Below are 57,441 nucleotides of genomic sequence, written 5' to 3' on the forward strand. Positions count from 1 at the left end.
CGTGCCGTCGGCCATGCGCTTCTTGCGGTTGTAGGTCCAGGAGAAGGGCGGTTCGATGCCGTTCGAGGCGTTGTCGGCGAAGGCCAAAGAGATCGTGCCGGTCGGCGCGATCGACAGAAGGTGCGAGTTGCGCAGGCCGTGCTTGCGGATCTCGGCCTTGACGTCGGCGGGCAGGCGCGAAGCAAAGTTGCCGCCCGAGAGGTAGAGCTCGGCGTTGAAGAGCGGGAAGGCGCCGCGTTCCTTGGCCAGTTCGACCGAGGCGAGGTAGGCGGCGTTGCGCATGTGTTCGGAGATGCGCGCGCCCATGGCCGCCGCTTCCTGCGTGTCGTAGCGCATGCGCAGCATGCACAGGGCATCGCCGAGGCCGGTGAAGCCGAGGCCGACGCGGCGCTTGTTGGCAGCTTCTTCGCGCTGGCGGTCGAGCGGCCAGGCGGTGACGTCGAGTACGTTGTCGAGCATGCGCGTCGACACCTTGACCACTTCGGCGAAGGCGTCGAAGTCGAACTCGGCCTGGTTGGAGAAGGCGTGGCGGACGAACAGGGTGAGGTTGATCGACCCCAGGCAGCAGCAGCCGTAGGGCGGCAGCGGCTGTTCGGCGCAGGGGTTGGTGGCCTCGATCTGCTCGCAGTAGTTGAGGTTGTTGTCGCGGTTCATGCGGTCGAGGAAAAGAATCCCCGGCTCGGCATGGTCGTAGGTCGACTTCATGACCTGGTCCCAGAGGTCACGGGCGCGCACCTTGCGATAGACCCACAGGCCATCATCGCGCTGGAAGGCGCCGTCGCGCTTCATGTCGGCGTTGGGCTCGGCGCGGTGCACGAGCTCGACGTCGGTGTCGGCTTCCACGGCTTTCATGAACGCGTCGGAAACGCCGATCGAGATGTTGAAGTTGGTCAGGTCGCCCTGATCCTTGGCGTGGATGAAGTCCTCGATGTCCGGGTGGTCGCAGCGCAACACGCCCATCTGGGCGCCGCGCCGGGCGCCGGCCGATTCGACGGTCTCGCACGAACGATCGAAGACGCGCATGTAGGACACCGGGCCCGAAGCACGCGACTGCGTACCTTTGACCTGAGCGCCTTGCGGCCGGATGGAGGAAAAGTCATAGCCGACGCCGCCGCCACGGCGCATGGTTTCCGCGGCTTCGGCGAGCGCCGTGTAGATGCCCGGACGGCCGTCGACGACTTCGACGATCGAGTCACCGACCGGCTGGACGAAGCAGTTGATCAGCGTCGCGGAGAGGGTGGTGCCGGCGGCCGAATTGATGCGGCCGGCCGGGACGAAACCGTTTTCCTGCGCCCAGAGGAAGCGCTCTTCCCATTTGCTGCGCTGCTTCTCTTCTTCGACGGCGGCGAGCGCACGGGCGACCCGGCGGCGCACGTCGTGGACGTTGGTTTCGGTGCCCTTGGCGTACTTCTCGAGGAGAACCTCGCCGGAGATTTCCTGCTCGGTGAGGGGAGCGTGTTCAGGTGCTGCGGCGATCGCCGTCAGGGAGAGTTGTTGTGCGTTCTGGCTCATGGTCATCCCTTCGAATGATTATGTTGGCGAGCGCGCTGGCGCGCGTCCTCCGTCTGTTTTGGGTGAGGCGTGTTCTACGGTGTTGCCGATGGTTGCGGTGCAGCAGGCGCTCGGGGCTGGGACGGGTTCGAATGCAGGTCGGTCGATGCGCCCGGCGGGGCCGTGTATGTAGGCCAACGTTTTCTAAGCTACTACATTTAGTGTTGCCCGGCAAGAACTTGACTAGATATAGTTGTTGTGTCACGCGTAGGGGAATTGCCAAGGCGCTGAAAATGCGGGGGTTTGGCTTGCGGATTCCAGGTCGAAATGGAATGGACGAGGCCGTTGTCTGGCTGGAAAAACGGACGCAACTTTATTACAATGCGAAACGTACTTTCGTCATGTGCAATTGTGTGGCGGGTTGGGCAGAAAAACGCGCCGCGGAAACAGCCGGGAGCAAGGGCAGTCATCCGGCTATGGAGACGATCGTGCATCGCCATGGAAAAAGAGGGGAAATCGCATCACGGCCGACATTCGACCTCGGCCGGTTTGGTAAAATCCAGGTTCCGGAAAACGGCAACGGCTGACGCGCGTGCCGGAATCTAAGTTCCACGCTTCACGCGACCGCGTTCGCACCTTGGCTTCCATAGCTCCAGGCTCCACACTCAACACGCTCCAGCGCACTTACCCTGCCACGAACGCCCAGCGAGGCATCGGCAGGATTTTTAAGGGAAAGAGAAAAACATGTTCGTTTTTGTTTTGAACTGCGGCAGTTCCTCGTTCAAATACCAGTTGCTCGACATGAGCGACGAGCGTCGCGTGGCCATCGGCCTCGTCGAGCGCATCGGCATGAAGGATTCGGTCCTTGCCTATGAAACCGCCAACGGCGACAAGGTCAAGGAAGTTGCCGACATCGCCGATCACGAGGTCGCGATCAAGAAGGTGCTCGAGAAGCTGGTCGACGCCAACATCGGCGTCATCAAGTCGCTGCAGGACATCACCGCCATCGGCCACCGCGTGGTGCATGGCGCCGAGAAGTTCTCGGGTTCGGTGCTGATCACCGACGCCGTGCTCGACGCCCTGCGCGAAAACATCCCGCTGGCCCCGCTGCACAACCCGGCCAACATCACCGGCATCCAGGCCATGCAGCGCGCACTGCCCGGCGTGCCCAACGTCGGCGTCTTCGACACCGCCTTCCACGCCACGATGCCGGCCGAGTCCTACATCTACGCCGTGCCCTACGAGTGGTACGAGAAGCACCACGTTCGTCGCTACGGCTTCCACGGCACCTCGCACCGCTTCGTTTCGGAGCGCGCTGCCGAAATCCTCGGCATCGCCAAGGACCAGTTCAACTGCATCACCTGCCACATGGGCAACGGTTCGTCGTTCACCGCCGTCAAGGGCGGCAAGTCGTACGACACCAGCATGGGCATGACCCCGCTGGAAGGCATTGTGATGGGCACCCGTTGCGGCGACGTCGACGCGGGCATCCCGAACTTCCTGGCGAAGAACGTCAATATGTCGTTCGACGACATCGACGCCGCGCTGAACAAGCAGTCGGGTCTGCTCGGCATTTCCGGCGTCAGCTCGGACATGCGTGACGTCGAGCAAGCTGCCGCGGCAGGTAACGCCCGCGCCCAGCTGGCCCTGGACGTGCTGGCTCACCGCGTGCTGCAGTACATCGGCGCCTACGCGATCGAACTCGGCCGTGTCGATGCGATCGTGTTCACCGGTGGCATTGGCGAGAACGGCAAGGGCTTCCGCGCCCAGATCGTCGAGCGTCTGACTGCCCTCGGCATCAAGCTCAACGCCCAGGCCAACGACGTGCGCGGCAAGGAAGCGATCATCTCGAGCGACGATTCGCCGATCAAGGTCATGGTCGTGCCGACCAACGAAGAACTGGTGATCGCGCGCGACACCAAGGAAATCGTCGGCAAGTAATCCCGACTTCGGGAATAGAAAGCCCTGCGAGCCGAACGGCCGCAGGGCTTTTTCTTTGGTTTGGGCGTTGTGTGCTTGAACGCGTTTAGGCGCTTACACGTCTGCAGCTTTGCGGTAGCTGGCAAGTGCCGCCGTGGTCGAGGTGCCGGCGAGGACCGGTTTGGCCGGGTCGCCGAGGCCGAATTCGGCTTGCAGTGCCGGCTTGTTCTCGGCAATGAAATCGAGCGCGCGTTGCAGATTATTCAAGCGGTTGTCGATGAAATTGCCGGCCGAAGCCAGCAGGGTGGTGGCCTGGGTGAAGTGTGCGGCGAACTGCTGTAGCGTCGCCTGCACGCCAGACGCGTTTTTGCCCAGGGCATCGGCCAGGGGCTTGCCGTCGAAATTCGCGTGCTGGCTGCCGGCATCGATGCTCAGGCCGAGGTCGCCCAGTCCCTGGAAGCCATGGGCCGCGCCAGTGAAAATGTCCCCAATGATGTTGCGCAACTCGCTGCGTGTGACTTGCGCCGCCTGGTTGCCGTGCAGGGCGCCGCCCGGGAGGAAGTCTTCGGCAAAGCGGTCGATCCAGGCGTTGTAGGTGTTGCGGAAGTCGTCCATGCGGCTGGCCAGGGATGCGCTGTCGGTGGCGACCGCGGGCTGGCCCAGGTCGGCAGCCGCTTGGCTCAGGCTGTTGAGCATGCTGCGCATTTCGGTCAACTCGTTGCGTTGCGCAGTGTAGGTGGCTTCAGCCTGGTTGATGACGCTCATCATCCGATAGGCCAATTCCGGGTCGTGCAACGAGTTGACCCGGCCCGTGGCGCTTACACCCGGGATGGCGCTGCTTTCACCGACGCTTTGGCCGTTGAGCGCGGCGAGCGTGGTGAGGATGGTGTTGTTGCCTGCATCGCTGACGCTGCTGACTAGCGTGGAAAGGGATTGTGCCTTGAGCGTCGCCACTTGCAGGCGCAAGGTGGCACCGAAGTCCTGGGCACCTGTTTCGCCGGCCGCGGCGCCGGTTTTGGTGGGCGAGACGCTGCCGTTGAGGGCGGACGTGCCAAGACGTTCGGAAATGCGGTCGGTAGACATGAGGCCTCCTGCGGAGAACTGAGATCGCATCGCAGATTCTGCGATGGGGCAGGAGAACGCAGCAAGATTGAGGCCAGACGAACTCTTGGCCGCACGGACCGCAAAAGAGGCCGGGAACGGAGGACGCAGGTTGGCCCGGATGCGCCGCTTTTGCCGGATGGCGGCAAAAGCGGCGGGGGGACGGTCCTCTTTTGCCGCTTAGAAGAGTTTGAGCCCGTGCAGGAGGACGACGGCGATCGAAACCGGTGTGATGTAGCGCACGGTGAAGAACAACACGCGGATCAAGGGCTTGTTATCGATCGTGCCGTCGTTGCTGAGTTGCTTTTCGAGCTGCGGCAGGCCGTAGACCCAGCCGACGAAGAGGCAGATCAGGATGCCGCCGACCGGCATCAGCAGGTTGGAGCTGATGAAGTCGAAGAGGTCGAAGGCGTTCATGCCGAAGAGTTTGAGGTCGGCGGCGACGCTGTTCGAGAGGGCGGCCGGGACGCCGAACAAGCCGACGATGGCAATGGTGCACAGTGCCGCGGTCTTGCGCTGCAGGCCGAAGCGCTCGGTGAGGATGGCCGCCGGGACTTCGAGGATCGAGAGCATGGCGCCGACGCTGGCGATGGCGGTGAGGATGAAGAAGAGCGTCATGAAGATCGCGCCGCCGGGCATCGAGGTGAACACCGCGGGAATGGTCATGAAGACCAGTGAAGGGCCGGCGGAGGGCTCGAAGCCGAAAGAAAACACCGCCGGGAAAATGGCAATGCCGGCGAGCAGCGAGACGGTCAGGTCGGCGAGCATGACGCGGGTGGTCGTCGCCGGGATGTTCTGGTCGTCGCGGAAATAGCTGCCGTAGGTGAGCATGGTGCCCATGCCGATCGAGAGCTTGAAGAACGACAGGCCCAGCGCGGTGAGCAGGACGGCAGGGGTGATCTTCGAGAGGTCCGGCGCGAAGAGGAAGGCGAGGCCTTCGGCCGCGGCCGGGAGGGTCAGGCTGCGCACGCAGAGGACCAGCAGCAGGATGAAGAGCAGCGGCATCAGCTTGCGGGTGACGGCTTCGATCCCCTTGGAGACACCGAGCATGATGATGCTGCCGGTGACGCCAAGGACGACCCACTGCCAGAGCAGGGAGGAGAAAGGGTCGGAAATCAACGCACCGAAGGCGCTGCCGGCCACTTTCGGATCGGTGGTGGCGATTTCGCCGACCATCGACTTGAAGACGTAGGCGTAAACCCAGCCGGCGACCTCGGAGTAGAAGGCGAGGATCAGGACTGCGGCGGCGCAGCCCATCCAGCCGATGATCGTCCAGTAGCCCTGGCGCGGCGGCGAAAGGCGTTCAAAGGCGGTGATGGTGTTGGCGCGCGCGGCGCGACCGAGCATGGTTTCGGCGATCATCACCGGCAGGCCGACGAGCAGCGTGGCGAGCAGGTAAACGACCAGAAAACCGGCGCCGCCGTTGGCGCCGGTCAGGGAGGGGAATTTCCAGATGTTGCCCAGGCCAACCGCCGAGCCCAGCGTCGCCGCCAGGACACCGAAGGTGCTGGTGAATGCATCGCGTGATGTGCGTGCCATATGCCCTCGCTAGATGATTTTGGTTTGAGTTGTGAACGGAGAGTCGGAAATGAGGTGCGCACACGACGTCGAACCGGCCCGAAGCGGTGCTGGCGGGACGGTCCGGGGGCGCATGGCGTGTTCGGCTTAGTGTGCGGCGCTGTCGTCGAGGTGAGCGACGTCGTCGTATTCGCGCTGGTTGGCTTCGTGCCGGCGCTTGACGAGCAGCATGGCGCCGCTGACGAAGAGACCGAAAAGGGTGATGACCAGGTAGATCGAGAGGTCGAGCTTGATCATCAGGAAGTAGAGTCCGGTCATCACCAGAATGGACAGGTTCTCGTTGAAGTTCTGCACCGCAATCGAGTGTCCGGCGCCCATCAGGATGTGTCCGCGGTGCTGGAGCAGGGCGTTCATCGGTACGACGAAGTAGCCCGAAAGCGCGCCGACGAGGACCAACAGCGGGATCGCGAGCCACATCTGGGAAACGAAATTCATCACCAGGACGATGATGCCCATGGCGATCCCCAAGGGGATGACCTTGACCGCCTTGCGCAGGGTGATCCGGCGCGCTGCGGCGACGGCGCCGGCGGCGACGCCGAGGGCGACCACGCCTTGCAGCATGCTTGACTTGGAAAGGTCGAGCTTGAGCGCGACTTCGGCCCATTTGATAACGATGAACTGGAGCGTGGCGCCGGCGCCCCAGAACAGCGTGGTGACGGCGAGCGAGATCTGGCCCAGGCGGTCGCGCCAGAGCAGCTTCACGCAGTGCGAGAACTCGCGGATCAGGTAGGCCGGGTTGCTGTGCAGGGCCTTGTGGTCGACGCCGGTGTCGGGAATGTAAAGGTTGATGACCGAGGCCAAGATGTAGAAGGCGGCGATCACGGCCAGTGCCATTTCACCGACGGTGTCGATCCCGGTGTCGATCAGCGGCAGGTCGAAGGACAGCAGTGAGTGGGCGATGGCCGGCTGGATCAGGGCGCCGCCGGTGACCACACCGAGGATGATGGCGCCGACCGTCAGGCCTTCGATCCAGCCGTTGGCGACGACCAGCAGGCGATGCGGGAGGTACTCGGTCAGGATGCCGTATTTGGCGGGGGAGTAGGCTGCGGCACCGAGGCCGACGATGGCGTAGGCCAGCAGCGGATGCACGGAGAAGAACATCAGCGAGCAGCCGATGATCTTGATCGTATTGCTGATGAACATCACCCGCCACTTGGGCATCGAGTCGGCAAAGGCGCCGACGAAGGCGGCGAGGACGACGTAGGAAACGGTGAAGAAGGTCTTGAGCAGCGGCTCGTAGGCGCTCGGCGCGTTCATTTCGCGCAGGGCGGCGATGGCAACGATGAGCAGGGCGTTGTCGGCGAGCGCAGAGAAAAATTGCGCTGCCATGATGATGTAAAAGCCGAAGGGCATTGCGAACGACCGCTTGTCGGTTCTTAAAGAGGCGTGTTTATACCATGAAAGAAGTATGGTTGTGATTGCCCTTTGCCGTTTCAAGGTTCGCCGACAGGGGGTGGGCGTGCCCTCGGTAAGGGGAATTGAAGCCCACGGCAGGGGCTGAATCAGGCACAATGCCGGGTGTCGCGGCGTTCCCCGGTAGGCGCGCTTTCCGGAGGCGTCGGTTTTGCACGATCCGTGCGCAACGCTGCTTTCCTGTTTGTCATGCCTCGTCCGATTCAAGCCCGTATCGATCTGTCCGCCCTGCGGCACAACTGCGCGCGGGTGCGCAGCCAAACCCCGTCCGCCCGGGTGTGGGCGGTTCTCAAGGCCGACGCCTACGGCCACGGCCTGTTGCGCGTCGCCCGCAGCCTGGCGGCGAACGTGGAGGGTTTCGCCGTGCTTGAACTGTCGGCGGCCATCACCCTGCGCAATGCCGGCCTGAAACACCCGATCATGCTGCTCGAAGGCTGTTTCGAGCCCGCCGACCTCCAGCTTTGCGCCGAATACGGCCTGACCCCGGCAGTACATCATCTAGAACAACTGCGCATGTTCGCCTCGGTTCAGCTGCCTGCGCCGTTGCCGGTCTATCTGAAAATCAACACCGGGATGAACCGCCTCGGGTTCACCGCCCCCGAATTGCCGGCGCTGCAGGCGATGCTCGAGGCCAGTGAAGGCGTCGGCAAGGTCGGGGTGATGACCCATTTCGCCAACGCCGACGACGATCTGGGCGTGCAGTGGCAACTTGAGCGCTTTACAGAAATGCGCCAGGGCTGGCTGGGCCGCCTGCCCGGTGAAGTGTCGATGGCCAACTCGGCGGCGATCCTGCGCCATCCGCACACCGCAGCCGACTGGGTGCGGCCGGGGATCATGCTCTACGGCAGCAGCCCTTTCGCCGAGCACAGCGCCGAGGAATGCGGTTTGCGTCCGGTGATGACGCTGACCAGCCAGATTATCGCCGTGCAATCCCTCGGGGTCGGCGAGCGTGTCGGTTATGGCGGCATCTACACCGCGCAACGGCCGACGCGCGTGGGCATCGTCGCCTGCGGCTACGCCGACGGTTACCCGCGCAGCGCGGTTTGCGGTACGCCGATCGTGGTCTGCGGACGGCGTACGACGACCGTCGGCCGAGTGTCGATGGACATGCTCGCCTGCGACCTGACCGACATTCCCGAAGCCGGGGTCGGCAGTCCGGTCGTCCTCTGGGGCGAGGGCCTGCCGGCCAGCGACGTGGCCGCGGCGGCGGGAACGCTCGCCTACGAACTCTTTTGCGCCCTGGCTCAGCGGGTGCCGGTCGTCGAGGTCTAGCCGCATGGCCAAGGCGGCGAAAAACCTTTACGCCTGCGGCGAATGCGGCGCCACGGCGCCCAAGTGGCAAGGGCAGTGCCCGGGCTGCGGGGCATGGAACACCCTCGTCGAGACGCGTCCCGAACCGGCCGCGACGGGTAACCGCTTTGCCGCGCTGGCCGGGGCTTCGCGCTTGCAATCGCTGGCCGAGGTCGAGGCGCGCGAAGAGGATCGGCTGCCGACCGGCATCGCCGAATTCGACCGTGCGCTCGGCGGCGGGTTGGTGGCCGGCGGTGTGATCCTGATTGGCGGCGACCCCGGGATCGGAAAGAGCACCTTGCTCCTGCAGGCACTGACCGCCCTGGCCGAAACGCAGCCGGTGCTCTACGTGAGCGGCGAGGAGTCGGCGCAGCAGGTGGCGCTGCGCGCCAAACGGCTGGCGCTCGATACGCGGCGCCTGCAACTCCTGGCCGAAATCAATCTGGAGCAGATCGTCGCCACGCTGCAGGCCGAGCGGCCCAAGGTGGCGGTGATCGACTCGATTCAGACGCTGTGGTCCGAAGCCTTGAGTTCGGCGCCCGGCTCGGTCGCTCAGGTGCGCGAGTGCGCGGCGCAACTGACCCGCCTCGCCAAACAGTCGGGGATCACGGTGATTCTGGTCGGGCACGTGACCAAGGAAGGGGCGCTGGCCGGGCCGCGCGTCCTTGAGCACATCGTCGATACTGTTCTCTACTTCGAGGGCGACACGCATTCGAGCTTCCGCCTGATCCGCGCGGTCAAGAACCGCTACGGCGCGGTCAACGAGATCGGCGTCTTCGCCATGACCGACAAAGGGCTCAAGGGCGTCAGCAACCCGTCGGCGATGTTCCTCTCGCAGCACGGGCAGAACGTTCCCGGTTCCTGCGTGCTGGTGACCCAGGAGGGCACGCGGCCGCTGCTGGTCGAGGTGCAGGCGCTGGTCGACCAGGCGCACGGCAACCCGCGCCGGCTGACCGTTGGTCTTGACGCGCAACGCCTGGCGATGCTGCTCGCCGTCGTGCACCGGCACGCCGGCATCGCCTGTTTCGACCAGGACGTGTTCGTCAATGCCGTCGGCGGGGTCAAGATCGGCGAGCCGGCAGCCGACCTGTCGGTGCTGCTGGCCATCGTCTCCTCGCTGAAGAATAAAGCCTTGCCGGAAAAACTGGTGGTTTTCGGCGAAGTCGGCCTGGCCGGCGAGATCCGCCCCGCGCCGCGCGGCCAGGAGCGCCTGAAGGAGGCCGCAAAACTGGGCTTTACGCGCGCCCTGATCCCACACGCCAACGCCCCGCGACAGCCGATTGCGGGCATGCAGGTCATCGCTGTGCAACGGGTCGACGAAGCCGTGCAGCGCTTGCGCGAGCTCGACTGATCGATTGCGCCTGCGCACGTCCAAACGCTTTTTCCGGAGGAGGCTGGTGAATGCTCAGGGTGCTCGGAAAATCAACGTCGATCAACGTGCGCAAGGTGCTGTGGGTCTGCGACGAGCTGGGCCTGCCGTACGCGCTTGAGCCCTGGGGCAGCGGCTGGCGCGATCCCGTAACGCCGGAATTTATCGCCCTCAATCCCAATGCCCAGGTGCCGGTGCTCTGCGATGGGGATTTCGTGCTCTGGGAATCGAACACGATCTGCCGCTACCTCGCCACCCGGGCCGGGCGCCACGACCTGTTGCCGGAGGAACCTCGCGCCCGGGCGCTGGTCGAGCAATGGATGGATTGGCAGGCCACCGACCTCAACTCGGCCTGGCGTTACGCGTTCATGGCGCGGGTGCGGCAGCACCCCGATTTCACCGATGCTGGCGCCGACGCGCGCAGCGTGGCCCAATGGAACCGGCTGATGGCCTTGCTCGACCGGCACTTGGCGAAGACCGCCGCCTTCGTCGTCGGTGAGCGGTTCACCCTCGCCGACGTGGTGCTTGCCTTGTCGATCAACCGCTGGCGGATGACGCCGATCGTGGACCGTCCAACGCTGGCCGCGGTGGATCGCTATTACGCCGCCCTGGCTGAACGCCCGGGCTTTCGCCAACACTGCGACAACGGAAGCCCTTGAGCGTGAACGAACTGCTTTTTTCCTGGCGCATGCTGCGCCGCGATGCGGGCGCAGGTGAGTTGCGTCTCCTGGCAGCCGCGCTGGTGGTCGCCGTCGCGGCGCTGACGGCGGTCGGCTTCTTCACCGACCGGGTGCGTCAGTCGCTCGACCGGCAGGCCAATCAACTGCTCGGTGCTGACCTGCTGCTGAGCGCCGACCGCGCCTGGCCGGACACCTTGACCGACGCGGCCGAACGGCACGGACTGCGTGTGGCCACGACCCGGACGTTCCCGAGCATGGTGAGCGCCGGTGATGGGGCGACGCGGCGCGTTCAACTCGCCGAGATTAAGGCGGTGAGCGAAGGCTATCCTTTGCGCGGTGCCTTGCGCATCCGCGCGCCGCAGGCCGGCGGCGTCCAGGAGGGCGGTCTTCCAGCCGACGAAGCCGCGGTCGGCATTCCTGCGCCCGGTCGCGTGTGGCTGGAAGACCGTGCCGCGGCAGCGCTGGGCGTGCGGGTTGGCGATACGCTGGCCGTCGGACGCACCCCCCTCATCGTCGACGCCATCCTGACCCAGGAGCCCGACCGGGGCGTCAATTTCTTCAGCGTCGCGCCGCGGGTCATGATTCGCCTCGATGACCTCCAGGCGAGCGGCTTGATCGGCCCGGGCAGCCGGGTCGTCCATCGACTGCTGGTGGCCGGCGAGCCGGCCCAGGTCAAGCGTTTCCGCACCGAGGTCGAGGCGCAGCTCACGCCGGGGCAAAGGATCGAGGACGTCGATAACGCGCGCCCGGAAATCCGCAGCGCGCTCGAACGGGCGCAGCGTTTTCTCGGCATCGCCGCGGTGCTGACCGTTGTCCTTGCCGCCGTCGCGGTGGCCTTGGCGGCGCGCCGCTACATGCAGCGCCACCTCGATGCCTGCGCGGTGATGCGTTGCCTGGGCGCCACCCAGGCGCTGCTGATGCGCACGCATTTACTGCAATTCCTGATCCTGGGGCTGGCGGCCTCAGGGCTCGGCTGCCTTGTCGGCTACCTGGCTCACCATGTTCTGCATGCCTGGCTGGCCCAATTGCTGGCCAGCCCCCTTCCGGCGCCGGGCATCATCCCCGCGCTGCAGGGGCTGGCGGCCGGCATGCTCCTGCTCTTCGGTTTTGCGGTGCCGCCGCTGGTGCAGTTGCAGCGGGTGTCGACGCTGCGCGTGCTGCGCCGCGAATTTGGCAGCGGGCGCATGCCTGCCTGGCGTTTCCTCCTGGCTTACGCCCTCGGTTTCTTCGTCCTGATGGGGATGATGTTCTGGGTGGCTGGCGACGCGCGCCTCGGCACCTATCTGGTGGGTGGTTTCAGCGCGGCCTTGCTGGTTTTTCTGCTCCTTGCCCGGCTGATCGTTCGCCTGGTGGCGGCGCTGCGCGGCGGTTCGGGCGCGGTCGGCTGGCGCTTCGGCTTGGCCAGCCTGGAGCGGCACGCCTTGGCCAGCGTCGTCCAGATCGTCGCCCTGGCGCTGGCCTTCATGGCGCTCCTGTTGCTGACCGCGACCCGCAACGACCTGCTCGACGCCTGGCGCCGGGCGGTGCCGGCCGATGCGCCCAATCGCTTCGTGATCAACATCCAGCCCGAGCAGCTCTCCGGTGTCCGCCAGCGTTTTTCCGAGGCGGGCCTGAGCGCCGAGTTTTCGCCCATGGTGCGTGGCCGCCTGACGCAGGTGAACGCGCGCGAGGTCGGCGCCGGCGACTACACGGACGAGCGGGCCAAGCGCCTGATCGACCGTGAATTCAACCTTTCGTACCGCGCCGCGCTGCCGGACGGCAACCGGGTGACGCAAGGGCGCTGGTTCGCGCCCGGAGAGACCGCGGCGCCGTTGGCCTCGGTCGAGGAAGGACTGGCCAAGACCTTGGGCCTGAAAGTGGGCGACCGGCTGCGCTTTTCGATCGCCGGGGAAGCCGTCGAGGTGCGCATCGTCGGGCTGCGCAAGCTCAACTGGGATTCGATGCGGGTCAATTTCTTCGTCCTCACGCCGCCCGGCGTGCTCGAGCCGTATCCGGCGAGCTGGATCACCAGCATTCACCTGCCTGCAGGCCATGAGGCCTTTGTCAATGAACTGATCGCCGCTTATCCCAACCTGACCGTGGTTGATATCGCGGCCATCGTCGCCCAGTTGCAGGTAATCCTCGAACAGGTGGCGCGCGCCGTGCAGTTCGTTTTCCTGTTCACTCTGCTGGCCGGGGTGATCGTTCTCTACAGCGCCCTGGCTTCGGCGGCCGAGGAGCGGCGCTACGAGCTGGCCGTTCTGCGCGCCCTGGGCGCGACCCAGGCGCAGTTGCGGCGGGCCTTGTGCGTCGAGTTGGCGGCCATCGGCGCCAGCGCAGGGCTGATCGCCGGCGTCGGCGCGCTCGTCGTCGGGCAGGTCGTGGCCCGGCGGGTGTTCCAGTTCGAGGTGGCGGTCGATTACGCCTTGCCCCTCGTTTCGGTGATCGGTGCCGCCGTGCTGGTCGTCGGGGCCGGCTGGCTCGCCGCGCGGCGCTTGCTGCGCACGCCGCCGCTGGAGAGTCTGCGGCGCGGCGGCTAGGCCGAAATGGGCCGAAGCGGGTGGCAGCGGGGGCGGAAAGCCTGAGGCTGCACGCCTTATCCCGCTTGGCCTGCAGGCACGCTGGAGGGCGCGCCGGTGCTGGTCTTCAGGCCGCGTCGGGCAGTTCTTCGCGCCGCAGCATGAAGACGTAGCGGTCGCCGGCCTCGGTGTCGAGCCAGGTGAAGGGCGTGTCCGGATAAGCGGCTTCGAGCGCGTCGCGGTTGTGCCCGATCTCGACGACCAGCAGACCGCCCGGATTGAGGTGCGCGGCGGCCTGAGCGAGGATGATCCGGGTGAAGTCGAGGCCGTCTTCGCCGCTGGCCAGCGCGAGTTCGGGCTCCTGCCGGTATTCGTGGGGCAGGGTGTCCATCGACTCGGCGTTCACGTACGGCGGATTGGAGATGATCACGTCGTAGCGGCGGCCGGCGAGGCCGGTGAAAGCGTCGGATTCGATCAGCTCGAGGCGCGATTCGAGCGCGTAGTCGGCGACGTTGCGCCGGGCCACGGCGAGCGCATCGGGGGAGATATCGACGGCGTCGACGAGGGCTTCCGGGAAGGCGTGCGCGGCCAGGATGGCGAGGCAGCCCGAGCCGGTGCACAGGTCGAGGACGCGGCCGACTGCCCAGGGGTCGTTGATCCAGGGCGTGAGTTGTTCGCGCAGCAGTTCGGCGATGTGTGAACGCGGCACGATCACGCGCTCGTCAACGTAGAAGCGAAAGTCGCCCAGCCAGGCTTCGTGGGTGAGGTAGGCCGCGGGCAAGCGGGCCTTGATCCGGCGTTCGATCACCGCCAACACGGCGGCGCGCTCGTCGCTGGTCAGGCGGGCGTCGATGAAGGGCGTCAGGTTGTCGATCGGCAGGTGCAGGGTATGGAGGACGAGGTAAACCGCCTCGTCCCAGGCGTTGTCGCTGCCGTGGCCAAAGAAGAGGCCAGCTTCGTCGAAACGGCTGACCGCGAAGCGGAGCAGGTCGCGGATGGTTTCGAGTTCGGCTTGGGCTTGTTTGTAGATCATCGTGGATTCGCTGGACGTGCAGGAAGAAGGTTCTCGAGGATGCGTCGGTAGATGGCCGACAGTCGCGGCAGGTCGTCGACGGCGACGTGTTCGTCGATCTTGTGGATCGAGGCATTGACCGGGCCGAGTTCGATCACCTGTGGGCAGATTTCGGCGATGAAACGGCCGTCCGAGGTACCGCCGGTGGTCGAAAGCTCGCAGTCCTGGCCGGTCACTTCGCGCACGGCTTTGCGGGTTGCGTCGACAAGCGCGCCGTCACCGGTGAGGAAAGGCTTGGCGCCGAGCGTCCAGGCGATCTCGTAGTCGAGGCCGTGCCGGTCGAGCACGGCGCACAGACGCGCCTTGAGACTTTCGGGCGTGCTCACCGTGGCGAAGCGGAAGTTGAAGAGAATCTCCACGCTGCCGGGGATGACGTTGGTCGCGCCGGTGCCGGCGTGGAGGTTGGAAATCTGCCAAGTGGTGGGCGGGAAGAAGGCGTTGCCCTGGTCCCACTCGGTCGCCGCGAGTTCGGCGATGGCCGGGGCGGCCAGGTGGATCGGGTTTTTGGCGAGGTGCGGGTAGGCGATGTGGCCTTGCACGCCCTTGACCGTCAGCTTGCCCGAGAGCGAGCCGCGCCGGCCGTTCTTGATCGTGTCGCCCAGGCGGGCGACGGCAGTCGGTTCGCCGACCAGGCAAAAATCGGGGCATTCCCCGCGCGCCTGCAGCGCCTGGGTGACCGCGACAGTGCCGTCCACGGCGTCGCCTTCCTCGTCCGAGGTGAGCAGGAAGGCGATCGAGCCGCCGTGGTCGGGGTGTTCGGCGACGTAGGCTTCGGTGGCGGTGACGAAGGCAGCCAGCGAGGCTTTCATGTCCGCCGCGCCGCGGCCGTAGAGCAGGCCGTCACGGACTTCGGGAACAAAGGGGTCGCTTTGCCACCTCTCGCGCGGGCCGGTCGGCACGACGTCGGTGTGGCCGGCAAAGCAGAAGAGCGGCGCCGCGGTACCGCGACGCGCCCAGAGGTTGCTGACGCCGCCGCGATCGATGCGTTCGCAGCTAAAGCCGATTTGGCTCAGGCGTTCGGCGATGAGTTCGAGGCAGCCGGCATCCTGCGGGGTGACCGAGGGACGAGCGATCAGCGCGCAGGTCAGGGCCTGCGTCGCATCGCCGGCCGCGGTCGGCGTCAAATCATTTGGCATGTAGTTCTTCGGGGGCTTCGTTGAGGCTCAGCGAGAACTCCTTGAAGGAGGTGCCGCCGAGGTTGGTTTCCGAAAAATCGAGCGGGGTTTCGACGCGCAAGGTCGATTCCTTGGCCGTCGAGGGGATTTCGGAGTTGTTGATCAACCAGGAGAGGTTGGTCGGCGAATCGGCGTTGGCCAGCGCTTCGTCGAGGGTGATGGCCTGTTCGCGGAAGAGGCGGAAGAGGTCCTGCTCGAAGGTCTGCGATCCGGGCGCCAGGCTTTGCTCCATTGCCTCCTTGATCGCCAGGACTTCGCCGCGTTCGATCAGTTCCTGGACGTGGCGCGTGTTGAGCAGGACTTCGGCGGTCGGGATCCGCTGGCCGTCGGGCTTCTTGACCAGACGCTGCGAGACGACGGCTTTCAGGCTGGCAGCCAGGTCGAGGAAGAGCGAGGTCCGGCTCTCAAGCGGGAAGAAGTTGATGATCCGGTTGAGCGCGTGGTAGCTGTTGTTGGCGTGCAGGGTGCCGAGGCACAGGTGGCCGGTCTGGGCGTAGGCGATGGCGGCCTGCATCGTTTCCTTGTCGCGGATTTCGCCGATCAGGATGCAGTCCGGCGCCTGGCGCATGGCGTTCTTGAGCGCCGATTCCCAGCCCAGGGTGTCCATCCCCAGCTCGCGCTGGTTGACGATGGACTTCTTGTGCCGGAAGAGGAATTCGATCGGGTCTTCGATCGTCAGGATGTGACCGCTGCGGTTGGCGTTGCGGTGGTCGAGCATCGAGGCGATGGTCGTCGATTTGCCCGAACCGGTGGCGCCGACGATCAGGATCAGACCGCGCTTTTCCATGATCAGGTCGGCCAGCACGGTGGGCAAGCCGAGGGTGTCGAGCGGCGGGATGTTGCCCTGAATGTAACGGACGACGATCGAGATCGAAGCGCGCTGGCGGAAGAGGTTGACCCGAAAATTGCCGACCCGCGGGACGCCGAAGGAGAGGTTCATCTCCATCGTCGCCTCGAAGACCTTGGTCTGCTCGGGGGTCATCAGCTCGCCGGCGATCTTGTCGATCATCGCCGGGTCCATGATCTGCTGGTTGACCGGCAGGGTATTGCCCTGGATCTTGATGTGGATCGGCGCGCCGGCGGAGATGAAGATGTCCGAGGCTTGTTTTTCGGCCATCAGCTGAAAAAGCTTGTCGAGAATCATGGTGTCTCCGCCGGAGGGCTTGCGGCTCAGTCGCCGCGCAAGAGGTCGTTGATGCTGGTCTTCGAGCGCGTCTGAGCGTCGACCTTCTTGACGATGACCGCGCAGTACAGGCTGTGCGAGCCGTCCTTGGACGGCAGGTTGCCGGAGACGACGACCGAGCCGGGCGGGATGCGGCCGTAGCTGACCTCAGCGGTCTCGCGGTCGAGGATCTTGGTCGACTGGCCGATATAGACGCCCATCGAGATCACCGAGCCTTCGCCGACGATGACCCCTTCGACGACTTCGGAGCGCGCACCGATGAAGCAGTTGTCTTCGATGATCGTGGGGTTGGCCTGCAGCGGCTCAAGCACGCCGCCGATGCCGACGCCGCCCGAGAGGTGCACGTTCTTGCCGATCTGGGCGCAGGAGCCGACCGTGGCCCAGGTGTCGACCATCGTGCCTTCATCGACGTAGGCGCCGATGTTCACGTACGAGGGCATCAGCACCACATTGCGGCCGATGAAGGAACCGCGACGCGCAGTGGCTGGCGGAACGACACGGAAGCCGCCGCGGGTGAAGTCTTCGCGCGAATACTTGGCGAACTTGCTCGGCACCTTGTCAAAAAAGCGCAGCGCGCCGCCGTCCATGACGACGTTGTCCTCGAGGCGGAAGGAGAGCAGCACGGCCTTCTTGATCCACTGGTGCGTGACCCAGTCGCCGTCGATCTTTTCGGCGACGCGCAGGCGCCCGGCGTCGAGCTCGGCGAGGACGGCGGCGACCGCTTCGCCGATCCGGGCGGGGGCGGTTCCGGGTTGCAGGGAAGCGCGGTTTTCCCAGGCGTCTTCGATGATGGACTGGAATTGCTGCATGGTTCTTTCCTAGAGTTGGGACACAAATTGTTGGATACGGCCGGCGGCTTCGAGGCATTCTTCGAGCGGCGCGACCAGGGCGATGCGCACGCAGCCGGCGCCGGGATTGATGCCATGGCTGGCGCGGGCGATGAAGCTGCCCGGCAGGACGACGACATTATAATCGGCGTACAGGGCACGGGCGAACTCGGTGTCGGAGACCGGAGTGCGCACCCAGTGATAGAAGCTGGCATCCGGCATCCGTGCCCCGAGCGGCCCGGCGAGCAGCGGCGTGACGGCTTCGAATTTCTCGCGGTACTGGCGGCGGTTGTCGATCACGTGCGCCTCGTCGTTCCAGGCCGCGACGCTGGCCATCTGCACCGCCGGGCTCATGGCACCGCCGTGGTAGGTGCGGTAGAGGAGAAAGTCCTTGAGGATGGCGGCGTCGCCCGCGACGAAGCCCGAACGCATGCCGGGCACGTTGGAGCGCTTGGAGAGGCTGGAGAACATCACCAGGCGCTCGAAGCTGCGGCCCAACTGGCGCGCGGCCTGCAGGCCGCCGAGCGGGGGCTTGGCCTCGTCGAAGAAGATTTCGGAATAGCACTCGTCCGAGGCGATGACAAAACCGTATTTATCGGAGAGCGCAAAGAGCCGCTTCCAGTCTTCGAGGTTCAGCACCTTGCCCGTCGGGTTGCCCGGCGAGCAGACGAACATCAGTTGCACGCGCCGCCATTCGGCGTCGCTCAGGCTGTCAAAATCGAAGGCGTAGTCGTTTTCCGGCAGGGTATTGAGGAAGCGCAGGTCGGCCCCGGCGAGGTAGGTCGCGCCTTCGTAGATCTGGTAGAAGGGGTTCGGGCTGACGACCAGCGGCGCTTCGCCCTGCAGGGCCTTGGCCGTGGGGTCGATGAGCGCCTGGGTGAAGGCGAACAGCGCCTCGCGCGAACCGTTGACCGGGATGATCTCGCGCTCAGGATCGACGCCGTCCAGAGCGTAACGCCGCTGCAGCCATGCCGCGATGGTCTGGCGCAGGGCTGGCAGACCCAGCGTAGTAGGGTAGTTGGCCAGCCCGGACAGCCCCGCGGTCAGCGCCTCCTTGATGAAGGGTGGCGTCTCGTGTTGCGGTTCGCCGATCGACAGGCGAATTTCACGCAGGTTCGGGTTCGGCGTGACGCCGGCAAAGAGCTGGCGGAGTTTTTCGAACGGGTAGGGGTGCAGTTTGGCGAGGTTGGGATTCACGGTATCGGTAGCGAGCGGTCAGAAGGCGGATCAACACGGGAAGCGCCCGATTATACGAGGCATCCTGTCACGGCGGAAAGACGGGCGGCGGCGGCCGGGGTTTACGGAGCAGCACGTTCATGTCGCTGCGTACAGCGAGGGCATTCGGTTATCATGCCCGCTTCACGGATGAACGGGGTTGCGCATGCACACCGGCAAAACCAACATCACGACCATCGGCGGCGGAACGGGAACCTTCAACGTCCTTTCCGGGCTGAGCCGGAAAAGCGATCTGAACCTTGCGGCGATCGTCACGGCGGCAGATTCCGGCGGTTCGACCGGCGAACTGCGCGACGAGTTCGGCATTCTTCCGCCCGGCGACGTGCGTCGGGCGATCGTGGCGCTGGCCGAGGACACCGAGGTGGTGCGCCGCCTCTTCGAGTACCGCTTCAAGGAAGGCAAGCGCATCGCCGGCCACACCGTCGGCAACCTCCTATTGACGGCGCTTTCCGACATCATGGGCGACTTTGAGCGCGGCATCGAGGAACTCTGCACGATGTTCGACGTGCGCGGCAAGGTGATCCCGGTGACGCTCGACAATGTGCATCTCGGGGTGACGCTGGAGAACGGCGAGCGCATCGTCGGCGAGAGCGAAATCGATGTGCCCCGGCACGACGCCAACGTGCCGATCCGCGACGCCTTCTTGATCGGTGGCGGGCGCCTCAACCCGCGGGCGCGCGAGGCGATCCTCAACTCCGATTTTGTGATCATCGGCCCCGGCGACCTCTACACCAGCATCATTCCGAATCTTTTGTGCGAAGGGATGCGCGAGGCTTTGCGCGAGACGCAGGCGCGCATTGTCTACGTGGGCAGCATCATGACCAAGCACGGCGAGACTGACGGCTTCTGTCTCGAGGATTTTGTGCGCGTGCTGGAGCAGCACGTCGGCGAGGATTGCCTCGATTACGTGCTGGTCAATAACGGTGAGTTGCGCGGCGATCTGTTGGGGAAATATCAGCTCGAAAGCAAGGCGCCGGTGCGGCTCAAGCGGCGTGAAACACTGATCGAGCGCGGCATCAAGATCGTCGAGCGCGATTTCACCAGCGATACCGACTACATCCGGCACGATCCGCGCAAACTGGCGCGGGCGGTCGAGGATTTTGCCAGTGGTTGGATTCGCTGAGCGCTCGCGCATCAGTGCCCGCGCGATCGCCTGACAAAGGCTAGCTAGGTGCGGCGAGGGCGCCGGCTCAGGTGGTAGAACAGGCCACTGATGCCGATCGCGGCGAGCGCGGCGAGGGGGTAGGTGAGCGCGATGCCCAGCACTGGCAGACCAAAGCCGACGATGGCGAAGAAGGCCGTGTATGCCCCCGAACCGAGCACGATTCCGCGCAGCACCACGGCGCAAGCCTCGCTGCCTTGCTGGGCGTGCGCGAAGGCCGCAAAGACCAGACCGAAGACCGGGAAGGGGGCGATCAGCCCGCTCAGTTGCGGGCCGAGCTGGTTCGCCACCGCGGTGATGACGAGCACGAAACCGGTGGCGACCAGCATGCGCGCCGGAAGGTCCCAGCGCGGTGGCTTGAGCGCGATGGCGCTCGGCATGCCCTTGGGCATGATGCGCAGGATGCTGCCGATGGCCAGCAGCAAAAGAGCGAGCGCCGTCCAGATGGTCCAGTGTCCGAGGTTGAGGAGCGCGGTCGACAACAGGAAAGCGAGGCTCGCGCACAGGGTGCTGAGCGGCCAGCTGAGGCGCGGCGCGCTGCGGCTGTAGGCGAGGCAGAACAGGCAGATCGATACCTGGCCAAGCAGGCCGCCGACGGCCGCTTGTGTCGCGAACGCGGTCCCTTGCTCGACGGCCAGGAAGAATGACACCGGCCCGGTGGTAAGCGGCAGGCCGATCAGGAGGCCGCTCACCAGCGGCCCCCAGCGTCGCCCGGCCAGCGCGACGCCGCCGATCAGCAGCGGCGTCAGGCAGAGCTTGAGGACGAAGAGCATGGCGGTCGGAGGGCTGTGCGGCCGGGTTGGCTAGACGTTCTTGCCGACCATGATTTCGAGGATCTGGCGGTCGGTCTCCTGCATGCTGTCGCAGGCCAGCGCGCAGAGGTTGGCGATCGAGGCATCGACGCTGTCGTCAACGATGCCCTCCTGACCGCTGACGCGCGAGTTGTCGAGCGCCATCAGCACCGCTTTGTAAGCGGCGGCGGCCGAGGTCGAGACCTTCATCGCGCAACTGTTCGAAGCGCCGTCGCAGATCATCCCGGCAACGTCGCCGATCATGCTGCAAATGGCCATGCTCGCCGCGCCGTAGCCGCCGCGCAGCAACCAGGCCATGCCCGCGGCCGCCCCCATGGCGGCCGTGGTGACGGCGCAGAGGGCCGAGAGCTTGGGCAGCTTGCTGTGGATGTAGATGGCCATCAGGTGCGAGAGCATCAGCGCGCGCGCCAGCGTCTCGTCGTCGGCTTTGACGTGTTCGGCGACGACGACGACCGGCATGGTGGCCATGATCCCCTGATTGCCCGAGCCGGAGTTGCTCATCGCGGGCAGGGTGGCGCCGCCCATGCGGGCGTCGGAAGCCGCCGAGGTGCGCACCAGGATGCGCGTCTGCAGGTCGTCGGACAGCAAGCCGCGTTCGACCTGCCGTTTGAGCGTGGCGCCGATGTGCAGGCCGTAGTCGCCGCCGATGCCTTCTTGCGACAGTTGCGAGTTGAGGCGGGCAGCCTCGAGGATGAAGGCAATGTCGGCAAACGGCGCCGAGGTTGCGAAGTCGTAGACGCCCTGCGCCGTGGCTTCGTGCAGGCTATAGCTCTCGCCGCGCTCGCCGAAGCAGGGGTCGGCCTTGAACAGCGTTTCGCCGTTTTTCTCGATCAGGATGACGTTGGTGTGGGCGTCGGCGATGCACACCCGTGCCCAGTCCTCGCCGCGGCTCAGGCGCGCTTCCGAATAGAGGATGTGCGGCACGTCGGCAATGCCCACCGTAACCTTTCTGGCGGCGAGCAGGGCTTTGCCGGCGGCGACCGATTCCGGGCTGAGTCCTTTGAGCACTTCCAGTCCGCCGTCGGGATTGCCACCCAACGCGCCGACCGCAGCCGCGATCGGCAGGCCGAGCATGCCGGTGCCGGGGACGGTGACGCCCATTCCGTTCTTCATCAGGTTGGCCGAGACCTTGGCCTCAATACGTTCGGGGGCTCCGCCCAGGTGGCGGGCCGCGATGGCCGAGGCGAGGGCGAGCGAAATCGGCTCAGTGCAACCGAGCGCGGGGGCGATCTCGTGCTTGACGGCTTTGAGGAACTCCGGCCAGAGCTTGCGTTGGTTGTTCACGGGAAGAAGGAGGAGGAAGGGTTGAACATGGCGACGGGCGCTTGGAGCGCCCGTCGTGAAGGAAGGTTTGGCTCGCCTCAGGCGGCGCCGCAACACTGCTTGAATTTCTTGCCGCTACCGCAGGGGCAAGGGTCGTTGCGGCCGACCTTGGGGCCGTTGCGACGCTGCGTTCCGGCGCTGCGCTTGATGTGCCAGAAACGGTAAATGTCGGTCACGGCTTGAGGCAAATCTTCCTCGCTGTCGGCCAGCAGTTCGGCGCGCGCCTCGCCTTCGGGCCATTCCTCGCCGTGCTCGCGCGCGGCGGCTTCGGCCTCCCCGGTCAACACCATCAGCGGGAAGAGGCGTTCGTCGAGGTATTCGATCTCGTCAGCGCTTTCTTCGTCGAGGTCCTCGTCCTCGTCGCCGAGGGCTTCGAACCAGTCTTCTTCGGCCGCGTCGACGCCGGCCAGATAGGCCTGACACCAGGGCTGGTAGTCGCTCGGGCCGTTTTCGTCGTCGTCACGGCCATAGAGGTAGAGTACCGGCGGCTCGCCCGCGGCGAGGCCAGCCTCAAGTTCGCGCGCGAAGGCGCGCAGCAGCTCGGCGGCCTCGCGCCCCGGGGCGCTCGCCAGCGCCTCTTCGTTGCCCAGAACGTCGGCCAGCCAGACGTCCTCGGGCAGCGGTTGCGGCCCGCTGAGCACGGCGCAGAGATAGCCCTGAACTTCGTCGAGGCGCATCGCCTCGGGCAGCTCGGAATCGTCGAGCAGGCTTTCGAGACGGTCGAGATCCTCGTCCGCGAGGACGTGGTTGGTCGCTTCCTGGCGCTCGCTCATGGTCTTACCCCCGCGTGGTGGATTGGCTGTCGAATTGGGTGAGGTCGACGCGCGCAGCGGGCTGCCAGCCCGGCGCACGATGCTCGGCGACGACGTTGGTGAAGATGCCGCCGCGCACGAAGAATTTGGCGGTGACGCGCATGAAGCGCGGTTGCAGTTCGGCGACGAGGTCGTCGAGGATGCGGTTGGTGACGGCCTCGTGGAAACAGCCCTCGTTACGGAACGACCAGATGTAGAGCTTGAGGCTCTTCAATTCGACGCATTTCGTTTCGGGAATGTAATCGAGCAGGATGGTGGCGAAATCCGGCTGGCCGGTTTTCGGGCACAGGCAGGTGAATTCCGGAATTTCCATGTGGATGTGGAAATCACGCTGCGTTGCGGGGTTGGGGAAGGTCTCGAGGGTCTTGCTGGGTTGGGTGCTCATGGTCGTGCGGAAACGAAAAAGAAAGGCAAGGTGATATTATATGCCCATGAGCATTCGCGTGCCGTAAAGGCTGAGCGCTCCGTTTTCGCCCATCAGAAATCGTATTGCGCAGCCGACAGGCTGCGTTCTCATTCATGCGCCTGACAAAACTCAAACTCGCTGGCTTCAAATCCTTCGTGGATCCGACGACGATTTCCCTGCCGGGTCAGCTGGTTGGCGTCGTCGGGCCGAACGGTTGCGGCAAGTCGAACGTGATGGATGCCGTGCGCTGGGTGCTCGGCGAATCGAAGGCTTCCGAATTGCGCGGCGAGTCGATGCAGGACGTGATCTTCAACGGCTCCGGCGGGCGCAAGCCGGTTTCGCGTGCCGCCGTCGAGCTGGTCTTCGACAATTCGCTGGGCCGCATTGCCGGGCAGTGGTCGCAGTACACCGAGCTTTCGGTCAAGCGGGTGCTGACCCGCAACGGCCAGTCCGAGTATTTCATCAACAACCAGCAGGTCCGCCGCAAGGACATCACCGACCTCTTTCTCGGGACTGGTTTGGGGCCGCGTGCCTACGCCATCATCGGTCAGGGCACCATTTCGCGCATCATCGAGGCCAAGCCCGACGAACTGCGCGTCTTTCTCGAAGAAGCGGCCGGCGTCACCAAGTACAAGGAGCGACGCAAGGAAACCGAGAGCCGTCTGGCCGACACGCGCGACAACCTGGCCCGGGTCGAGGACATCCGCGGCGAACTTGGGCACCAGATGGAGCGCCTCGAAGCGCAGGCCGCGGTTGCCCGTCAGTACCGTGAGTACAACGATGATCTGACGCGCAAGCAGCACCTGCTCTGGCTGATCCGGCGCAACGACGCGCAGGCCGAGCGCGAACGTTTATTGCGCGAGGTGGACCGCGCGGTGGTCGACCTTGAAGCCCAGAATGCCGGTTTGCGCGAAACCGAAGCGCGCATCGAGGAGGCGCGCGAGGCCCATTTCACCCGCAGCGACGGTGTGCATGCCGCCCAGACCGGCTTGTTCGAAGCCAACGCCGAGGTGACGCGCCTCGAGGCCGAAATCCGACATCGGCGCGAATCGCAGCAGGAATACGAGTCGCGCGTCGCCCAGCTGAACAACGACCATACGCTCTGGCAGCAAGACCTTGAGCGCCTGGCGGAAGACTACGAGCGCTGGACCGAGCTCTCGGCCTTGTCGGACGACCGCGTCGAGCAAGGCGAGATGCGTCTTTCGGCGCAGCAGGAGCGCCTGCCTTTGGCCGAAGATCGGCAAGCGGAAGCGCAGGAGGCGGTCAGCCGGCAGCGGGCGGCGATGGCGCAGGCCGACCAGCGCCTGCAGGTCGAGTTGACCCATCGCGGCCATGCGCAGCGCTCCTTGCAGATCATTGCCGCGCGCCGTGATCGTCTGGTGCAGGAGCGTGAGGCGCTGCCCGAGCCGGACAGTGAAGAATACGAAACCAAGCAGGAGGAGCTGGCCGAGTTGCGCGAACGGATCGCTGACGCGCAAGACTCGCTTTCCGACCGACAGCAGGAAATCCCGCGCCTCGAACAGGCGCGGCGCGGTGTGCTGGCGCAGTTGCAGCAGGCGCAGAAAGAGCGTGCAGAAGCCAATGCCCGCCGCGCGACGCTGGAACAGTTGCAGAAACGCGTTCAGGGTGAAGGCAAACTGGGCGAATGGCTGCAACGGCACGGACTTGATCGGCATCTGCCCTTGTGGAAGGCAATGCACGTCGAGGCGGGCTGGGAAGACGCCGTCGAGGCCGTGCTGCGGGAACGCGTCGGCGCCCTGGCGAGCGAGACCTTCTCGCCGGAGTGGGACCACGACCGTCCGGGCGGCAAGCTGGCCCTGGTGATGCCCGATGCACAGCAACTGGCCGGTGCCTTGCCGCCGCCGGAAGGTCGGCTATTGGCGCACGTTCGTTGCACGGATGCCCGTCTCGCCACGGCGATCGGCGAATGGCTGGGGCGCGTGCACACGGCGTCCGACCTTGCTGCGGCCTTGGCCCGACGGGGCGACCTGGGGCCTGGCGAATGCTGTGTCACCGCGCAGGGGGACATCGTCGATCGTTTGAGCATCACGCTCTTCGCCCCGAGCGCCGCGGAACACGGGCTGCTCGAGCGCCAGCGCGAGATCGAGACGCTCGGCGAGCAGATCGGTGCGCTCGAGGCGCGCGTCGAAGAAGAACAGGCTCGCCTAGCCGCCCTCGAGCAACAGTTGCAGGACGCGCAGGATGAAGTCCAGGACGCCCGCCTGCGTCTGGACGATCTGCAGGAACGCGCGCACGCCATCCAGGTCGAGACGCTCAAGCTGGCGCAGGCGCTGGAGCGCTTCCGCGAACGGCAGGCGCAGATCGACGAGAGTCTTGCCGAAATGCGCGCCGAGGAAGAGAGCGAGAACGAGCGCCTGTTCGTCGCCGAGCAGGCGGTCGAAGAGCAGCGCGAGACGATTCGCCTGTTGCAGCACGAACTCGACGCGGCGCAGGCCGCGTTCGAACAGGCCGACCGGGCCTTGCGCGATGAGCGCGAGCAGGTGAGCCAGGTCGAGCGCGAACTGCGCGACGCGCAATTTTCCCAGCGCGAATGCCGCACCAAGATCGACGACATCGTGCGTAGCCGCGAACTGGCGCGCAAGCAGATCGAGCGCATCGTCGACGAACTGGCGCGTTGCACCGAAAATGCGGAGGCAATGCAGGCCGAGGACCTCGAGCCCAAGCTGCAGGCCGCGCTGGAACAACGCTTGGTGAGCGAACAGGCTTTGGCCGCGGCACGCGATGCGCTGGAGGCGGCGACGGCCGGTCTGCGCGCTCTTGAGGAGCAACGCATGAAGTCGGAGCAGGGTCTGGAGCCGTTGCGCGACCGGATCGGCGACCTGCGCCTCAAGGAGCAGGCGGCCGCACTCAATTTCGAGCAGCTCGCGGCGCAGTTGGTCGAGGCCGGCGCCGACGAGGCCGCTCTGGCCGACGCCGTACCGGGCGCCAAGCCGGGCGCCTTGCAGAGCGCGATCGGCGGCTTGCAGCGCGCCATCGAGGCACTGGGTGCGGTCAACCTCGCGGCGCTCGACGAACTCGAGTCGGCGCGCGAGCGCAAAGGCTTCCTCGATGCCCAGTCGGAAGACCTGGCGCAAGCCATGGAAACCCTGGAGAACGCGATCCGTCGCATCGACCGTGAGACGCGCGAACTACTCCAGACGACCTACGACACGGTCAACAAGAATTTCGGGGAACTGTTCCCCATCCTCTTCGGCGGTGGTGAGGCCAAGCTGATCATGACCGGCGAGGAGATCCTCGATGCCGGCGTTCAGGTCATGGCCCAGCCGCCGGGCAAGAAAAACTCAACCATCCATCTGCTTTCGGGCGGCGAGAAGGCGTTGACCGCGATTGCGCTGGTGTTTTCGATGTTCCAGCTCAATCCGGCGCCGTTCTGCCTGCTCGACGAGGTCGACGCACCGCTGGACGACACCAACACCGAGCGCTTTTGCGCCATGGTGCAGCGCATGTCGGCGAAGACGCAGTTCCTGTTCATCAGCCACAACAAGATCGCCATGGAAATGGCGCAGCAGTTGGTCGGCGTGACGATGCAGGAATCCGGCGTTTCGCGTATCGTCGAGGTCGACATGGAAGAAGCGCTGCGCATGCGCGAGCAGATCGTTTAGGGGTTCTCGATGACCGAACTGCAGTTGGGCCTTATCGTTTTGGGGGTGTTCGCGGTTTGCGGCGTCCTGATTTACAACAAGTGGCAGGAACGTCGGCATCGTGCGCTGGCCGAACAGGTGCTCGGGTCAGCGCATCAGGACGTGCTGCTTGACACCGCCCGTGCGGAGGCCGCGCCGCCTCAGGCGCCGCAGGCCGAACGCGAAGTCTTTTTTGCCGAGCCCGGCTTGACGGCGGCCCGTGCCGATGCCGCGGACGACGATTTCGATGCGCCCTCGACCAGTGAGCGTCCGGGGCCGGTCAGCCGCTTGGCTGAGCGTTTTTCTTTCGGGCGATCCAAATCCGCCGAGAGCGATCACGAGCCTATTGCCCCCGTGACCGAAGGGCAGGGCAAAGACCGCATCGAGCCGGTGCTCGGCGGTTCCGAGACCGAGCCGCCTGGGCGGCTTGAGCCAGGTTGGACCGCCGCGCCGCACCTTGAACCCTCGCCCGAACCTCAGGCGCCCGCAGCGACGTTCGAACACGAGGTGCCCGCGCCGGAGTTGCCGCGCATGCCGGCGGCGGAGCCCGTCATGACGGCTTCCGCGCCCAGCCGGACGTCGCCGATGGAGCGTGCCGAGCCGGCTGCCGAAACGCATCACGAAGCGAAGTGCGATGTTCGTCGCGAGGGCGGTGTGGGGATTACCCTGTCGCCCCTGATCGATTACGTGGCTTCTTTCGAAGCGGTCGAACCGACGTCTGGCGCGCGTATCCTCGAGCTGCCGCGCGAGGCGCTCGGGCGCGTGAAGAAATACGTGCAGTGCATCGGCTTTAACGAAACGAGCCACGAGTGGGAGAAGATCGACGTCGACCACGAAGGTGGTCAGGGTGAATACCGGCGCTTCCGTTTCGGGCTGCAACTCGTCGACCGCCAGGGGCCAGCCAGCGAAACCGACCTGTCGGTGTTTTGCATGGCCATGCAGGACCTCGCCGATGCGACCCTGTCCATTGTCGATCTACCCCAGCGGGGGCAGGCGATGAAGGCTGCCGCGGACCTCGACGCCTTCTGCGCCGGTGTCGACATCCAGATCGGGATCAACGTCGTCAGCCAGGCACAGCCTTTCCCGGGAACGAAGTTGCGGGCGCTGGCCGAGGCCGCTGGAATGACGATGGACATCGAAGGCCGTTTTGTTCGCTGCGATGAAGACGGCAACGTGTTGTACGTGCTGGTGAACCAGGAGGCGCAGCCTTTTGCGCCCGAGACGATGCGGGTGCTGAACACGCATGCGCTGACCTTCCTGCTCGATGTGCCGCGCGTTGCGCACGGCGACCGCGTCTTCAACCAGATGGTCGATCTGGCCAAGCGTTTCGCCGACGTTCTGCGCGGCACGGTTGTCGATGACAACCGCCGGCCGCTTTCGGAAAGCGCGCTCGATCCGATCCGCAAGCAGATCGGCCATTACCAGACGCTGCTCGCCTCGAGTCACCTGCCGGCCGGGAGCGAACTGACGCGCCGGCTCTTCTCCTGATTCGGCGCCGCGATGAATAACGTAGAACGCGCGCAGCATTTGCGCGCCGAGATTGCCCGTTACGACCACCATTACTACGTTCTCGACGCGCCGCTCGTTCCCGACGCTGAGTACGACCGCCTCTTTCGCGAGCTTCAGGCCCTCGAGGCGGCGCATCCTGAACTGCAGACGCCGGATTCGCCGACTTTGCGCGTCGGTGGAGCGGTGTTGGCGGCGTTTGCGCCGGTCCGTCATACGGTGCCGATGCTTTCGATCCGAACCGAGACCGATGTCGAGGCCAGCGGCGCTTTTGCCTTTGATGCCCGCATCCGCCGCGAGCTGCGGCTGACTGAGCTCGACCCTCCGATCGAATACAGCGCCGAACTTAAATTCGACGGGCTGGCGATCAGCCTGCGTTACGAAGACGGGCTGTTGGTGCGTGCCGCCACCCGTGGCGACGGCGAGAACGGCGAGGACGTCACCGCCAACGTGCGTACTGTCGGCGACATTCCGCTGCGCCTGCGCGGCGAGGAGGCCCGCGCTTTGCCCAAGGTGCTCGAGGTGCGCGGCGAGATTTACATGCGCCGGGCGGATTTCCTTCGTTTCAACCTCGAAGCAGAAGCGCGTGGGGAGAAAACTTTGGTCAATCCCCGCAATGCTGCCGCCGGCAGCATCCGCCAGCTCGACTCGAAAATCGCGGCGACGCGGCCGCTGGCGTTCTTCGCCTACGGTCTGGGCGAATACGAAGGCTGGTCGATTCCGGAAACCCACGCTGGCGTGCTCGATGCTCTGGCCTGTTTCGGTCTGCCCGTCTGCGCCGAGCGCGCCGTGCTGCAGGGGCCTCAGGCACTGGCCGATTTTCATGCCCGGATCGGTGCCCGGCGCGGCGACTTGCCGTTCGACATCGATGGGGTGGTCTACAAGGTCAATCGTCTCGATCTTCAGGCCGAGCTCGGCTATGTCTCGCGCGAGCCGCGCTGGGCCGTGGCGCACAAGTATCCCGCCGAAGAAGCGTGTACTGAGGTCTTGGGGATCGACATCCAAGTGGGGCGCACCGGGGCGCTGACTCCGGTGGCCCGGCTGGCGCCGGTATTCGTGGGCGGCGTGACGGTGACCAACGCCACCCTGCACAACGAGGACGAGGTGCGGCGCAAGGACGTTCGGATTGGCGATACGGTTGTCGTCCGTCGGGCCGGCGACGTGATTCCGGAGGTTGTGCGCATGCTGCCCGAGCGTCGACCGATCATGGCGCCCGAATTCGTGCTGCCGAAAACCTGCCCGGTGTGCGGTTCGCATGTCGTCCGTGGCGCCGACGAGGCCGTCGCACGCTGCAGCGGCGGGCTTTTCTGCCCGGCGCAGCGCAAACAGGCCTTGTTGCATTTCGCAGCCCGGCGGGCGATGGACATCGAGGGACTGGGAGAGAAACTCGTCGAGCAACTGGTCGATGCGGACATCGTGCGGACTCCGGCCGACCTTTACCGACTGGGTCTGCTTGCGCTCGCCAATTTGGAACGGATGGCCGAAAAATCGGCAAGCAACCTGCTCGAAGCGATCGAGCGCAGCAAGACAACGACCCTGGCACGCTTCATCTTTGCACTCGGCATTCGCAATGTCGGCGAAAGTACCGCGCGCGACCTGGCACGCCATTTCGGCGCCCTTGACGCCTTGCTCGAAGCCGATGAAGCGGCGCTCCTTGCGGTGCCGGACGTCGGCCCCATCGTCGCTCAGTGCCTCCTGCAGTTCCTCGCCGAGCCGCACAACCGCGAAGTCATCGAACAATTACGTGCAACCGGGATCGTCTTTCCCGAAGGTGAGGGGGAGGCGGCGGAACTCGGTCCCTTGGCCGGGAAAACGCTGGTGCTGACCGGAACGTTGCCGCAGCTTGCGCGCGACGAGGCCAAGGCCTTGATCGAGGCGGCAGGCGGAAAGGTCAGCGGTTCGGTCTCGCGCAAGACGCATTATGTCGTGGCAGGCAGCGAGGCTGGCTCCAAGCTTGCAAAAGCACAGGAACTGGCGGTCCCGATCATTGATGAGGCACAATTACGGATTCTTCTGAATCTTCCCGAGGGTGATACGACCCCATGAGCAAGGTGAAAAAGGCCGTTTTTCCGGTGGCCGGCTTGGGAACCCGCTTTTTGCCGGCGACCAAGGCGAGCCCCAAGGAAATGCTGCCGATCGTCGATAAGCCCTTGATCCAGTATGCCGTCGAGGAAGCTGTTGCGGCCGGGATCGAAGAGATGATCTTCATCACCGGGCGCAGCAAGCGCGCGATCGAAGATCACTTCGACAAGGCATACGAGCTGGAAAACGAGCTGGCGCTGAAAAACAAGACCGCCTTGCTCGAAGAGGTTCGCAACCTTCTGCCCAAGTCGATCAAGTGCATCTACATCCGTCAACCCGAGGCCCTTGGGCTCGGGCACGCCGTGCTGTGCGCGCGGCCGGCAATCGGCGATGAACCGTTTGCCGTGCTTCTGGCCGACGACCTGCTGGACGGCGAACCGCCGGTGATGCAACAGATGGCCGACGTCTTCGCCCAAGAGCAGTGCTCGCTGCTGGCGGGAATGAACGTGCCGCTGGCGGAGACCGCCAGCTACGGAATCGTCGGCAGCACGGCGCTCGACGATCGCCTTGAGCGGATCGAGCGGATCGTTGAAAAACCCGCGCCGGAGAAAGCGCCTTCGACCTTGGCGGTCGTCGGACGCTACATCCTCACGCCGCGCATTTTCTATCATCTGGAGAACGTTCGTCCGGGTTCGGGCGGCGAGATCCAATTGACCGATGCCATTGCCGCGTTGCTCGCCGAGGAACGGGTATTGGCCTATCGTTACCGCGGGACGCGTTTTGATTGCGGCAGCAAGATCGGCTACTTGCAGGCCACCATCGAATTCGCCCGGCGCCACCCGGAAGTTGGGGCGGCGTTTAACACTTATCTGAAGACTCTGGAACTAGCATGATGGACATTAAAGAGGCCAAGGATCTCCTTGCCGGCGCGGAAGTGATTCATTCCGCCGAGACGGTGGCAGCGGCGGTGACCCGCGTCGCAGCTGAAATCACCGAGAAGCTGGGGGACACCAATCCGCTCCTGCTGTGCGTGATGAGCGGCGGCGTGCCTTTTGCCGGCCAGCTGATGACGCAGCTGCATTTCCCGCTCGAGTTCGACTATATGCACGTGACGCGCTACGGCCAGGAAACCTCCGGCGGGGCCTTGTCCTGGCGCGCAGCGCCCTGGACTTCGGTCAAGGACCGCACCGTCCTGATCCTCGACGACATCCTCGACGAGGGCGTTACCCTGGCGGCGATTGTCGAGCGCATGAAGCAACTCGGCGCCAAGGCCTGCTACACCGCGGTGGCGACCGACAAGCTCAACGGCAAGGTGAAGCCGATCAAGGCCGATTTCGTCGCCCTGACCGTTCCGGACCGTTTCGTCTTCGGCTACGGTATGGACGTGCGCGGCACCTGGCGCAACCTGCCGGCGATCTACGCCATGAAGGAAGAAGGCTAAGCGCCTCATCTTCTCACCGGCGGGCGGCTTTGCCGTCCGTCCGCCGCTTCTTTCGTTTTCGGCGAAACTCCATTTTGGAATCGATATGCTTGCGGTGATCGGCGGCACGGGCCTGACCCAATTGGCCAACCTCAGCGTGACCCGGCGCGAAGTGCTGCGCACGCCCTACGGCGACCCTTCGGGGGCAGTGACCTTCGGTCTGCTGTGCGGGCGTCCGGTCGCCTTCCTGGCCCGGCACGGCTACGGACACACGATTCCGCCGCACGAAGTCAATTACCGTGCCAACATCTGGGCCCTGGCCAAGAGTGGCGCCAAGGCGATCGTTTCGGTCGCGTCCGTGGGTAGCATCCGCGCCGACCTCAAACCCGGGGATCTGGTCATTCCGCATCAGATCATTGACTACACCTGGGGGCGCAAGAGCACCTTCCATGAGGGTGACGATTGCCAGGTGACGCACATCGATTTCACCGAACCCTACGACGAAGCCTTGCGTCAGCGCCTGCTCGAAACCGCCAGGGCGCAAGGTATCGTGGTCGGCGATGGGGCGGTGTATGCGACGACCCAGGGGCCGCGCCTGGAAACGGCGGCCGAGATCAACCGTCTCGAACGCGATGGCGCCGACGTCGTCGGCATGACGGGGATGCCCGAGGCTGTCCTGGCGCGCGAGGCCGGGGTGCCGTACGCCGCGATCAGCGTGGTCGCCAACTATGCCGCAGGGCGCGGTGACAGCCAGCACGGGATCAGCTTCGAAGCGATCCAGAATGTCCTGGGTGACTCGATGCGCCACGTCCGTAACCTGATTGAAAGTCTGGCCGGCTGTGATGATACGTGCACTGCTTAAGCTGGGCGATGCGCGCCTGCTTCGGCGGGCGCAGCCCGTAGCAGCCTTTTCGACCCCGGCGCTGCGCGAGTTGGTCGCCGACCTGCACGAGACGATGCTTGCACACGACGGCGCCGGGATCGCTGCGCCGCAGATTGGCGTTGACCTGCGCGTGGTTATTTTCGGCGGCAAGCCGACCCCGCGCTATCCGGAATCGCTTGGCGTGCCTTACACGGTCCTCATCAACCCTGAACTCTCGCCGATTGGCGACGACGAAGCCGAGGGCTGGGAAGGCTGCCTCTCGGTGCCGGGCTTGCGTGGCCTCGTTCCGCGCTGGCAGTGTTTGCGCTACCGTGGTTTCGACGTCGAGGGGCGGTTGATCGAACGTACGGTCGAAGGCTTCCACGCCCGCGTCGTGCAGCACGAATGCGACCACCTTGACGGTTTGCTCTTCCCCATGCGAGTGCGTGACCTGCGCCAGTTCGGCTTTACCGACGTCCTTTTTCCAGACCTTTCGCCTGCTGCCGACGACTGAGTCGTTCGGTGTTCCGGCTTAGCACTTGAGGCGTTCGATCAACTCGGTTTCGAGCCGGATGCGGCGGGTACTGTCGACGAGGTCGCCGCCGGTGATCATGAACGTGTCCTCGACGCGTTCGCCCAGGGTGGCGATTTTGGCGGTGTGCAGGTTGGCGCCGTGCGCGGCGAGCGTGGTGGCGACGGTGTAGAGCAAACCCGGGCGGTCGGCGGCGCTGACCGAGAGGACGAAGTGCGATCCCTTTTCGTCGGCCTGGATGGTGACCTGCGGCTGGATCGGGAAGTGCCGGACCTGACGCGACAGGCGGCCGCTCGCTGGGGCTTCGGGGGCGCCTTGGCGCAACAGGCATTCGGTCAGCTCGTGCTCGATGTAACTGATCATGTCGCGGTCGCTGTCGCGCCCGCTCAGGTCGAGGAGCATGAAGCTGTCGAGCGCGTAACCGTGCTGCGTGGTGTGGATTTTGGCATCCATGATGTTGTACCCCGCACGGCTGAAGAAACCGGCCATGCGGGCGAAGAGGTCGCGCTGGTCACGGGTGTACACCATGACCTCGATCCCTTCCCCGTGACGGTTGAGGCGGGCCTTGACCACCGGTTGCTCAGGCGCGGTACGGTAGTGCAGGGCGCGGGCATGCCAGGCGATTTCGTCCGAGCTGTGGCGAATGAAGTATGCGGTGTCGAGCTGGCGCCACAGCGGTTCTTGCGCGTTGTCAGGAATGGCGTGGTAGCGCAAGAGACGAATCGCTTCTTCCTGGTGTTCCTGAATGATGCCTTGGCGCTTGGGCGCCGCGCCGCCCGAATTGAGCAGGCGCCGGGTCTGGTGGTAGAGGCTTTCGAGCAACTGCCCTTTCCAGCTGTTCCAGACCTTGGGGCTGGTGGCGCGAATGTCGGCCACAGTGAGCAGGTAGAGTGCAGTCAGATGGCGTTCGTCGCCCACGGTGGCGGCGAAGGCGGCGATCACGTCGGGGTCCGAGATGTCCTGTTTCTGGGCGGTGCTGGACATCGTCAGGTGGTGCAGGACCAGCCAGGCGATCAGCTCGGCGTCTTCGGCGGCGATCGCATGCTGGGTACAGAATTCGCGTGCATCGACGGCGCCGAGTTCGGAGTGTCCGCCGCCGCGACCTTTGGCGATGTCGTGGAAGAGGGCTGCGACGTAGAGCACCCAAGGGTTTTCGAAGTAGCAGATCAGCTGGCTGCAGAACGGGTATTCGTGGCTGAATTCCGTTTCGGAAAAGCGGCGCAGGTTGCGCAGAACGCGCAGGATGTGCTGATCGACGGTGTAGATGTGGAACAGGTCGTGCTGCATCTGGCCGACGATGGCGCCGAAGTTCGGGAGGTAATTGCCCAGAATCTCGAACTGGTTCATCCGCCGCATTTCATGCAGGACACCACGCGGTGCCTTGAACAGCAGGACGAAGTTGGCTTGATTGACCGGGTCGGCGCGGAACGCCTCATCAACCAGGTGGCGCGCCCGCCAGAGCGCGCGGATCGTCCTGGCCGTCATCCCCTTGAGTTCGTCGTGCGCCTGCATCAGCAGGAAAGCCTCGAAAATCGCGTGCGGCGTTTCGTTGAAGACGTTCTCGTGCGTTACGTCGAGCAACTGATGGGCATTCTGGAAGCGAGGGTTGATCGCGATCGGCGGGTGGTTTGGCGAGGGGAAAATGGCGGCGCCGAGGTTTTGCAGCAGGATGGTGTTGAGCTGCATGATCGCCTTGGCGGTGCGGTAGTACTCCTGCATCAGCTGCTCGCTGGGGCGGCGTGTAGGCGAGCCGGAAAACCCCAGTTTTTCGGCCAGCGCCGTCTGGTGATCGAAGAGCAGACGGTCTTCGCGTCGGCCGACGTGCAGGTGCAAGTGCAGGCGCAGGCGTTGCAGGAAGCGCTCGCGCCGGGCGAGCCCCTGTGCTTCGCGCTGGGTGATGAAGCCGTGCAGGTGCAAATCGTGCCAACTGTTGCCAAAGCCAGCAGCCTGGGCGATCCAGAGGATGGTCTGCAGGTCACGCAGGCCGCCGGGGCTTTCTTTGCAGTTGGGCTCCAGGCTGTAGGGCGATTCTTGATAGCGTAGGTAGCGCTCGTCCTGTTCGATGCGTTTGGCATGGAAAAAAGCCTGCGGATCGAGGCGGGACATGAAAGCGCTGCGCAAACGGCTATAGAGCCAGGACTCTCCCGTCAGGTGGCGCGCCTCAACGAGCGCGGTCTGGACGGTGAGGTCGTTCGCGGCTTCTTCCAGGCATTCGTCTACGGTGCGTACGCTGTGTCCGACTTCAAGCCCGATGTCCCAGAACAGGCTGACCAGGGATTCGAGCCGTTCGCTCGCAGCCTTTTCGAGCGGGCCGGGCAAAAGGATGAGCAGGTCGATGTCCGAGCCCGGCCAGAGTTCGCTGCGGCCGTAGCCTCCGACGGCGCACAGGGCAACCTGGCGCTGCAAGTCGAAGTCGTCGAGCAGCCCGATCAGCACCTGGTCGACGAGGGTGCTGCGGGCCTGCAGGGCTGCAGCGACGTCGCCAGCGTGGGCAAAATCAGTGGCGATGTTTTCCTGGCCGCGTTGAAGCGCGCCTTTGTAACGGGCGATCAGGCTGCGTCGGACGTCGAGCTCGGTGGTCATGCCGAAGATTTGAGTCCGTCCGGTGCCGGGCGTGCGCCGGACGAAAGCGTCAGCACTTCGAAGCCGGACTCCGTGACCAGGACCGTGTGCTCCCACTGCGCGGAGAGGCTGCGGTCCTTGGTGACGATCGTCCATCCATCCGCCAACTCGCGGATGGCAGCTTTTCCGGCGTTGATCATCGGCTCGATGGTGAAAATCATGTTGGGACGAAGTTCGACCCCGGTGCCGGGTTTGCCGTAATGAACGACTTGCGGCTCTTCGTGGAAACGCGCTCCAATGCCGTGGCCGCAGAATTCGCGCACGACCGAGTAGCCGGCCTTCTCGGCGTGCTGCTGGATGGCGTGGCCGATGTCGCCCAGGCGTGCTCCAGGGCGGACTTGCTCGATGCCCAGCCACAAGCATTCGAAGGTGATTTCGCACAGGCGACGCGCCTGGATCGACGGTTCGCCGAGCATGAACATGCGGCTCGTGTCGCCGTGATAGCCGTCTTTGATCGTAGTGATGTCGAGGTTGACGATGTCGCCGGACTTGAGCTGCTTATCGCCAGGGATGCCGTGGCAAACCTGATGGTTGACCGAGGTGCAGATCGAGTTCGGGTAGGGCTTATAGCCGGAGGGGGCGTAATTGAGGGGGGCCGGGATAGAGCCTTGCACTTTGACCATGTAGTCGTGACAGAGGCGGTCTAGCTCGCCGGTCGTGACACCCGGTTTGACGAATGGCGTGATGTAGTCCAGGACTTCGGCTGCGAGGCGGCCGGCGACGCGCATTTTTTCGATTTCTTCGGGGGTTTTGAGGATGATGCTCATCGCTGCGATCGGTGGGGGGAAAATCGAAAGGATAATGGATGGGGTAGGGCGTGGCAATTTGGCGCCCCTTAAGGTTGTGACCCCGGGCTTTGAGAGGAGTGCCCCGGCAATGGTGTTTTGATCCGAATCCTTCCATCTCGAGCCATGGGTTTCGGGTTTTCTACGCCTCTGGCGTGCTTTTCCTGGGGGACAGTGCTACAATTTGCGGGTTTTGCCGCTCCATGTCGGCAAAATACAGGCGTACCAAGGTGGTGCGCCCGGCGATTCCCGTTTTGGGTTCGCTGATTACGCACATCCGCCCGATCAAGGGTGCCCATCGTGAGGTGGGCGTAGCTGGGTGGATGGTGGCTTAACCCTGACTGAAAGAGATCATTATGTCTACGACCATGCGTCAAATGCTGGAGGCCGGCGTTCACTTCGGCCACCAGACCCGTTTCTGGAACCCCAAGATGGCACCGTACATCTTCGGGGCGCGCAGCAAGATTCATATCGTCAACCTCGAAAAGACGCTCGCCAAGTACAACGAAGCCATGGCTTTCGTGCGCAAGCTGTCGGCTAACAAGGGGACGATCCTGTTCGTCGGCACCAAGCGTCAGGCGCGTGACATCGTCGCCGAGGAAGCGAATCGCGCCGGTTCGCCTTTCGTCGATCAGCGTTGGCTGGGCGGCATGCTGACCAACTTCAAGACCATCAAGCAGTCGACGAAGCGTCTCAAGGACATGGAGACGATGATCGAAGACGGCTCGCTTGAAAAGCTGGGCAAGAAGGAAGCGTTGATGCACACGCGCGAACTCGCCAAGCTGCAGAAGTCGATCGGCGGCATCAAGGAAATGGGTGCGCTCCCCGATGCACTGTTCGTGATCGACGTTGGCTACCACAAGATCGCCATCAGCGAAGCCAACAAGCTCGGCATCCCGGTCATCGCCGTGGTCGATACCAACCACTCGCCGGACGGCGTTGATTACGTGATTCCGGGCAACGACGATTCGTCCAGCGCCATCCGCCTGTATGCGCGCGGCGTTGCCGACTCGATCCTCGAAGGCCGCAGCCAGTTCGTCGAAGAGATCATCGCGGCGGCTTCGGACGACGACTTTGTCGAAGAGTCCGCGGAGTAATCCGATTGCGTTCGCGACGGCCGGCGGATGTCGGCCGTTCGGGCGGCAGGTTTTGTATTGAACCAGGAGCGGCCGGTATTCCCGGCCGTATCCGCAAGTGGAGAGAATGAAATGGCGGAAATCACCGCAGCAATGGTCAAGGAATTGCGTGAAAAAACCGACGCGCCGATGATGGAGTGCAAGAAGGCGCTCTCCGAGGCCGGCGGCGACATGGCCAAGGCCGAGGAAATCCTGCGCGTCAAGCTGGGCTCGAAGGCCACCAAAGCCGCCAGCCGCGTGACGGCCGAAGGTATCGTCAGCGTCAGCATCTCGGCCGACGGCAAGCTCGGTTCGATCATCGAAGTAAACTGCGAAACCGACTTCGTGGCCAAGAACGACGATTTCCTCAAGCTGGCCAAGGATTGTGCCGAGCTTGTTGCCAGTCAGAATCCGGCCGACGTGGCTGCGCTCTCGGCGCTTCCGCTCGGTGACGGCACCGTTGAAACGACGCGTGCTGCTCTCGTGGGCAAAATCGGCGAGAACATGTCGATGCGCCGCTTTGTTCGCGTTGAAGCGCAGGGCAAGCTGACCTCGTACATCCACGGCGGCGCCAAGATCGGCGTGCTGCTTGACCTCGTCGGCGGCGACGAGCAGCTGGGCAAAGACATTGCCATGCACATCGCGGCCTCGAAGCCCAAATCGCTCGATGCCAGTGGCGTCTCGGCCGAAGCCATCGAAAGCGAGCGTCGTATCGCCATCGAGAAGGCGAAGGAAGCCGGCAAGCCCGAAGCGATGCTGGAGAAGATCGCCGAAGGTACGGTGCAAAAGTTCCTCAAGGACGTGACCCTGCTTGGCCAGGTTTTCGTCAAGGCCGAGGACGGCAAGCAGACGATCGAGCAACTGCTGAAGGCCAAGGGCGCTTCGGTGGCTTCGTTCGTGCTTTACCTCGTCGGTGAAGGCATCGAGAAGAAGGTGACCGACTTCGCCGCCGAAGTCGCTGCCCAAGCCGCTGCTGCCCAGAAATAAGCCGGAGAAAACCCATGACCGATGCTGCAACCCCGAAATTCAACCGTGTTCTCCTCAAGCTGTCGGGTGAGGCCCTTATGGGGTCTGATGCCTATGGCATCAACCGGCAAACCATCTCCGAGATCGTCGGGGAGGTGAAGAGCGTCGTTGATCTCGGGGTGCAGGTCGGTGTGGTGATCGGTGGCGGCAATATTTTCCGTGGCGTGGCACCGGCCGCGAACGGCATGGACCGCGCCCAGGCGGACTACATGGGGATGCTTGCGACCGTGATGAACGGCCTGGCGCTTCAGGACGCCATGCGTGTCGCCGGGATGGTGGCGCGCGTGCAGTCGGCGCTGATCATCGAGCAGGTGGTCGAGCCCTACATCCGCGGGCGAGCCATCCGTTACCTCGAACAGGGACGGACGGTCATCTTCGCGGGCGGCACCGGCAACCCGTTCTTCACCACCGATACGGCCGCTGCCTTGCGCGGCGCTGAAATCGGGGCAGAAATCGTGCTTAAGGCCACCAAAGTCGACGGAATCTATACGGCAGATCCGAAAAAGGACCCGACGGCCACCCGCTACGACCAGATCAGCTTCAACGAAGTAATGAGCAAGAACCTCGCCGTGATGGACGCAACCGCGTTTGCCCTGTGCCGGGATCGCAAGCTGCCGATCAACGTTTTCTCGATCTTCAAGCCGGGCGCGCTGAAACGCGTTATCCTCGGCGAGAAGGAGGGAACTCTGGTCTATTGCTGAGGGGAGAAAAAATGACGATCGCCGATATCAAGAAAACCGCTGAACACAAAATGCAGAAGTCGATCGAGTCGCTTAAGGCCGATCTGACCAAAGTGCGTACCGGGCGTGCGCACATCGGGTTGCTGGACCACGTGCAGGTGGATTACTACGGGTCGATGGTGCCGGTGAATACGGTGGCCAACATTACCTTGGTCGATCCGCGCACCTTGGGCGTTCAGCCGTGGGAAAAGAACATGGTCGCCAAGGTCGAAAAGGCCATCCGTGACTCCGACCTCGGCCTCAATCCGGCTACCCAGGGCGAGCTCATTCGGGTGCCGATGCCGGCTCTTACCGAAGAGCGTCGCCGTGACTTGACCAAGGTCGTCAAGCACGAGTGCGAAAATGCCCGCGTGGCGATTCGCAACCTCCGCCGTGACGGCAATGCTGCTCTCAAGGATCTCGTCAAAAAGAAAGAGTGCTCAGAAGACGAAGAGCGCCGCGCGCAGGATGAAGTGCAGAAGTTGACCGACAAGTACATCGCCGAAGTCGACAAGATGTACGCCCAGAAAGAAACCGAGCTGATGGCCATCTGAGGCTGTCCGGCTGTTTTTAACATGTCGACCTTGTTTTTCAGTTCGACCGAACGCGTCCCCGAAGTGCCGGACGTGCCGCACCACGTTGCCATCATCATGGATGGCAACGGGCGCTGGGCGAAGCAGCGTTTCCTGCCCCGTTTTGCTGGCCACCGGCGCGGCGTCGAAACGGTGCGCGAAAGCGTGCGTTTTTGCCTTGAGCACGGCATCGCCTACCTGACCCTGTTTGCCTTCAGCTCCGAAAACTGGCGGCGCCCGCAGGAAGAAGTCACGCTGCTGATGCAACTCTTCGTCAAGGCGTTGGAACAGGAAGTTGCAGCGCTGAATCGAAATGGCGTTCGTCTGCGTGTTGTCGGCGATCTTTCGCGTTTCGATCCCGCTTTGCAGGCACTGATCGCGGAAGGCGAGCGTGCGACCTCCGCGAATGACCGCCTGACCTTGACCATTGCGGCCAATTACGGCGGCCGTTGGGACATCATGCAGGCGGTCAATAAACTTGCGCTGACATCTCCAGAGAGTGCCGGACGTTGGCAAGAAGGCGACCTGACTCCGTTGCTCTCAATGAGTTATGCGCCTGAGCCGGATTTGTTCATTCGGACCGGCGGGGAAGAGCGGATCAGTAATTTCCTGCTCTGGCAGTTGGCTTACGCCGAATTCTACTTTACCGAAACCCTTTGGCCGGAGTTCGACAGTGCTGCCTTCGAGTTGGCGCTCCGCTCCTATCGCAAGCGTGAACGCCGCTTTGGACGGACCAGCGAACAATTGGTCGAACGGCAAGCTTCGGCATCGGCCTCTCCGGATTGACACGACAATGCTGAAAACGCGGATTCTGACCGCGCTGCTGCTGTTTGTTTTTTTTGTCTCCGCCTTGTTTGCCTTTCCTCACCTGGTTTGGGTACTGGTCGCAACGCTTGTGGCCAGTCTTGGTGCATGGGAGTGGGGGAGTTTCCAACGTTATTCATCAAGCTTACGCCTCGGATTTGCGCTGGCAGTCGCTGCCTTTGCCGCGACTGTCGTCGTGGTGAGTCCAGAAGCCTTGGGCTTGGGCGAGCCACTGAACCTAGAGCGTGCTTGGACCGTGGGGCGCTGGTTCTATGTGCCGGCCGCTGGTTTTTGGCTCATTGTTGTGCCTTGCTGGTTGCGCGGGCGATGGATGCTGCCGGCGCAATGGCGTGGGTCGCTCGTCGGTTTGCTGGTGATTTTGCCAACCTGGTTGGCACTGATCCAATTACGTCACCTCGGTCCATGGGTTTTGCTCGCCATCATGGCCGTGGTGTGGGTGGCGGACACAGGGGCCTATTTTTGTGGTCGTGCTTTTGGCAGACGCAAACTGGCGCCTAGCATCAGTCCGGGGAAAACCTGGGAAGGGGCGATTGGTGGGGCGTGCTTTGTCGTCTTATACGGGTTTTGCGCTCTTCAGCTGGGGTTTGGGTACGCGGTTCTGCGTGAATGGCCGCTGCTCGCGGGGGCGTTGCTTATTTTTGCTGCCTTAAGCGTGATCGGCGATCTCTTCGAATCTCTGCTCAAGCGCCAGGCTGGGCTGAAGGACAGCAGCGCGCTGCTGCCCGGTCACGGTGGCGTGCTTGACCGCATCGACAGCTTGACCTCGACCCTGCCGCTTGTGGCCATGGCTTGGCTGCTGACCGCCTCCTGATTCCCTTATCAGTCATGAAGACGCTTACCATTCTGGGCTCGACTGGGTCGATTGGCATCAGCACGCTCGATGTAGTGCGCAGGCATCGTGATCGCTACCGGGTCGAGGCGCTATGTGCTCACCATCAGGTTGACCGACTCTTCGATCAGTGCATCGAGTTTTCGCCGAGGTATGCCGTTCTGGCCGATCCTGGGCGCGCAGAAACGTTGCGGCAGCGCTTGAGGGCGGCTGGGTGCTCGACTCAGGTCGAGCACGGCCCTGATTCGTTGGCGCAGATGGCGGCGCTGTCCGAGGTGGATACCGTCATGGCGGCCATTGTTGGTGCGGCCGGGCTGGCGCCGACCCTGGCGGCGGCCCGAGCCGGCAAACGGATACTCTTGGCCAACAAGGAAGCGCTGGTGATGGCAGGGCCGATTTTCATGCAGACGGTGCGTGAGAACAAGGCGTCACTGTTTCCGATTGATAGTGAACATAATGCTATTTTTCAATCGCTTCCGAATGGTTTCTCAGGTGACTTGTCTGGTTCTGGCGTCACCGCGCTGCTGCTGACGGCATCCGGCGGACCTTTCCGTGCCGCGAACCTGCAAACCTTGCAGGCTGTTACCCCCGATCAGGCTTGCGCCCACCCCAATTGGGTGATGGGGCGCAAGATCTCGGTCGATTCGGCGACCATGATGAACAAAGGTTTGGAGGTCATTGAAGCACACTGGCTCTTCAATGCGCCGCCCGAACGCATCCAGGTCGTCATCCATCCGGAAAGCTGCATCCACTCCCTGGTTCAGTATGTTGATGGATCGGTCATCGCCGAGCTTGGTAACCCCGACATGCGCACCCCGATTGCGCATGCACTGGCATTCCCGGAGCGCATCGAATCCGGTGTGGCACCTCTGGATCTGTTTGCGTTGGCTTCATTCCACTTTGAGCGCCCTGACTTCCGCCGCTTCCCGTGTCTTGACTTGGCGTATCAGGCTTTGCGCTCCGGCGGTAGTTCCCCGGCGGTGCTGAACGCAGCCAATGAGGTGGCGGTTCAATCCTTTCTCGACGGTATGCTGGCCTTTACCCGGATCGCTGAGGTGAATGCCGAGGTGCTGGCGACGGTTCCGCAAATCCGGCTCGAGTCCCTGGCCGATGTCCTGCAGGCCGATGCAGAGGGTCGCGCTACGGCCAGGGAAGTCATCGCCCGGCAATTGCACAAATGAACGGTTTTCTCTTTTACGCTCTGGCGTTTGCCGTCTTGCTGGGCGTGTTGATCGTTGTGCATGAGCTAGGACATTTTCTCGTGGCCCGAGGGTGCGGGGTCAAGGTGCTCCGTTTCTCGGTTGGGTTCGGTCGGCCTCTGTTGACCATGCGCTGCGGTCGTGACCGGACGGAATGGGTGCTTGCTGCCTTCCCCTTGGGCGGATACGTCAAAATGCTTGACGAACGCGAGGGGGAGGTTGCGCCCGAAGAGCTGCCGCGCAGCTTCAACCGACAATCGGTGTGGAAACGGATGGCGATCGTCGTGGCCGGACCTTTGGCCAATTTTCTCTTTGCCGTGGCGCTGTACTGGGGGATTTTTTACCATGGCAGCGAGGAACTGCGTCCTTTGCTTGGTCGGCCGGTTGTCGAGTCCCCGGCGGCTTTCGCCGGCTTGATGGATGGTGAGCGCGTCGCAAAGGTCGATGGGGTCGAAATCCTGACTTGGCAGGATCTGCGCTGGGCGCTGATCAAGCACGCAGTCGATCGCGATTTTGTAGAGTTGGAGGTCATCAATCCGCAGCACGAAATTGCTTTCCGCCGACTCGATCTGGCCCGGGCGAGAAGTCAGGGCTGGGAAGGTGATGCGATCGAGAAGCTGGGCCTGACACTTTATCGGCCGCAGGTGCTGCCAATCATCGGCAGCATCGCTGCCGGGAGTGCGGCTGAGGCGGCGGGATTGCGCACCGGAGACCGGATTGTTGCCATCGGTGCGGTCGAGATCGACGCCTGGCAGGAGGTCGTGCAGCGGGTCCGCGCGGCGCCCGGGCAACAGCTCGTTTTTTCTGTGATTCGCGACGGGGCGTTGCAGCATTTAACCCTGACGCCGGCGGTACGCGATGAAAACGGTGTGCAGATCGGGCGGATTGGTGCCGGTGTGCGGGATGGAGCGGAGATTCGGCGTCAACTGATGGTGAATGTCCATTACGGCGTTTTTGAATCCTTGTTGCGAGCCGTTCAGGAAACGTGGGACAAAACGGTATTTAGCGTCGAAATGATCGGGCGCATGCTGCTTGGCGAAGTCTCTTGGAAGAACATCAGTGGTCCCGTCTCGATCGCCGACTATGCCGGCCAGTCGGCACGGCTCGGTGTCGACTATTACCTCAAGTTCATGGCCCTGGTCAGCGTCAGCCTCGGAGTGCTGAACCTCCTCCCCGTGCCGATTCTGGACGGCGGGCATTTGCTGTATTATGTCGCCGAAATCATCAAGGGCGGCCCGTTATCCGAGCGCAGTCTCGAAGTCAGCCAAAGGATCGGCATGGCTTTACTGCTTTTGCTCATGGCTTGTGCCTTTTACAACGACATCACTCGATTGTTATCCGGCTGATTTATGAAGAAAAACCTGATTGCGGGGTTGTTGGCGTCCGTGTTTGCAGCCGGTGCCTCGGCGTTTGAGCCGTTCGTCGTCAAGGATATCCGTGTGGACGGAATCCAGCGGACCGAAGCCGGGACGGTGTTCAGCTATTTGCCGATCAAGGTTGGCGAAACGATGAACGACGAAAAAGCCGCGCAAGCCATCAAGACACTCTTTGCGACCGGTTTTTTCAAGGACGTCCGCATCGAGATCGATGGCGGAATCGTGGTGGTCGTTCTTGAAGAGCGTCCGGCGATTGCGCAAATTGATTTTGTCGGCCTCAAAGAGTTCGACAAGGAACAGATTCTCAAGGGTTTGAAAGATGCCGGTTTTGCGGTTTCAAGGTCCTTTGACCGCGCCATGCTGGATCGCGCAGAACAGGAACTCAAGCGCCAATACCTGACCCGTGGCCTGTACGGCGTCAATGTGACGACGACCGTGACGCCGCTTGAACGGAACCGGGTGGCGATCAACTTTACGATCGATGAAGGCGCAGCAGCGCGCATCAAGAAAATCAACATCGTCGGCGCGCAAGCTTTCAAGGATAAGGATCTGCAAGATCAGTTCCAGCTCAGTACGACGAACTGGCTGAGTTGGTATACCAAGAACGACCAGTATTCGAAGCAGAAACTGGCGGCCGACCTTGAAGCGTTGCGCACCTACTACCTCAATCGCGGCTATCTCGAATTCAACATCGATTCGACCCAGGTCTCGATCAGTCCCGACAAAAAGGACATCTACATTACCGTTGGCGTCTCCGAAGGGGAGCGCTACGTCGTTTCTTCGGTCAAACTTGCCGGTGATCTCATTCTCTCCGAAGAAGAATTCCGGAAGTCGATGCAGATCAAGGCGGGCGATGTTTTTTCGCGCGAAAAGCTTAACGAAAGTACGAAGTCAATCAGCGACAAGTTGTCGGCGAAAGGTTATGCCTTTGCCAACGTAAACGCGGCGCCGGAAATCGATAAGGAGAAGCGCCAAGTCGCCTTTACCCTGTTTGTTGATCCCGGTAAGCGTGCCTATGTGCGGCGAATCAATGTCACCGGCAACACTAAAACGCGGGACGAGGTGATCCGCCAGGAAATCCGCCAGATGGAAGGCGGTTGGTACGACGATGAGAGGGTGAAGCTCTCCAAGCAGCGCATCGACAAGACCGATTACTTCAGTGAAGTGACGGTTGAGACGCCTCCTGTTCCGGGGACGACCGATCAGGTTGACGTGAATTTCAACGTTACCGAGAAATCGACAGGTAACGTTTCGCTTGGTGTCGGTTACTCGCAAGTAGAAAACGTGATGCTCAGTGCGTCCATCTCGCAGGCCAATATTTTCGGAAGCGGCAAGTTCGCATCTCTCCAAGTTAGTACAGGAAAAATCAACCGAGTGTTTTCAGTCGGTTATACCAATCCTTACTTTACGGTCGATGGCATCAGCCAAGGCTTCGATTTGTACCATAAGCGCTCGGAGCCAGATAAGCTCAAGCTCGGTTATTCATATGCAACAGAATCAACCGGTGGGGGAGTGCGTTTTGGCATTCCTATTGGGGAAAAAGAGTCACTCAATTTTGGCGCCGCGGTCGATTACACGGATGTGACGGTGGATATGCAATCTCCGTATACGCCTCTGCAATACAAACGTTTCAACGAAACACATTGCAATGGCAAGGAAAGTTGCGCGAATGCCACCGTGCCACTCACGGCATCCTGGATCAGCGATGGCAAGGACAGTGCAATCACTCCGACCAAAGGAGCATTCCAAAAACTGGCGTTTGAAATTAGTCCGCTCGGTGATCTGAAATATTACAAGGCGACGTATCAGCACCAGAGGTTTTTTGCGATTGCAAAAAATCTGACCCTGATGCTCAATGGTGAAGTAGGTTATGCCAAGGGCTTGTCAGGCAAAGAAATGCCTTTCTACAAGAATTTTTATGCCGGGGGTGGTTCTTCGGTGCGGGGCTACGAGGCGGCAAGCCTAGGGCCATACGAAATCGTAGCGGGCTCGAATGATGAAATGCGCTTAGGCGGCACCCGGCGTTTCGTCTTCAACGCGGAATTGATGATGCCGATGCCAGGGCTGGAAAAGTCTGTGCGTTTTGGTCCCTTCTTCGATGCCGGTCAAGTCTGGGCTGACAAGGCAGACATTGCCAAGAATTGCGTTCCGGGCGTGATCTGCGATCAAGGCCCAATCCGCATGTCGGTCGGGCTTGCGGCCGCTTGGACCTCGCCGCTCGGCCCCCTCAAGTTCAGCTTGGGCATCCCGCTGAACGATGAGAAAGATGATAAGATACAGCGCTTCCAGTTCCAGATGGGACAGACCTTTTAAGTCAGGAGAGAGAGCTTGAAAACGAAACTTGCCACGTTGATGGTCGCGTTGTCCGTTGTTTTGCCTGCGACCCAGGCGTCGGCAGCCGAACTGAAGGTCGGATACGTTAATACGCAACGCATTTTTCGCGATGCACCGACGGCGGTGAAGGCGCAAAAGCGCATCGAGGCAGAGTTCTCTAAGCGTGACCAAGATTTGCAGCGCATGGCTAAGCAACTGCAAGGTTTGCAGGAAACGCTGGAAAAAAATTCCGTCACCATGTCAGAGTCCGAGCGGCGCGGTAAGGAAAAGGAGCTCAACGACCTGTCGCGTGAATTCCAACGTCGTCAGCGCGAATTCCGAGAGGATCTAAATCTGCGCCAGAACGAAGAAAACGCTGCCATCATCGAGAAAGCGAACAAGGCGATCAAGCAGCTGGCGGAAAACGAAAAATTCGACCTGATCGTTCAGGATGTGGTTTGGGTCAGCCCTCGTCTCGACGTCACGGACAAGATCATCAAGGCCTTGTCCGACGGTAAATAATTTGCGCAACTCCGTGCGAACCGGCTTTCGCCTGGACGAGATCGTCGGGCGCCTCGGAGGCGTGCTCGAGGGCGACGACGGCTCTCTGGTCGTCACTCAGGTGGCCACTTTGGCTTCGGCTCAGGCCGGGCAGGTGGCCTTCCTCGCTAATCCGAAGTATCGGCAGCAGTTGGCAGCCACCCGCGCCTCAGTCGTCATTCTCTCCCCCAAGATGGCAACTGAGACGACATTGCCGCGTATCGTCCACCCCAATCCCTATGCCTATTACGCGCGCTTGGCGGCCTTGCTCAATCCCTCCGAGCAAAGACCGAAGGGCATTCATGCGTCGGCACAGGTCGCTTCGCGTGTACCCGGATCGGCCAGTGTGGGCGAAAATGTGGTGATTGGTCGCGGGGTCTGCATCGGTGAGGATGTCGTCCTCTATCCCGGCTGCTACATCGGCGATGGGGCGAGTATCGGCGACGGTTCTGTGCTTTATCCAAACGTCGTGGTCTATCGAGACTGTCAGATCGGAAAGCGCGCGGTCGTTCAGGCTGGTGCTGTGATCGGTGGCGACGGGTTCGGCTTTGCCAAGGAGGGCGAGGCCTGGATCAAGATTCCGCAGATCGGTCGAGTGCTCATCGGCGATGACGTCGAAATCGGCGCCAATACTTCGATCGACCGTGGCGCTCTCGACGATACCGTGATCGGCAACGGGGTGAAAATCGATAACCAGATCCAGATCGCTCATAACGTCGTCATCGGCGACCATTCGGCGCTGGCAGGGTGCGTCGGGATCGCCGGTAGCACACGCATCGGTCGTCGGTGTACGGTCGGTGGCGCGGGAATGATCGTCGGCCATCTGGAGATCGGCGATGACGTTCACGTTTCCGCCGGAACGATGGTCACCAAAAACCTGCGCCAGCCCGGTCAGTACACCAGCATTTATCCGCTCGAAACTCACGACGAGTGGTTGCATAACGCGGCGCAGATCAAGCGTCTGGCGCGGATGGCAGAGCGGATTTCCGAGCTTGAGAAAAAGCTCGAACAAATGGAGAAAAGAACTTGAATCAACTCGATATTCACGAAATTCTGCAGCATCTTCCGCACCGCTATCCCTTCCTTCTCGTTGATCGAGTTGTTGATTTCGAACCGGGCAAGTCGATTCATGCCTACAAGAACGTCACCATCAACGAGCCGTTTTTCGTCGGTCACTTCCCGCATCACCCGGTCATGCCCGGGGTGCTAATCATGGAAGCGCTGGCTCAGGCCGCCGGCATCCTGTCGTTCAAGACCATGGGCGTGAAGCCGGACGAGCATTCAGTCTTTTATTTCGTGGGCATCGACAACGCCCGCTTCAAAAAGCCGGTCACCGCTGGTGATCAATTGCACCTGCACGTTGAAATTCTGCGCCAGATGCGTGGCATCTGGAAATACAAGGCCGAGGCTCGGGTCGACGGCGAAGTGGTCGCCGAAGCCGAGCTGATGTGCGCCAAGCGCGACGTCTAAGCCGACTCTCCATTTTCCGAGCGAACCATGATCCATCCCACCGCCATCATTCACCCGGGCGCGAAGCTTGGCGCTAACGTATCGGTTGGTCCCTATTCGATCATCGGCGAAAACGTCGAGATCGGCGACAACACTTGGGTCGGTCCGCATGTCGTGATTTCCGGGCACACGCGCATCGGCCGTGACAACCGCATTTTCCAATTCTGCTCACTGGGCGAAGTCCCTCAGGACAAGAAGTACGCAGGCGAACCGACGCGTCTGGAAATCGGCGACCGCAACACCGTGCGCGAGTTTTGCACCTTCAACCTTGGCACCGCCCAGGACGTGGGCGTGACCCGTCTCGGCGACGACAACTGGATCATGGCCTACGTGCATATCGCCCATGATTGCCAGGTCGGAAACCGCACGACTTTTGCCAACAACGCACAATTGGCGGGGCACGTGCATGTGGACGATTGGGCCATTCTCGGTGGTTATACCGGCGTACACCAGTTCTGCCGCATTGGTTCGCACACCATGACAGCCGTCGGTACGGTCGTTTTGCAGGACGTCCCGCCTTACGTGATGGCCGCCGGCAATACGGCGACGCCCTTCGGCATCAATGCTGAAGGCCTCAAGCGCCGTGGTTTTACGCCCGACGCCCTGATGGCGCTCAAGCGCGCCTACCGGACCCTGTACAAGTCCGGGCTGATGCTCGACGAAGCACGCGGCAAGCTCGAAGAAGAAGCCAAGTCGCATCCCGAGATTCAACCGATCCTCGATTTCCTCGCGGTTTCGCGGCGCGGCATCATCCGATGACTTCCGGCGGTGTCGTGCGCATCGCCATGGTTGCCGGCGAAGCGTCCGGCGACCTGTTGGCGAGTCATCTGATCAAGGCCCTCAAGGCGCGTCTGCCCAATGCTCTTTTTTACGGCATTGGCGGCCCAAAAATGCAGGGGCAGGGGTTCGATGCCTGGTATCCCCTCGAAAAACTGGCGGTGCGCGGTTATGTCGAGGTGCTCAAACACTATCGGGAAATCTCGGGCATTCGCAACAGCCTGAAAAAGCGTCTGTTGGCCGATCCGCCGGACGTCTTCATCGGCGTCGATGCCCCGGACTTCAACCTGGCGGTTGAAAAAGCGCTCAAGCAGCGTGGCGTGCCGGCCATTCATTACGTGAGTCCCTCGATCTGGGCGTGGCGCGGAAAACGCATCCACAAGATCGGCGCGGCGGTCAATCGAGTCCTGGCGTTGTTTCCGTTCGAACCGGCCCTCTACGAGAAAGAGGGCATTCCGGTGACCTATGTTGGCCATCCGCTGGCCGACATGCTGCCGGTCGAAGATGGGCGGCGCCCGGCGCGGGAGCTGCTCGAATTGACTGAAGCACAGCCTGTGTTCGCCTTGCTGCCCGGTAGTCGGCAATCCGAAGTCGCTTACATGGCGGAAACCTTTATTGCCACGGCGCGCGAAATCCACGCACGTCTGCCGCAGGCGCTGTTCCTCGTCCCGCTGGCGACGCGCGAAACCCGCCTTCTGTTCGAAGCGGCCATCTATCGTGCCGATGCGAGAACCTTGCCCATCCGGATGTTATTCGGGCATGCGCATGAAGCCATGATGGCGGCGGACGCCGTTCTCGTTGCGAGCGGTACGGCCACGCTCGAGGCGGCCTTGCTCAAGCGGCCGATGGCGATCGCCTACAAGATGTCGCCGACTTCGTATCGCCTGATGAAGGGAATGGGTTATCTGCCGTACGTCGGCTTGCCGAACATCCTGGCTGGGAAATTCGTCGTTCCCGAGTTCATCCAGCATGACGCCACACCGGAAAATCTTGCCCAGGCGCTGCTCAATTTCTACACCGACAAAGAAACCTGCGCCCGGATCGCCGAGGTTTTTCACGACATCCATCTGCAGCTCAAGCAGAACACGGCGGAACGTGCTGCCAATGCGATCCTGTGCATGTTGCCGGCTGCCCGTCTGGCCGAAGCGCAGGCGACGCGATGAGCGTGCTTCTGGTGGCCGAGGGCTTAGCCTGCGGCGTCGATGAGGCCGGTCGCGGGCCGCTGGCCGGGCCGGTGGTGGCCGCAGCCGTGATTCTCGACCCGCTGCGCCCCATTGTCGGACTCAATGATTCGAAGAAATTGTCGGCCAAGAAGCGTGAGCGCTTGGCCGACGAAATCCGGGCCAACGCCCTGGCCTGGGCTGTTGCCGAAGCCAGCGTCGAAGAAATCGACCGACTGAACATTCTCCAGGCCAGTTTGCTGGCCATGCGTCGCGCCGTCGAACAACTGGGGACTGCGCCTGAATATGCGTTGATCGACGGCAATCGTTGCCCCGATGGATTGCCTTGCCCCGCGCGCGCGGTCATTGGCGGTGATGCCCAGTTCACGGCCATTGCCGCGGCCTCGATTCTGGCCAAGACGGTCCGGGACGCAGGCATGCTTGAGCTTCACGCGCGCTACCCGCAGTACGCTTTCGACCGGCACATGGGCTATCCGACCGCGCTGCACTTGACCGCGTTGCGCGAACACGGCATCAGCCCGGTGCACCGCCGCAGTTTCCGCCCGGTGGCTGAACTCGTTCGCAGACCATGAAGCTTGTCAGTTCTCGCGATAACGCCGACTACAAGGCGCTCAAGAAGTTGACCGAGAGCGGTCGCGAGCGGCGCAAGGCCGGCCGCATCGTGCTCGATGGGATGCACCTCGTCGAGACCTACCAGACGGCCTACGGCGTGCCTGACCAAATCGTCGTCAGCACTTCGGGAGCCTTGCGTGCCGAGATTGCTGCTTGGTTAGCGAGTTTTCCGCAGACGAGAGTCATCGTTCTGGAAGACGCACTCTTCGCAACACTGAGCGAAGTCGAGACGCCAAGCGGCATCCTCGCCGTCGTCGCGCGTCCGACACCACGCCAAGCGCTTTCGGAATGCGCCGACACGATCGTCCTCGACGGCGTGCAGGATCCCGGCAATCTGGGATCGATCCTGCGTAGCGCGGCAGCGGCCGGCTGCACTCAGGCCGTGCTTTCGGCCGACTGCGTCCAGGCCTGGTCGCCCAAGGTGCTGCGTGCGGCAATGGGCGCCCATTTTCAGATCGACTTGCATGAAGGCGTCGACCTTGGCGCCTTCCTTGCCCGTTTCCGCGGCCAGTCCGTGTTGACCGCCCTCGACGCGACACGCTCACTGTACGACCTCGACTTGCGGACGCCGACGGCCTGGGTCTTCGGCAACGAAGGGCAGGGGGTACGGCCTGAACTGCTCGCCTGTGTGCCCATGCAGGTGCTGATCCCCATGCCGGGAGCGACCGAGTCGCTCAACGTCGCTGCTGCCGCAGCGATCTGCCTGTTTGAAGCCGTTCGTCAACGGCTCCCGCGTACCTGAGCCGCGTTCGGCGGCCTCTTTTCCATTCGACTTATTCCTTACCGGCCAACGTGTCGGTGCCACCGCTCGCCATCACTGCATTGCCAGACGTGAATCAGGTTCTACAGTGAAGGGGAGGGTGTAGCCCTCAGAAACCTTCCTCGCCGGCAAGATTCAAACTCCGTGCGAGCGGTGAGCGCGAAGAAAAGCCCACTGCGGAGCGCCGCCGACGAGATGATCGGCTTGAGATGGGATTGACTGGGATTGGAATGACTCGGTACAGGAGGCCACGCGATGAGCATCTTAGCCCGCTACCAAAGTCGCTATGAATCGGCGCTCGAAGAAGAGATGTCGATTGCGGAGTACCTTGAGCTGTGCAAACGCGATCCCGGGGCCTACGCTTCGGTCGCCGAGCGCATGCTGACGGCGATCGGCGAGCCTGAACTGATCGATACCCGCCTGACTCCCCGCCAGTCGCGTCTCTTTGCCAACAAAATCATCAAGGTCTATCCGGCTTTCCGCGATTTTTTCGGCATGGAAGACGTCATCGAGCACGTCGTCGCCTACATCCGCCATGCCGCACAGGGGCTTGAGGAGAAAAAGCAGATTCTCTACCTGCTCGGCCCCGTTGGTGGCGGGAAATCCTCGCTTGCCGAGAAACTCAAGGCCTTGGTCGAGAAAGTACCGTTTTATGCGATCAAAGGTTCGCCGATCCATGAATCGCCCCTTGGACTTTTCAGCGCCGAGGAAGATGGGGCGCTGCTCGAAGGCGAATACGGCATTCCGCGCCGCTACCTGACGGGTGTCATGTCGCCTTGGGCAGTCAAGCGCCTGCATGAATTCCGAGGTGACGTCTCGCACTTCCGGGTGGTCAAGCTCCATCCTTCGGTTCTGCGCCAGATCGCCGTGGCCAAGACCGAGCCGGGCGACGAAAACAACCAGGACATCTCTTCTCTGGTTGGCAAGATCGACATTCGCAAACTCGAGGAGTACTCGCAGAACGACCCGGATGCCTACAGCTATTCTGGCGGGCTGTGTCTCGCCAACCGCGGCCTGCTCGAGTTCGTCGAGATGTTCAAGGCGCCGATCAAGGTGCTGCACCCTTTGCTGACGGCGACGCAGGAGGGGAACTACAAGGGTACCGAGGGCTTCGGGGCGATCCCCTTCGACGGGCTGATTTTGGCGCACTCCAACGAGGCCGAATGGCTGGCCTTCAAGAACAACCGCAACAACGAAGCCTTTCTCGACCGGATCTTCATCGTCAAAGTGCCTTACTGCCTGCGGGTTTCAGAGGAGCTGCGCATTTATCAGAAGCTCATCGCCAACTCCTCGCTCGCCGAGGCGCCCTGCGCCCCGGACACGCTGTCGATGATGGCCCAGTTTTCGGTCCTGTCGCGACTCAAAGCGCCCGAAAATTCATCGATCTATTCGAAGATGCGCATCTACGACGGCGAGAACCTCAAGGATACCGACCCCAAGGCCAAGTCCTACCAGGAATACCGCGACTACGCCGGCGTCGACGAGGGAATGACCGGTTTGTCCACGCGTTTCGCCTTCAAGATTCTGTCGCGCGTCTTCAACTTCGACCACCGAGAAGTTGCGGCGAATCCGGTTCACCTCATGTACGTGCTTGAGCAGCAGATCGAGCAGGAGCAATTCCCGCCCGAGGTCGAGGAGCGCTACCTCGGTTTCATCAAGGAATACCTGATGCCGCGCTACGCCGAATTCATCGGCAAGGAAATCCAGACCGCCTACCTCGAGTCCTATTCCGAGTACGGGCAGAACATTTTCGAGCGCTACGTGACCTACGCCGATTTCTGGATCCAGGATCAGGAGTTTCGTGATCCGAATACCGGTGAAATCCTCGACCGTGCCGCGCTCAATGACGAACTCGAGAAAATCGAGAAGCCTGCGGGGATCAGCAATCCCAAGGATTTTCGCAACGAGGTGGTGAACTTCGTGTTGCGCGCTCGTGCTCAACACGACGGCAAGGCCGTGGCCTGGACGGCGTACGAAAAGCTGCGGCTGGTGATCGAGAAGAAGATGTTCTCCAACACCGAGGAATTGCTGCCGGTGATTTCGTTCAACGCCAAGGCCAGCGCCGAGGATCAACGCAAGCACAAGGATTTCGTCGACCGACTGAAGGCGCGCGGCTACACCGAGAAACAGGTGCGACTGCTCTCGGAGTGGTACCTGCGCGTGCGTAAATCGTCGTAGGCGCAACACCAAGGCACGAAGGAGGCGCGAGATGACCGGCGTGCGCATCGTCGACCGGCGTCACGACAGCAAGAACAAGAGTTCGGTCAACCGTAGCCGGTTCATGCGCCGTTTCAAGGGGCAGATCCGGAAGGCGGTGGCCGAGGCGATCGGACGGCGTGCCATCACCGATATCGACGACGGCGAGAAGATCAGCATTCCTGCGCGCGACATCGCCGAGCCGCAGTTCCATTACCGGCGGGGAGGGGTATGGCAGGACGTACTGCCGGGTAATGATCGATTCCGGGCCGGCGACGAGAGCGACCGCCCCGTTGGTGGCGCCGGGCAAGCTGGGAGCAAAGGGAGTTCGGAAGGCGAGGGGAGCGATGACTTCGTATTCACCCTGACCCGGGAGGAATTCCTCGACGTTTTCTTCGACGATCTTGAGCTTCCCGACCTGGTGAAAACCCAATTGGCCCGGGTGCAGGACTTCCGCAAGGTTCGCGCCGGCTACACGAGCACCGGCGTTCCAACCAACATCAACATCGTCCGTTCTCTGCGCGGGGCGACTGGGCGAAGGATCGCGATGGGTGGCCCGCTGCGTCGGAAAATTGCTGAACTGGAGGCCCGTCTTGAGACGCTGGCAGCTGCCGGAGATGGCTCTACGCCTGAAGCCGAGGCCTTGCGCCAGCGGATCGAGTGCCTGCGGCGTCGGCTTGAGCGCCTGCCGTTCATCGACGATTTTGATCTGCGTTACAACAATCGGATTCGCATTCCATTGCCGACGACGCAGGCGGTGATGTTCTGCCTGATGGACGTCTCGGCGTCGATGGACGAACGCAAGAAGCAGATCGCCAAGCGCTTCTTCATGCTTCTTTACCTTTTCCTGACGCGCAGTTACGACCGGATCGAGGTGGTCTTCATCCGTCACCACACCGAGGCCGAAGAAGTCGATGAAGAGCGCTTCTTCCGTGCCCAGGATACCGGCGGAACCGTCGTCTCTTCGGCGTTGAGGCTGATGTCCACGATCATCAACGAACGTTACGCGACGGGCGTTTGGAATATTTACGGCGCACAGGCATCCGACGGCGAAGACAGCGACGGAGATACGCCGCTGTGCCGGGAAATCCTGGCGCAAGAGATCGTTCCCCGCAGCCAGTTCTTTGCCTACATCGAGATCAGCAACCAACCGGGGCAAAGTCTGTGGGACGAATACACCAAGCTCCGTGCCGTGCAACCGCGTCGCCTGGCGATGCAGCGCATCGGCGATTTACCGGACATCTACCCGGTGTTTCGCGAACTCTTCCAGAAAAGGCTGGCGCTGAAATGAGCGCAAAACAACGCCGCCGTCGCGCCCTTGAGGCGCAGTCCGAATGGACTCCGACGCTGATCGAGGCCTACGACCGGGAAATCGGCCGCGTCGCCCGTCAGTACGCCCTCGACTGCTTTCCACATGTCATCGAGATCATCACTGCCGAACAGATGATGGACGCCTATGCCTCGATCGGCATGCCTGTCTATTACCACCACTGGTCCTTCGGCAAACACTTCCTGGCCACCGAGCGCGCCTACAAGCGTGGTCAGATGGGGCTGGCCTACGAGATCGTCATCAACTCCGACCCTTGCATCGCCTATCTGCAGGAAGAGAACACGATGACCATGCAGGCGCTGGTCATCGCCCATGCCGCTTACGGACACAACTCCTTCTTCAAGGGCAATTATCTGTTCCGGACCTGGACGGCGCCCGACGCGATCGTCGACTACCTCGTCTTTGCCCGTAATTTCATCGCTGATTGCGAAGAAAAATACGGTGTCGACGAGGTTGAGCAGTTGCTCGACAGTTGTCACGCCTTACTCAACGTCGGCGTCGATCGCTACAAGCGGCCGCCACGGCTATCGCTGGCCACCGAACGGGCCCGGCAGAAGGAACGCGAGGCCTACCTGCAATCGCAGGTCAACGAACTGTGGCGCACCCTGCCGGAAAAGCAGCGGGGTGAACACAAGGCGCGCAAGCGTTTTCCCGAAGAGCCCGAGGAAAACCTGCTGTACTTCATCGAAAAAAATGCGCCGCTGCTCGAGCCCTGGCAGCGCGAGATCATCCGCATCGTGCGCAAGATCGGACAGTACTTCCATCCACAGCGCCAGACGCAATTGATGAACGAAGGCTGGGCGTGCTTCTGGCACTACACCTTGCTCAATGCCCTTTACGACGAGGGCTTGCTCTCCGACGGCTTCATGCTTGAATTCCTGCAAGCGCACACCAACGTGGTCTACCAGCCGCCGTACAACAGTAATTACTACAATGGGATCAACCCTTACGCCCTTGGTTTTGCGTTGTGGCGCGACCTGCGGCGCGTCTGTACGAACCCGACCGAGGAGGATCGCGCCTGGTTTCCGGAGATCGCCGGCAGCGATTGGCGGACGACCTTCGAATTCGCGATGCGCAACTTCAAGGATGAAAGTTTTGTCGGGCAATACCTCTCACCACAGTTGATGCGCGAATTCAGGCTGTTCGCGGTGCTCGACGACGACCGCGAGCGCCGCTTGAAGGTCGAGGCGATCCACGACGAGACAGGTTATCGTGCCGTTCGCAGCCTGCTTTCGGAGCAGTACGACCTGGGTCACCGAGAACCGAACATCCAGGTCTGGAGCGCGAACGTGCACGGCGATCGGACGTTGACCTTGCGCCACTATCTCCATCGGCGTCGGCCGTTGGCCGACAATCGCGATGAACTACTGCGCCATGTCGCAGCGCTATGGGGCTTTCCTGTGCAACTCGAAGAGGAGGACGAGAGCGGGCTGGTACGCCCGGTTTCGCTAATCCACGTCGATCGGCGGCGGGCAGTGGATTAGGCGTGGTCGTCCACGCCAACCCCACGCCAACCGCCCGCCGCGTGGGCGTCAGCCGCTGTTGCGCAAGCCTGCGGCGACGCCGTTGATCGACATGTGGATGCCGCGCTGGACGCGCTCGTCGCTCTCTCCGGCGCGGTGTCGGCGCAGAAGCTCGACCTGAAGGTGGTTGAGCGGGTCCATGTAGGGGAAGCGGTCGCGGATCGAGCGGCGCAGCAGCGGGTTGTCGGCCAGCAGTTCGTCCTGTTGGGCGATGGCCAGCAGATGCGTTCGCGTCAATTCGAACTCGTCGCGAATGCGGGCGAAGACGGTGACGCGCAGTTCGGGGTCGGTCACCAACTCG

General features: G+C 62.8%; 49 protein-coding genes (1 of these 49 only partly in view). 33 read left to right on the top strand and 16 right to left on the bottom strand.

Annotated features, from left to right (window positions below; all coding sequences use genetic code 11):
• Positions 1-1,512: adenosylcobalamin-dependent ribonucleoside-diphosphate reductase (locus QMB55_RS09615; protein ID WP_497588479.1), on the bottom strand; the 1,512-nt coding region annotated here is incomplete at its 3' end.
• 311 nt (positions 1,513-1,823) lie between these two features.
• Here QMB55_RS09615 and QMB55_RS09620 point away from each other — a divergent pair.
• Together QMB55_RS09620 and QMB55_RS09625 are read left to right on the top strand one after the other, a co-directional pair.
• Complete coding sequence (locus tag QMB55_RS09620; protein WP_497588480.1) at positions 1,824-2,078, top strand: hypothetical protein; 255 nt, start codon at positions 1,824-1,826, stop codon at positions 2,076-2,078.
• 157 nt (positions 2,079-2,235) lie between these two features.
• Positions 2,236-3,432, top strand: a complete 1,197-nt coding sequence (locus QMB55_RS09625) for an acetate kinase (protein WP_497588481.1) — start codon at positions 2,236-2,238, stop codon at positions 3,430-3,432.
• Positions 3,433-3,525: 93 nt separating this feature from the next.
• Here QMB55_RS09625 and QMB55_RS09630 read toward each other — a convergent pair whose 3' ends face one another.
• The 3 genes from QMB55_RS09630 to lplT all read right to left on the bottom strand — a co-directional run bounded on the left by QMB55_RS09630 (position 3,526) and on the right by lplT (position 7,443).
• Entirely contained in the window at positions 3,526-4,494 is a 969-nt protein-coding gene (locus QMB55_RS09630; RefSeq protein WP_497588482.1) for a hypothetical protein, read from the bottom strand.
• A gap of 198 nt (positions 4,495-4,692) precedes the next feature.
• Entirely contained in the window at positions 4,693-6,051 is a 1,359-nt protein-coding gene (locus tag QMB55_RS09635; protein ID WP_497588483.1) for a sodium-dependent transporter, read from the bottom strand.
• A gap of 126 nt (positions 6,052-6,177) precedes the next feature.
• Complete coding sequence (gene lplT, locus QMB55_RS09640; protein WP_497588484.1) at positions 6,178-7,443, bottom strand: lysophospholipid transporter LplT; 1,266 nt, start codon at positions 7,441-7,443, stop codon at positions 6,178-6,180.
• A 249-nt stretch (positions 7,444-7,692) separates the two neighbouring features.
• On the opposite strand from lplT, the gene alr reads away from it, so the two are divergent.
• From alr to QMB55_RS09660, 4 genes are read left to right on the top strand one after another with little or no spacing between them, the layout of a single operon-like run.
• The gene (gene alr / locus QMB55_RS09645; protein WP_497588485.1) at positions 7,693-8,775 is read left to right on the top strand and encodes an alanine racemase; all 1,083 of its coding nucleotides are present in this window, start codon (positions 7,693-7,695) and stop codon (positions 8,773-8,775) included.
• 4 nt (positions 8,776-8,779) lie between these two features.
• On the top strand, positions 8,780-10,144 hold the full coding sequence (radA, locus tag QMB55_RS09650; protein ID WP_497588486.1) for a DNA repair protein RadA: 1,365 nt from the start codon (positions 8,780-8,782) through the stop codon (positions 10,142-10,144).
• 50 nt (positions 10,145-10,194) lie between these two features.
• Complete coding sequence (locus QMB55_RS09655; protein WP_497588487.1) at positions 10,195-10,821, top strand: glutathione S-transferase family protein; 627 nt, start codon at positions 10,195-10,197, stop codon at positions 10,819-10,821.
• Between the two features lie 2 nt (positions 10,822-10,823).
• Positions 10,824-13,361: an ABC transporter permease gene (locus tag QMB55_RS09660; RefSeq protein ID WP_497588488.1), complete on the top strand. Its 2,538-nt coding sequence runs from the start codon at positions 10,824-10,826 to the stop codon at positions 13,359-13,361.
• A 106-nt stretch (positions 13,362-13,467) separates the two neighbouring features.
• Here QMB55_RS09660 and prmB read toward each other — a convergent pair whose 3' ends face one another.
• From prmB to dapC, 5 genes are read right to left on the bottom strand one after another with little or no spacing between them, the layout of a single operon-like run.
• Complete coding sequence (prmB, locus tag QMB55_RS09665) at positions 13,468-14,373, bottom strand: 50S ribosomal protein L3 N(5)-glutamine methyltransferase (protein WP_497588489.1); 906 nt, start codon at positions 14,371-14,373, stop codon at positions 13,468-13,470.
• Entirely contained in the window at positions 14,370-15,548 is a 1,179-nt protein-coding gene (gene dapE, locus QMB55_RS09670) for a succinyl-diaminopimelate desuccinylase (RefSeq protein WP_497588490.1), read from the bottom strand. Before dapE ends, prmB begins: the two co-directional genes overlap by 4 nt.
• The gene (locus QMB55_RS09675; RefSeq protein ID WP_497588491.1) at positions 15,538-16,731 is read right to left on the bottom strand and encodes a PilT/PilU family type 4a pilus ATPase; all 1,194 of its coding nucleotides are present in this window, start codon (positions 16,729-16,731) and stop codon (positions 15,538-15,540) included. The genes dapE and QMB55_RS09675 overlap by 11 nt, the downstream gene beginning before the upstream one ends.
• Positions 16,732-16,757: 26 nt before the next feature.
• A complete protein-coding gene (gene dapD / locus QMB55_RS09680) occupies positions 16,758-17,579 on the bottom strand; it encodes a 2,3,4,5-tetrahydropyridine-2,6-dicarboxylate N-succinyltransferase (protein WP_497588492.1) in 822 nt (273 codons plus the stop codon).
• 9 nt (positions 17,580-17,588) lie between these two features.
• Positions 17,589-18,794 carry a succinyldiaminopimelate transaminase gene (gene dapC, locus QMB55_RS09685; protein WP_497588493.1) on the bottom strand — a complete coding sequence of 402 codons (1,206 nt, stop codon included), beginning with the start codon at positions 18,792-18,794 and terminating at the stop codon, positions 17,589-17,591.
• A 184-nt stretch (positions 18,795-18,978) separates the two neighbouring features.
• On the opposite strand from dapC, the gene QMB55_RS09690 reads away from it, so the two are divergent.
• Positions 18,979-19,956 carry a gluconeogenesis factor YvcK family protein gene (locus QMB55_RS09690; RefSeq protein WP_497588494.1) on the top strand — a complete coding sequence of 326 codons (978 nt, stop codon included), beginning with the start codon at positions 18,979-18,981 and terminating at the stop codon, positions 19,954-19,956.
• A gap of 44 nt (positions 19,957-20,000) precedes the next feature.
• Here QMB55_RS09690 and QMB55_RS09695 read toward each other — a convergent pair whose 3' ends face one another.
• From QMB55_RS09695 to queF, 4 genes are all read right to left on the bottom strand, one after another.
• Positions 20,001-20,768, bottom strand: coding sequence for a hypothetical protein (locus QMB55_RS09695; RefSeq protein ID WP_497588495.1), 768 nt, complete (start codon positions 20,766-20,768; stop codon positions 20,001-20,003).
• 30 nt (positions 20,769-20,798) lie between these two features.
• The gene (locus QMB55_RS09700) at positions 20,799-22,091 is read right to left on the bottom strand and encodes an L-cysteine desulfidase family protein (protein WP_497588496.1); all 1,293 of its coding nucleotides are present in this window, start codon (positions 22,089-22,091) and stop codon (positions 20,799-20,801) included.
• Positions 22,092-22,168: 77 nt separating this feature from the next.
• On the bottom strand, positions 22,169-22,903 hold the full coding sequence (locus QMB55_RS09705) for a UPF0149 family protein (protein ID WP_497588497.1): 735 nt from the start codon (positions 22,901-22,903) through the stop codon (positions 22,169-22,171).
• Between the two features lie 4 nt (positions 22,904-22,907).
• A complete protein-coding gene (queF, locus tag QMB55_RS09710; protein WP_497588498.1) occupies positions 22,908-23,327 on the bottom strand; it encodes a preQ(1) synthase in 420 nt (139 codons plus the stop codon).
• A 134-nt stretch (positions 23,328-23,461) separates the two neighbouring features.
• Here queF and smc point away from each other — a divergent pair, with 134 nt between their 5' ends.
• The 7 genes from smc to def all read left to right on the top strand — a co-directional run bounded on the left by smc (position 23,462) and on the right by def (position 33,313).
• Entirely contained in the window at positions 23,462-26,971 is a 3,510-nt protein-coding gene (gene smc / locus QMB55_RS09715) for a chromosome segregation protein SMC (protein WP_497588499.1), read from the top strand.
• Positions 26,972-26,980: 9 nt separating this feature from the next.
• On the top strand, positions 26,981-28,477 hold the full coding sequence (locus QMB55_RS09720) for a cell division protein ZipA C-terminal FtsZ-binding domain-containing protein (RefSeq protein ID WP_497588500.1): 1,497 nt from the start codon (positions 26,981-26,983) through the stop codon (positions 28,475-28,477).
• 12 nt (positions 28,478-28,489) lie between these two features.
• Positions 28,490-30,541: an NAD-dependent DNA ligase LigA gene (gene ligA, locus QMB55_RS09725; RefSeq protein ID WP_497588501.1), complete on the top strand. Its 2,052-nt coding sequence runs from the start codon at positions 28,490-28,492 to the stop codon at positions 30,539-30,541.
• Positions 30,538-31,410, top strand: coding sequence for a UTP--glucose-1-phosphate uridylyltransferase GalU (gene galU / locus QMB55_RS09730; RefSeq protein ID WP_497588502.1), 873 nt, complete (start codon positions 30,538-30,540; stop codon positions 31,408-31,410). Before ligA ends, galU begins: the two co-directional genes overlap by 4 nt.
• Positions 31,407-31,958 carry a hypoxanthine-guanine phosphoribosyltransferase gene (locus tag QMB55_RS09735; protein ID WP_497588503.1) on the top strand — a complete coding sequence of 184 codons (552 nt, stop codon included), beginning with the start codon at positions 31,407-31,409 and terminating at the stop codon, positions 31,956-31,958. The genes galU and QMB55_RS09735 overlap by 4 nt, the downstream gene beginning before the upstream one ends.
• Before the next feature lie 85 nt (positions 31,959-32,043).
• Positions 32,044-32,799 carry an S-methyl-5'-thioinosine phosphorylase gene (locus QMB55_RS09740; protein ID WP_497588504.1) on the top strand — a complete coding sequence of 252 codons (756 nt, stop codon included), beginning with the start codon at positions 32,044-32,046 and terminating at the stop codon, positions 32,797-32,799.
• A complete protein-coding gene (def, locus tag QMB55_RS09745; RefSeq protein WP_497588527.1) occupies positions 32,780-33,313 on the top strand; it encodes a peptide deformylase in 534 nt (177 codons plus the stop codon). Before QMB55_RS09740 ends, def begins: the two co-directional genes overlap by 20 nt.
• A gap of 18 nt (positions 33,314-33,331) precedes the next feature.
• Here the strand turns inward: def and QMB55_RS09750 are convergent, their stop codons facing one another.
• Positions 33,332-35,914, bottom strand: coding sequence for a [protein-PII] uridylyltransferase (locus QMB55_RS09750; RefSeq protein ID WP_497588505.1), 2,583 nt, complete (start codon positions 35,912-35,914; stop codon positions 33,332-33,334).
• Entirely contained in the window at positions 35,911-36,720 is an 810-nt protein-coding gene (map, locus tag QMB55_RS09755; RefSeq protein WP_497588506.1) for a type I methionyl aminopeptidase, read from the bottom strand. The genes QMB55_RS09750 and map overlap by 4 nt, the downstream gene beginning before the upstream one ends.
• A 374-nt stretch (positions 36,721-37,094) precedes the next feature.
• On the opposite strand from map, the gene rpsB reads away from it, so the two are divergent.
• The 19 genes from rpsB (at position 37,095) to QMB55_RS09850 (ending at position 57,101) form a co-directional block, all read left to right on the top strand.
• Positions 37,095-37,835, top strand: a complete 741-nt coding sequence (gene rpsB / locus QMB55_RS09760; protein ID WP_497588507.1) for a 30S ribosomal protein S2 — start codon at positions 37,095-37,097, stop codon at positions 37,833-37,835.
• A gap of 111 nt (positions 37,836-37,946) precedes the next feature.
• Positions 37,947-38,840 (top strand): translation elongation factor Ts, encoded by an 894-nt coding sequence (gene tsf / locus QMB55_RS09765; protein ID WP_497588508.1) that lies wholly within the window; start codon positions 37,947-37,949, stop codon positions 38,838-38,840.
• A gap of 14 nt (positions 38,841-38,854) precedes the next feature.
• The gene (gene pyrH, locus QMB55_RS09770) at positions 38,855-39,580 is read left to right on the top strand and encodes a UMP kinase (protein WP_497588509.1); all 726 of its coding nucleotides are present in this window, start codon (positions 38,855-38,857) and stop codon (positions 39,578-39,580) included.
• An 11-nt stretch (positions 39,581-39,591) separates the two neighbouring features.
• A complete protein-coding gene (gene frr / locus QMB55_RS09775; protein WP_497588510.1) occupies positions 39,592-40,152 on the top strand; it encodes a ribosome recycling factor in 561 nt (186 codons plus the stop codon).
• A 21-nt stretch (positions 40,153-40,173) separates the two neighbouring features.
• A complete protein-coding gene (gene uppS / locus QMB55_RS09780; protein ID WP_497588511.1) occupies positions 40,174-40,956 on the top strand; it encodes a polyprenyl diphosphate synthase in 783 nt (260 codons plus the stop codon).
• Between the two features lie 7 nt (positions 40,957-40,963).
• Positions 40,964-41,806, top strand: coding sequence for a phosphatidate cytidylyltransferase (locus tag QMB55_RS09785; protein WP_497588512.1), 843 nt, complete (start codon positions 40,964-40,966; stop codon positions 41,804-41,806).
• A 14-nt stretch (positions 41,807-41,820) separates the two neighbouring features.
• The gene (gene ispC, locus QMB55_RS09790) at positions 41,821-43,005 is read left to right on the top strand and encodes a 1-deoxy-D-xylulose-5-phosphate reductoisomerase (RefSeq protein ID WP_497588513.1); all 1,185 of its coding nucleotides are present in this window, start codon (positions 41,821-41,823) and stop codon (positions 43,003-43,005) included.
• Positions 43,002-44,369 carry an RIP metalloprotease RseP gene (gene rseP / locus QMB55_RS09795; protein ID WP_497588514.1) on the top strand — a complete coding sequence of 456 codons (1,368 nt, stop codon included), beginning with the start codon at positions 43,002-43,004 and terminating at the stop codon, positions 44,367-44,369. Before ispC ends, rseP begins: the two co-directional genes overlap by 4 nt.
• Positions 44,370-44,372: 3 nt before the next feature.
• Positions 44,373-46,712 carry an outer membrane protein assembly factor BamA gene (gene bamA, locus QMB55_RS09800; protein ID WP_497588515.1) on the top strand — a complete coding sequence of 780 codons (2,340 nt, stop codon included), beginning with the start codon at positions 44,373-44,375 and terminating at the stop codon, positions 46,710-46,712.
• A gap of 39 nt (positions 46,713-46,751) precedes the next feature.
• Positions 46,752-47,234, top strand: a complete 483-nt coding sequence (locus tag QMB55_RS09805; RefSeq protein WP_497588528.1) for an OmpH/Skp family outer membrane protein — start codon at positions 46,752-46,754, stop codon at positions 47,232-47,234.
• Between the two features lies 1 nt (position 47,235).
• Entirely contained in the window at positions 47,236-48,282 is a 1,047-nt protein-coding gene (gene lpxD / locus QMB55_RS09810; protein ID WP_497588516.1) for a UDP-3-O-(3-hydroxymyristoyl)glucosamine N-acyltransferase, read from the top strand.
• Entirely contained in the window at positions 48,279-48,722 is a 444-nt protein-coding gene (gene fabZ, locus QMB55_RS09815) for a 3-hydroxyacyl-ACP dehydratase FabZ (protein WP_497588517.1), read from the top strand. The genes lpxD and fabZ overlap by 4 nt, the downstream gene beginning before the upstream one ends.
• Before the next feature lie 27 nt (positions 48,723-48,749).
• Positions 48,750-49,520 (top strand): acyl-ACP--UDP-N-acetylglucosamine O-acyltransferase, encoded by a 771-nt coding sequence (gene lpxA / locus QMB55_RS09820; protein ID WP_497588518.1) that lies wholly within the window; start codon positions 48,750-48,752, stop codon positions 49,518-49,520.
• The gene (gene lpxB / locus QMB55_RS09825) at positions 49,517-50,701 is read left to right on the top strand and encodes a lipid-A-disaccharide synthase (protein ID WP_497588519.1); all 1,185 of its coding nucleotides are present in this window, start codon (positions 49,517-49,519) and stop codon (positions 50,699-50,701) included. The genes lpxA and lpxB overlap by 4 nt, the downstream gene beginning before the upstream one ends.
• Positions 50,698-51,291 (top strand): ribonuclease HII, encoded by a 594-nt coding sequence (gene rnhB / locus QMB55_RS09830; protein WP_497588520.1) that lies wholly within the window; start codon positions 50,698-50,700, stop codon positions 51,289-51,291. Before lpxB ends, rnhB begins: the two co-directional genes overlap by 4 nt.
• The gene (locus QMB55_RS09835; protein ID WP_497588521.1) at positions 51,288-52,073 is read left to right on the top strand and encodes a TrmH family RNA methyltransferase; all 786 of its coding nucleotides are present in this window, start codon (positions 51,288-51,290) and stop codon (positions 52,071-52,073) included. The genes rnhB and QMB55_RS09835 overlap by 4 nt, the downstream gene beginning before the upstream one ends.
• A gap of 273 nt (positions 52,074-52,346) precedes the next feature.
• Positions 52,347-54,269, top strand: a complete 1,923-nt coding sequence (locus tag QMB55_RS09840; RefSeq protein WP_497588522.1) for a PrkA family serine protein kinase — start codon at positions 52,347-52,349, stop codon at positions 54,267-54,269.
• Positions 54,270-54,300: 31 nt separating this feature from the next.
• The gene (locus tag QMB55_RS09845; RefSeq protein ID WP_497588523.1) at positions 54,301-55,578 is read left to right on the top strand and encodes a YeaH/YhbH family protein; all 1,278 of its coding nucleotides are present in this window, start codon (positions 54,301-54,303) and stop codon (positions 55,576-55,578) included.
• Entirely contained in the window at positions 55,575-57,101 is a 1,527-nt protein-coding gene (locus QMB55_RS09850) for a SpoVR family protein (protein WP_497588524.1), read from the top strand. Before QMB55_RS09845 ends, QMB55_RS09850 begins: the two co-directional genes overlap by 4 nt.
• Before the next feature lie 48 nt (positions 57,102-57,149).
• Here the strand turns inward: QMB55_RS09850 and ppc are convergent, their stop codons facing one another.
• Positions 57,150-57,441 carry the end of a phosphoenolpyruvate carboxylase gene (gene ppc, locus QMB55_RS09855; RefSeq protein WP_497588525.1) on the bottom strand. 2,498 nt of this gene lie beyond the right edge of the window, so only the last 292 of its 2,790 coding nucleotides appear in the window; its start codon lies off the right edge, out of view; the stop codon is at positions 57,150-57,152.

The sequence above is a fragment of the Propionivibrio sp. genome, assembly GCF_041441355.1.
Taxonomy (GTDB): Bacteria; Pseudomonadota; Gammaproteobacteria; order Burkholderiales; family Rhodocyclaceae; genus Propionivibrio.

Excerpts from the sequence above, each read along its gene's own strand:
- QMB55_RS09620 (WP_497588480.1), top strand. The coding sequence starts at position 1,824 with ATGGACGAGGCCGTTGTCTGGCTGGAAAAACGGACGCAACTTTATTAC.
- QMB55_RS09625 (WP_497588481.1), top strand. The coding sequence starts at position 2,236 with ATGTTCGTTTTTGTTTTGAACTGCGGCAGTTCCTCGTTCAAATACCAG.
- QMB55_RS09630 (WP_497588482.1), bottom strand. The coding sequence starts at position 4,494 with ATGTCTACCGACCGCATTTCCGAACGTCTTGGCACGTCCGCCCTCAAC.
- QMB55_RS09635 (WP_497588483.1), bottom strand. The coding sequence starts at position 6,051 with ATGGCACGCACATCACGCGATGCATTCACCAGCACCTTCGGTGTCCTG.
- lplT (WP_497588484.1), bottom strand. The coding sequence starts at position 7,443 with ATGCCCTTCGGCTTTTACATCATCATGGCAGCGCAATTTTTCTCTGCG.
- alr (WP_497588485.1), top strand. The coding sequence starts at position 7,693 with ATGCCTCGTCCGATTCAAGCCCGTATCGATCTGTCCGCCCTGCGGCAC.
- radA (WP_497588486.1), top strand. The coding sequence starts at position 8,780 with ATGGCCAAGGCGGCGAAAAACCTTTACGCCTGCGGCGAATGCGGCGCC.
- QMB55_RS09655 (WP_497588487.1), top strand. The coding sequence starts at position 10,195 with ATGCTCAGGGTGCTCGGAAAATCAACGTCGATCAACGTGCGCAAGGTG.
- prmB (WP_497588489.1), bottom strand. The coding sequence starts at position 14,373 with ATGATCTACAAACAAGCCCAAGCCGAACTCGAAACCATCCGCGACCTG.
- dapE (WP_497588490.1), bottom strand. The coding sequence starts at position 15,548 with ATGCCAAATGATTTGACGCCGACCGCGGCCGGCGATGCGACGCAGGCC.
- QMB55_RS09675 (WP_497588491.1), bottom strand. The coding sequence starts at position 16,731 with ATGATTCTCGACAAGCTTTTTCAGCTGATGGCCGAAAAACAAGCCTCG.
- dapD (WP_497588492.1), bottom strand. The coding sequence starts at position 17,579 with ATGCAGCAATTCCAGTCCATCATCGAAGACGCCTGGGAAAACCGCGCT.
- QMB55_RS09690 (WP_497588494.1), top strand. The coding sequence starts at position 18,979 with ATGCACACCGGCAAAACCAACATCACGACCATCGGCGGCGGAACGGGA.
- QMB55_RS09695 (WP_497588495.1), bottom strand. The coding sequence starts at position 20,768 with ATGCTCTTCGTCCTCAAGCTCTGCCTGACGCCGCTGCTGATCGGCGGC.
- QMB55_RS09705 (WP_497588497.1), bottom strand. The coding sequence starts at position 22,903 with ATGAGCGAGCGCCAGGAAGCGACCAACCACGTCCTCGCGGACGAGGAT.
- queF (WP_497588498.1), bottom strand. The coding sequence starts at position 23,327 with ATGAGCACCCAACCCAGCAAGACCCTCGAGACCTTCCCCAACCCCGCA.
- smc (WP_497588499.1), top strand. The coding sequence starts at position 23,462 with ATGCGCCTGACAAAACTCAAACTCGCTGGCTTCAAATCCTTCGTGGAT.
- QMB55_RS09720 (WP_497588500.1), top strand. The coding sequence starts at position 26,981 with ATGACCGAACTGCAGTTGGGCCTTATCGTTTTGGGGGTGTTCGCGGTT.
- ligA (WP_497588501.1), top strand. The coding sequence starts at position 28,490 with ATGAATAACGTAGAACGCGCGCAGCATTTGCGCGCCGAGATTGCCCGT.
- galU (WP_497588502.1), top strand. The coding sequence starts at position 30,538 with ATGAGCAAGGTGAAAAAGGCCGTTTTTCCGGTGGCCGGCTTGGGAACC.
- QMB55_RS09735 (WP_497588503.1), top strand. The coding sequence starts at position 31,407 with ATGATGGACATTAAAGAGGCCAAGGATCTCCTTGCCGGCGCGGAAGTG.
- QMB55_RS09740 (WP_497588504.1), top strand. The coding sequence starts at position 32,044 with ATGCTTGCGGTGATCGGCGGCACGGGCCTGACCCAATTGGCCAACCTC.
- def (WP_497588527.1), top strand. The coding sequence starts at position 32,780 with ATGATACGTGCACTGCTTAAGCTGGGCGATGCGCGCCTGCTTCGGCGG.
- QMB55_RS09750 (WP_497588505.1), bottom strand. The coding sequence starts at position 35,914 with ATGACCACCGAGCTCGACGTCCGACGCAGCCTGATCGCCCGTTACAAA.
- map (WP_497588506.1), bottom strand. The coding sequence starts at position 36,720 with ATGAGCATCATCCTCAAAACCCCCGAAGAAATCGAAAAAATGCGCGTC.
- rpsB (WP_497588507.1), top strand. The coding sequence starts at position 37,095 with ATGTCTACGACCATGCGTCAAATGCTGGAGGCCGGCGTTCACTTCGGC.
- tsf (WP_497588508.1), top strand. The coding sequence starts at position 37,947 with ATGGCGGAAATCACCGCAGCAATGGTCAAGGAATTGCGTGAAAAAACC.
- pyrH (WP_497588509.1), top strand. The coding sequence starts at position 38,855 with ATGACCGATGCTGCAACCCCGAAATTCAACCGTGTTCTCCTCAAGCTG.
- frr (WP_497588510.1), top strand. The coding sequence starts at position 39,592 with ATGACGATCGCCGATATCAAGAAAACCGCTGAACACAAAATGCAGAAG.
- uppS (WP_497588511.1), top strand. The coding sequence starts at position 40,174 with ATGTCGACCTTGTTTTTCAGTTCGACCGAACGCGTCCCCGAAGTGCCG.
- QMB55_RS09785 (WP_497588512.1), top strand. The coding sequence starts at position 40,964 with ATGCTGAAAACGCGGATTCTGACCGCGCTGCTGCTGTTTGTTTTTTTT.
- ispC (WP_497588513.1), top strand. The coding sequence starts at position 41,821 with ATGAAGACGCTTACCATTCTGGGCTCGACTGGGTCGATTGGCATCAGC.
- rseP (WP_497588514.1), top strand. The coding sequence starts at position 43,002 with ATGAACGGTTTTCTCTTTTACGCTCTGGCGTTTGCCGTCTTGCTGGGC.
- bamA (WP_497588515.1), top strand. The coding sequence starts at position 44,373 with ATGAAGAAAAACCTGATTGCGGGGTTGTTGGCGTCCGTGTTTGCAGCC.
- QMB55_RS09805 (WP_497588528.1), top strand. The coding sequence starts at position 46,752 with ATGGTCGCGTTGTCCGTTGTTTTGCCTGCGACCCAGGCGTCGGCAGCC.
- lpxA (WP_497588518.1), top strand. The coding sequence starts at position 48,750 with ATGATCCATCCCACCGCCATCATTCACCCGGGCGCGAAGCTTGGCGCT.
- lpxB (WP_497588519.1), top strand. The coding sequence starts at position 49,517 with ATGACTTCCGGCGGTGTCGTGCGCATCGCCATGGTTGCCGGCGAAGCG.
- rnhB (WP_497588520.1), top strand. The coding sequence starts at position 50,698 with ATGAGCGTGCTTCTGGTGGCCGAGGGCTTAGCCTGCGGCGTCGATGAG.
- QMB55_RS09835 (WP_497588521.1), top strand. The coding sequence starts at position 51,288 with ATGAAGCTTGTCAGTTCTCGCGATAACGCCGACTACAAGGCGCTCAAG.
- QMB55_RS09840 (WP_497588522.1), top strand. The coding sequence starts at position 52,347 with ATGAGCATCTTAGCCCGCTACCAAAGTCGCTATGAATCGGCGCTCGAA.
- QMB55_RS09845 (WP_497588523.1), top strand. The coding sequence starts at position 54,301 with ATGACCGGCGTGCGCATCGTCGACCGGCGTCACGACAGCAAGAACAAG.
- QMB55_RS09850 (WP_497588524.1), top strand. The coding sequence starts at position 55,575 with ATGAGCGCAAAACAACGCCGCCGTCGCGCCCTTGAGGCGCAGTCCGAA.